At 72.5% G+C, this 57,671-nt stretch carries 50 protein-coding genes, 1 tRNA gene and 2 riboswitches (1 of these 53 running past the window's edge); of the genes, 20 read left to right on the top strand and 31 right to left on the bottom strand.

Annotated features, from left to right (window positions below):
- On the top strand, positions 1-585 hold the 3' portion of the coding sequence (locus LZG04_RS32570) for a hypothetical protein (RefSeq protein WP_233824325.1). 177 nt of this gene lie to the left of the window's left edge; 585 of the gene's 762 nt are visible here — the last part of the coding sequence; its start codon lies beyond the left edge, outside the window; the stop codon is at positions 583-585.
- A gap of 136 nt (positions 586-721) precedes the next feature.
- Positions 722-2,086: a DNA repair protein RadA gene (gene radA, locus LZG04_RS32565; RefSeq protein ID WP_233824322.1), complete on the top strand. Its 1,365-nt coding sequence runs from the start codon at positions 722-724 to the stop codon at positions 2,084-2,086.
- A gap of 50 nt (positions 2,087-2,136) precedes the next feature.
- Here radA and otsB read toward each other — a convergent pair whose 3' ends face one another.
- The 3 genes from otsB to LZG04_RS32550 all read right to left on the bottom strand — a co-directional run bounded on the left by otsB (position 2,137) and on the right by LZG04_RS32550 (position 7,656).
- On the bottom strand, positions 2,137-4,671 hold the full coding sequence (gene otsB / locus LZG04_RS32560) for a trehalose-phosphatase (RefSeq protein WP_233824319.1): 2,535 nt from the start codon (positions 4,669-4,671) through the stop codon (positions 2,137-2,139).
- 67 nt (positions 4,672-4,738) lie between these two features.
- A complete protein-coding gene (locus LZG04_RS32555) occupies positions 4,739-6,163 on the bottom strand; it encodes a trehalose-6-phosphate synthase (protein ID WP_233824317.1) in 1,425 nt (474 codons plus the stop codon).
- A gap of 155 nt (positions 6,164-6,318) precedes the next feature.
- Positions 6,319-7,656, bottom strand: coding sequence for a threonine/serine exporter ThrE family protein (locus LZG04_RS32550; RefSeq protein ID WP_233824315.1), 1,338 nt, complete (start codon positions 7,654-7,656; stop codon positions 6,319-6,321).
- Positions 7,657-7,936: 280 nt separating this feature from the next.
- Between LZG04_RS32550 and LZG04_RS32545 the strand changes: the two genes are divergently transcribed.
- A tRNA-Thr gene (locus LZG04_RS32545) sits at positions 7,937-8,009 on the top strand.
- Between the two features lie 108 nt (positions 8,010-8,117).
- Here LZG04_RS32545 and LZG04_RS32540 read toward each other — a convergent pair.
- Complete coding sequence (locus tag LZG04_RS32540; protein ID WP_233824313.1) at positions 8,118-9,716, bottom strand: vWA domain-containing protein; 1,599 nt, start codon at positions 9,714-9,716, stop codon at positions 8,118-8,120.
- Positions 9,717-10,104: 388 nt separating this feature from the next.
- Here LZG04_RS32540 and LZG04_RS32535 point away from each other — a divergent pair, with 388 nt between their 5' ends.
- Both LZG04_RS32535 and mgrA read left to right on the top strand, forming a co-directional pair.
- Entirely contained in the window at positions 10,105-10,542 is a 438-nt protein-coding gene (locus LZG04_RS32535) for a hypothetical protein (RefSeq protein WP_233824311.1), read from the top strand.
- 78 nt (positions 10,543-10,620) lie between these two features.
- Positions 10,621-11,649: an L-glyceraldehyde 3-phosphate reductase gene (gene mgrA, locus LZG04_RS32530; protein WP_233824309.1), complete on the top strand. Its 1,029-nt coding sequence runs from the start codon at positions 10,621-10,623 to the stop codon at positions 11,647-11,649.
- Here the strand turns inward: mgrA and LZG04_RS32525 are convergent.
- The 3 genes from LZG04_RS32525 to LZG04_RS32515 all read right to left on the bottom strand — a co-directional run bounded on the left by LZG04_RS32525 (position 11,646) and on the right by LZG04_RS32515 (position 15,076).
- Complete coding sequence (locus tag LZG04_RS32525; protein ID WP_233824307.1) at positions 11,646-13,043, bottom strand: cell wall metabolism sensor histidine kinase WalK; 1,398 nt, start codon at positions 13,041-13,043, stop codon at positions 11,646-11,648. The genes mgrA and LZG04_RS32525 overlap by 4 nt on opposite strands.
- A complete protein-coding gene (locus tag LZG04_RS32520) occupies positions 13,040-13,738 on the bottom strand; it encodes a response regulator transcription factor (RefSeq protein ID WP_233824305.1) in 699 nt (232 codons plus the stop codon). Before LZG04_RS32520 ends, LZG04_RS32525 begins: the two co-directional genes overlap by 4 nt.
- A 297-nt stretch (positions 13,739-14,035) precedes the next feature.
- Complete coding sequence (locus tag LZG04_RS32515; RefSeq protein ID WP_233824303.1) at positions 14,036-15,076, bottom strand: ADP-ribosylglycohydrolase family protein; 1,041 nt, start codon at positions 15,074-15,076, stop codon at positions 14,036-14,038.
- Between the two features lie 188 nt (positions 15,077-15,264).
- Between LZG04_RS32515 and LZG04_RS32510 the strand changes: the two genes are divergently transcribed.
- Positions 15,265-18,051 carry an AfsR/SARP family transcriptional regulator gene (locus LZG04_RS32510; RefSeq protein ID WP_233824301.1) on the top strand — a complete coding sequence of 929 codons (2,787 nt, stop codon included), beginning with the start codon at positions 15,265-15,267 and terminating at the stop codon, positions 18,049-18,051.
- A 199-nt stretch (positions 18,052-18,250) separates the two neighbouring features.
- On the opposite strand, the gene LZG04_RS32505 is transcribed toward LZG04_RS32510, so the two are convergent.
- The 7 genes from LZG04_RS32505 to LZG04_RS32475 form a co-directional block, all read right to left on the bottom strand.
- Positions 18,251-19,015, bottom strand: a complete 765-nt coding sequence (locus LZG04_RS32505) for an SGNH/GDSL hydrolase family protein (RefSeq protein WP_233824299.1) — start codon at positions 19,013-19,015, stop codon at positions 18,251-18,253.
- Between the two features lie 176 nt (positions 19,016-19,191).
- Positions 19,192-20,205: a BadF/BadG/BcrA/BcrD ATPase family protein gene (locus LZG04_RS32500; protein WP_233824295.1), complete on the bottom strand. Its 1,014-nt coding sequence runs from the start codon at positions 20,203-20,205 to the stop codon at positions 19,192-19,194.
- The gene (locus LZG04_RS32495) at positions 20,202-21,470 is read right to left on the bottom strand and encodes a 6-phospho-beta-glucosidase (protein ID WP_233824293.1); all 1,269 of its coding nucleotides are present in this window, start codon (positions 21,468-21,470) and stop codon (positions 20,202-20,204) included. Before LZG04_RS32495 ends, LZG04_RS32500 begins: the two co-directional genes overlap by 4 nt.
- Positions 21,467-22,324: a carbohydrate ABC transporter permease gene (locus LZG04_RS32490; protein ID WP_233824290.1), complete on the bottom strand. Its 858-nt coding sequence runs from the start codon at positions 22,322-22,324 to the stop codon at positions 21,467-21,469. The genes LZG04_RS32495 and LZG04_RS32490 overlap by 4 nt, the downstream gene beginning before the upstream one ends.
- Entirely contained in the window at positions 22,321-23,301 is a 981-nt protein-coding gene (locus tag LZG04_RS32485; protein WP_233824287.1) for a carbohydrate ABC transporter permease, read from the bottom strand. Before LZG04_RS32485 ends, LZG04_RS32490 begins: the two co-directional genes overlap by 4 nt.
- 4 nt (positions 23,302-23,305) lie before the next feature.
- On the bottom strand, positions 23,306-24,634 hold the full coding sequence (locus tag LZG04_RS32480) for an extracellular solute-binding protein (RefSeq protein ID WP_233824285.1): 1,329 nt from the start codon (positions 24,632-24,634) through the stop codon (positions 23,306-23,308).
- 10 nt (positions 24,635-24,644) lie between these two features.
- Entirely contained in the window at positions 24,645-25,868 is a 1,224-nt protein-coding gene (locus LZG04_RS32475) for an ROK family transcriptional regulator (RefSeq protein WP_233824283.1), read from the bottom strand.
- Positions 25,869-26,012: 144 nt separating this feature from the next.
- On the opposite strand from LZG04_RS32475, the gene LZG04_RS32470 reads away from it, so the two are divergent.
- A complete protein-coding gene (locus tag LZG04_RS32470; RefSeq protein WP_233824281.1) occupies positions 26,013-26,648 on the top strand; it encodes a DUF3159 domain-containing protein in 636 nt (211 codons plus the stop codon).
- 222 nt (positions 26,649-26,870) lie between these two features.
- On the opposite strand, the gene LZG04_RS32465 is transcribed toward LZG04_RS32470, so the two are convergent.
- Both LZG04_RS32465 and LZG04_RS32460 read right to left on the bottom strand, forming a co-directional pair.
- Positions 26,871-27,800, bottom strand: a complete 930-nt coding sequence (locus LZG04_RS32465) for an N-acetylglucosamine kinase (RefSeq protein ID WP_233824279.1) — start codon at positions 27,798-27,800, stop codon at positions 26,871-26,873.
- A 79-nt stretch (positions 27,801-27,879) separates the two neighbouring features.
- The gene (locus tag LZG04_RS32460) at positions 27,880-31,074 is read right to left on the bottom strand and encodes a S8 family serine peptidase (RefSeq protein ID WP_233824277.1); all 3,195 of its coding nucleotides are present in this window, start codon (positions 31,072-31,074) and stop codon (positions 27,880-27,882) included.
- Positions 31,075-31,191: 117 nt separating this feature from the next.
- Here LZG04_RS32460 and LZG04_RS32455 point away from each other — a divergent pair, with 117 nt between their 5' ends.
- The 4 genes from LZG04_RS32455 to LZG04_RS32440 are packed head-to-tail and all read left to right on the top strand — an operon-like array spanning position 31,192 to position 35,039.
- Positions 31,192-32,046, top strand: a complete 855-nt coding sequence (locus LZG04_RS32455) for a fumarylacetoacetate hydrolase family protein (protein ID WP_233824275.1) — start codon at positions 31,192-31,194, stop codon at positions 32,044-32,046.
- Position 32,047: 1 nt separating this feature from the next.
- Positions 32,048-33,361, top strand: coding sequence for an enolase C-terminal domain-like protein (locus LZG04_RS32450; protein ID WP_233824273.1), 1,314 nt, complete (start codon positions 32,048-32,050; stop codon positions 33,359-33,361).
- Positions 33,358-34,116 carry an SDR family NAD(P)-dependent oxidoreductase gene (locus LZG04_RS32445; protein ID WP_233824271.1) on the top strand — a complete coding sequence of 253 codons (759 nt, stop codon included), beginning with the start codon at positions 33,358-33,360 and terminating at the stop codon, positions 34,114-34,116. The genes LZG04_RS32450 and LZG04_RS32445 overlap by 4 nt, the downstream gene beginning before the upstream one ends.
- Entirely contained in the window at positions 34,113-35,039 is a 927-nt protein-coding gene (locus tag LZG04_RS32440; RefSeq protein ID WP_233824269.1) for an aldo/keto reductase, read from the top strand. Before LZG04_RS32445 ends, LZG04_RS32440 begins: the two co-directional genes overlap by 4 nt.
- Positions 35,040-35,164: 125 nt before the next feature.
- On the opposite strand, the gene LZG04_RS32435 is transcribed toward LZG04_RS32440, so the two are convergent.
- Complete coding sequence (locus LZG04_RS32435) at positions 35,165-35,839, bottom strand: FadR/GntR family transcriptional regulator (protein WP_233824267.1); 675 nt, start codon at positions 35,837-35,839, stop codon at positions 35,165-35,167.
- Between the two features lie 280 nt (positions 35,840-36,119).
- Here LZG04_RS32435 and nagA point away from each other — a divergent pair, with 280 nt between their 5' ends.
- Entirely contained in the window at positions 36,120-37,244 is a 1,125-nt protein-coding gene (gene nagA, locus LZG04_RS32430) for an N-acetylglucosamine-6-phosphate deacetylase (RefSeq protein ID WP_233824265.1), read from the top strand.
- Positions 37,245-37,407: 163 nt separating this feature from the next.
- On the opposite strand, the gene LZG04_RS32425 is transcribed toward nagA, so the two are convergent.
- The 5 genes from LZG04_RS32425 to LZG04_RS32405 are packed head-to-tail and all read right to left on the bottom strand — an operon-like array spanning position 37,408 to position 43,007.
- Positions 37,408-38,451: an SIS domain-containing protein gene (locus LZG04_RS32425; protein WP_233824263.1), complete on the bottom strand. Its 1,044-nt coding sequence runs from the start codon at positions 38,449-38,451 to the stop codon at positions 37,408-37,410.
- Positions 38,448-39,902 (bottom strand): glycoside hydrolase family 3 protein, encoded by a 1,455-nt coding sequence (locus LZG04_RS32420; RefSeq protein WP_233824261.1) that lies wholly within the window; start codon positions 39,900-39,902, stop codon positions 38,448-38,450. Before LZG04_RS32420 ends, LZG04_RS32425 begins: the two co-directional genes overlap by 4 nt.
- A 6-nt stretch (positions 39,903-39,908) precedes the next feature.
- Positions 39,909-40,730, bottom strand: a complete 822-nt coding sequence (locus LZG04_RS32415) for a carbohydrate ABC transporter permease (protein WP_233824259.1) — start codon at positions 40,728-40,730, stop codon at positions 39,909-39,911.
- A complete protein-coding gene (locus LZG04_RS32410) occupies positions 40,727-41,716 on the bottom strand; it encodes a carbohydrate ABC transporter permease (protein WP_233824257.1) in 990 nt (329 codons plus the stop codon). Before LZG04_RS32410 ends, LZG04_RS32415 begins: the two co-directional genes overlap by 4 nt.
- A 7-nt stretch (positions 41,717-41,723) precedes the next feature.
- Entirely contained in the window at positions 41,724-43,007 is a 1,284-nt protein-coding gene (locus LZG04_RS32405) for a sugar ABC transporter substrate-binding protein (RefSeq protein ID WP_233824255.1), read from the bottom strand.
- 242 nt (positions 43,008-43,249) lie between these two features.
- Between LZG04_RS32405 and LZG04_RS32400 the strand changes: the two genes are divergently transcribed.
- A complete protein-coding gene (locus LZG04_RS32400) occupies positions 43,250-44,008 on the top strand; it encodes a GntR family transcriptional regulator (protein WP_053715905.1) in 759 nt (252 codons plus the stop codon).
- A 335-nt stretch (positions 44,009-44,343) separates the two neighbouring features.
- Positions 44,344-45,792, top strand: coding sequence for an MFS transporter (locus LZG04_RS32395; protein ID WP_308199609.1), 1,449 nt, complete (start codon positions 44,344-44,346; stop codon positions 45,790-45,792).
- 2 nt (positions 45,793-45,794) lie between these two features.
- On the opposite strand, the gene LZG04_RS32390 is transcribed toward LZG04_RS32395, so the two are convergent.
- Positions 45,795-46,715, bottom strand: coding sequence for a threonine/serine dehydratase (locus LZG04_RS32390; RefSeq protein WP_233824253.1), 921 nt, complete (start codon positions 46,713-46,715; stop codon positions 45,795-45,797).
- A 530-nt stretch (positions 46,716-47,245) separates the two neighbouring features.
- Between LZG04_RS32390 and LZG04_RS32385 the strand changes: the two genes are divergently transcribed.
- On the top strand, positions 47,246-48,409 hold the full coding sequence (locus LZG04_RS32385) for a S1 family peptidase (RefSeq protein ID WP_233824251.1): 1,164 nt from the start codon (positions 47,246-47,248) through the stop codon (positions 48,407-48,409).
- A 92-nt stretch (positions 48,410-48,501) separates the two neighbouring features.
- Here the strand turns inward: LZG04_RS32385 and LZG04_RS32380 are convergent, their stop codons facing one another.
- Complete coding sequence (locus tag LZG04_RS32380; protein WP_233824591.1) at positions 48,502-49,257, bottom strand: dioxygenase; 756 nt, start codon at positions 49,255-49,257, stop codon at positions 48,502-48,504.
- Positions 49,257-49,916, bottom strand: a complete 660-nt coding sequence (gene thiE, locus LZG04_RS32375) for a thiamine phosphate synthase (RefSeq protein ID WP_233824249.1) — start codon at positions 49,914-49,916, stop codon at positions 49,257-49,259. The genes LZG04_RS32380 and thiE overlap by 1 nt, the downstream gene beginning before the upstream one ends.
- A gap of 44 nt (positions 49,917-49,960) precedes the next feature.
- Positions 49,961-50,072: riboswitch (TPP riboswitch) on the top strand.
- On the opposite strand from thiE, the gene thiO reads away from it, so the two are divergent.
- The 4 genes from thiO to LZG04_RS32355 all read left to right on the top strand — a co-directional run bounded on the left by thiO (position 50,058) and on the right by LZG04_RS32355 (position 52,509).
- Positions 50,058-51,065 (top strand): glycine oxidase ThiO, encoded by a 1,008-nt coding sequence (thiO, locus tag LZG04_RS32370; RefSeq protein WP_308199608.1) that lies wholly within the window; start codon positions 50,058-50,060, stop codon positions 51,063-51,065. (Overlaps the previous riboswitch by 15 nt.)
- A complete protein-coding gene (gene thiS / locus LZG04_RS32365; RefSeq protein WP_233824247.1) occupies positions 51,062-51,262 on the top strand; it encodes a sulfur carrier protein ThiS in 201 nt (66 codons plus the stop codon). Before thiO ends, thiS begins: the two co-directional genes overlap by 4 nt.
- Before the next feature lies 1 nt (position 51,263).
- Positions 51,264-52,019 carry a thiazole synthase gene (locus LZG04_RS32360; protein WP_308199607.1) on the top strand — a complete coding sequence of 252 codons (756 nt, stop codon included), beginning with the start codon at positions 51,264-51,266 and terminating at the stop codon, positions 52,017-52,019.
- A 58-nt stretch (positions 52,020-52,077) separates the two neighbouring features.
- On the top strand, positions 52,078-52,509 hold the full coding sequence (locus LZG04_RS32355) for a MarR family winged helix-turn-helix transcriptional regulator (protein WP_233824245.1): 432 nt from the start codon (positions 52,078-52,080) through the stop codon (positions 52,507-52,509).
- A gap of 17 nt (positions 52,510-52,526) precedes the next feature.
- On the opposite strand, the gene LZG04_RS32350 is transcribed toward LZG04_RS32355, so the two are convergent.
- From LZG04_RS32350 to thiC, 5 genes are all read right to left on the bottom strand, one after another.
- Entirely contained in the window at positions 52,527-52,916 is a 390-nt protein-coding gene (locus LZG04_RS32350; RefSeq protein ID WP_233824243.1) for a VanZ family protein, read from the bottom strand.
- A complete protein-coding gene (locus tag LZG04_RS32345; RefSeq protein WP_233824241.1) occupies positions 52,901-53,086 on the bottom strand; it encodes a hypothetical protein in 186 nt (61 codons plus the stop codon). Before LZG04_RS32345 ends, LZG04_RS32350 begins: the two co-directional genes overlap by 16 nt.
- Before the next feature lie 57 nt (positions 53,087-53,143).
- Positions 53,144-53,953, bottom strand: coding sequence for a class I SAM-dependent methyltransferase (locus tag LZG04_RS32340; protein WP_233824239.1), 810 nt, complete (start codon positions 53,951-53,953; stop codon positions 53,144-53,146).
- 10 nt (positions 53,954-53,963) lie between these two features.
- Positions 53,964-54,767 carry a bifunctional hydroxymethylpyrimidine kinase/phosphomethylpyrimidine kinase gene (thiD, locus tag LZG04_RS32335; RefSeq protein WP_233824584.1) on the bottom strand — a complete coding sequence of 268 codons (804 nt, stop codon included), beginning with the start codon at positions 54,765-54,767 and terminating at the stop codon, positions 53,964-53,966.
- Positions 54,768-54,778: 11 nt separating this feature from the next.
- Positions 54,779-56,431, bottom strand: coding sequence for a phosphomethylpyrimidine synthase ThiC (thiC, locus tag LZG04_RS32330; protein WP_233824237.1), 1,653 nt, complete (start codon positions 56,429-56,431; stop codon positions 54,779-54,781).
- A riboswitch (TPP riboswitch) is annotated at positions 56,422-56,548 on the bottom strand. It overlaps the preceding gene by 10 nt.
- Positions 56,549-56,650: 102 nt before the next feature.
- On the opposite strand from thiC, the gene LZG04_RS32325 reads away from it, so the two are divergent.
- The gene (locus LZG04_RS32325) at positions 56,651-57,364 is read left to right on the top strand and encodes a hypothetical protein (RefSeq protein ID WP_233824235.1); all 714 of its coding nucleotides are present in this window, start codon (positions 56,651-56,653) and stop codon (positions 57,362-57,364) included.
- A gap of 117 nt (positions 57,365-57,481) precedes the next feature.
- On the opposite strand, the gene LZG04_RS32320 is transcribed toward LZG04_RS32325, so the two are convergent.
- On the bottom strand, positions 57,482-57,671 hold a 190-nt coding region (locus tag LZG04_RS32320; RefSeq protein WP_233824233.1), incomplete at its 5' end, for a hypothetical protein.

Raw genomic sequence — 57,671 nt, 5'->3', positions numbered from 1 at the left:
GACGCGCAGTTCCTGTTCCCGGTGGCGCACGGCTCCTACGAGCAGGGCGACGACGCGCCGATCGTCGTCGTGATCGCCAACAACGGCGCGGAGGCGGACAAGCTGCTGGGTGTGACCAGCGACGCGTCCGGGCCCGCCGAGATCAGCGGCGACACCAAGCTCGAGCCGGCGTCGGTCATCCTCAGCGGCGCGGACCAGGACGACGCGGGCAGCCACCCGACGTCGACCACGGCGAAGCCGTCGGGCTCTTCGTCGTCGGAGGCTCACGCGACGACGACGACCACCGCGCCGAGTGAGTCCGGTTCGGTGACGACCACCACGACCCCCTCGGGGTCGGCGACGTCCACTTCGGGCAGTGGCACGTCCATCTCGGCACCGCCGACCACGGGCACGAAGCTGCCGTCGTCGGTCGACCCGACCGAGCCCGGTTCGGTGAAGATCGTGCTGAAGGGGCTCAAGAAGCCGCTGCGGCCCGGTGAGACGATCCGGGTGACGTTCCTGTTCGAGAAGGCGGGTGAGGTGACCCTGCAGCTGCCGATCGGGGCCTCGCCGGAGCCGCGCGAGGACGGTCCGTCGGAGCACTGAAGGTGAGTGCCGCGGTCAGGCGCTGAGCGCGCCAAGACGTTGTGGAGCAGGGGTCCCCGGCCAGGGGACCCCTGTTTTTTGTCGCGCGGGGGTGAGGATCTTCGGCGCTGTCGGTGGTGGCGGATAGCCTCCGGGGGTGGCGAAGACAGCACGGGTGGCCAGGCCGACGTACCGGTGTGCCGAGTGCGGGCACGAGGTGGCGAAGTGGGTCGGGCGGTGCCCGGAGTGCCAGGCGTGGGGGACGGTGGAGGAGCGGGGCGTGTCGGCCGCGCCCCGGTTCCTCGCCGGCACGCCCAGCAGCGAGGCGCGGCCCATCGCGCAGGTGGACATCGAGTCGGCGCGGGCCGTGTCGACCGGTGTGCTGGAACTCGACCGGGTGCTCGGTGGTGGGCTCGTGCCCGGTGCGGTGGTGTTGTTGGCGGGGGAGCCCGGCGTCGGGAAGTCGACGTTGTTGCTGGAGGTCGCGCACCAGTGGGCGTTGTCGGTCGGGCGATGCCTGTACGTGACCGGTGAGGAGTCGGCGGGGCAGGTCAGGTTGCGGGCGGATCGGACCGGGAACCTGCACGACGAGATCTACCTGGCCGCCGAGAGCGACATCTCCGCCGTGCTCGGGCAGGTCGACGCGGTGAAGCCCAGCATGCTGATCGTGGACTCGGTGCAGACGATGTCCTCGCCCGCGGTGGACGGTGCGCCCGGTGGGGTCAGCCAGGTCCGCGCGGTGACGGCCGGGTTGATCGCGGTGGCGAAGGAACGCGGGTTGCCGGTGGTGCTGGTCGGTCACGTGACCAAGGAGGGGTCGGTCGCGGGACCGCGGGTGCTGGAGCACCTGGTGGACGTGGTGCTGCAGTTCGAGGGGGATCGGCACTCGACGTTGCGGCTGCTGAGGGGGGTCAAGAACCGGTTCGGGCCGGCGGACGAGGTCGGGTGCTTCGAGTTGCGCGACGACGGCATCGCGGGGGTGCCGGACCCGTCCGGGTTGTTCCTGCACCGGCGGGACCAGGCGGTGTCCGGGACGGCGGTGACGGTGGTGGTGGAGGGCAAGCGGCCCATGTTGGGCGAGGTGCAGGCGTTGGTCACGCCGACCGCGTTGCCCGCGCCGCGGCGGGCGGTGAGCGGGCTCGACTCGGCGCGGTTGGCGATGGTGCTCGCGGTGCTGGAGAAGCGGGGCAAGGTCGGGTTGGGCAACAAGGACGTGTTCACCGCCACCGTGGGCGGGATGAGGCTCGTCGAGCCCGCGGTGGACCTCGCGGTGGCGTTGGCGGTCGCGTCGGCGGCGTCGGACCTGCCGTTGCCGCACGACCTGGTGGTGGTGGGCGAGGTCGGGCTGTCGGGGGAGCTGCGCCGGGTCAACGGGGTGGGGCGGCGGCTCACCGAGGCCGCGCGGCTCGGGTTCACCAAGGCGCTCGTGCCGCCGGACGCCGGTCCGCTGCCGCAGGGCACGCGGGCGCTCGTGGCCAACGACCTGCACGAGGCGTTGAACCTGCTCAAGCTGCGGAAATAGCGGAACCGGCGTCACCCGGGCAGGGGACGCCGGTTCCGGGACGCGCTCGCTTACCTGGTGGCGGCCAGCAACTGGGCGCAGCGGATCAGGCCGAGGTGGCTGTAGGCCTGGGGGTGGTTGCCCAGGGAGCGCTCGGCGATCGGGTCGTACTCCTCGGGCAGCAGGCCGGTGGGGCCCGCGGCATCGACCATCTGGGCGAACAGCTCCTCGGCCTCGGTGCGGCGGCCGGTGAGCAGGTAGGCCTCGATCATCCAGGCGGCGCAGAGGTGGAAGCCGCCCTCGTCGCCGGGCAGGCCGTCGTCACGCCGGTAGCGGTAGACGGTGGAGCCCGAGCGCAGCTCCGCCTCGATGGCGGTGACGGTCGCCTGGAAGCGGTCGTCGGTCGGGTCGATCAGGCCGGACAGGCCCACGTGCAGGGAGGCCGCGTCCAGGTCGTCGCCGTCGTAGGCGGTGGTGAACGACTGCGCTTCCTCGCTCCAGCCGTGCTTGAGCACGTCGTTGGAGATGGTGTCGCGCAGCACCGGCCACGACGGGTCGATCTCGCGGTCGTAGCGCTCGGCGAGCTTGACCGCGCGGTCGAGGGTGACCCAGCACATGACCTTCGAGTACACGTGGTGGCGCGGCGCGTGCCGCTCCTCCCAGATGCCGTGGTCGGGCTCGTGCCAGCGGCGGGCGACCGCCTCGGCCATCGCCTGCACCATCAGCCAGTCCTTGTCGGTCAACGAGCCGCGCGCGTCGGCCAGTTGCACGACCAGGTCCACCACCGGACCGAAGACGTCGAGCTGGACCTGCTGGTTGGCCAGGTTGCCGACGCGCACGGGGCGCGAGCCCGCGTAGCCGGGCAGGGTGTCGATGACGGCCTCGGCGCCGAGCATGGTGCCCTGGAGCGTGTACAGCGGGTGCAGGCGCTCCGGGCCCGGCAGGGTCGACAGCACGCCGTGGACCCAGCCGAGGAACGCCTCGGCCTCGCCCAGCGAGCCGACCGACACCAGGGCCTGGGCGGTCAGCGCCGCGTCGCGCAGCCAGCAGTACCGGTAGTCCCAGTTGCGGATGCCGCCCAGCTCCTCGGGCAGCGAGGTGGTGGCGGCGGCCATGATCGCGCCGGTGTCGTGGTGCACCAAGCCCTTCAACGTCAACGCCGACCGCAGCACCAGGTCCGGCTCCACGGCCGGGAGCTTGAGCGTGGCGGCCCAGTCGGACCAGAACGCGCCGGCCCTGGCCCGCCGCTCCGGCTCGCCGAGCGTGGCCTCGGACAGGTCGTCCGTGCCGCAGCGCAGCTCCAGCAGGATCGGCGCGCCCTCGCGGGGCCGCACGACGGCCGTCGCGGTCTCCTGGATGCCGTCGGAGGTGATCTGCCAGTCGACGCCCGGCGAGCGCAGCACCATCGGGTCGGAGGTGCCGACGACCCGCAGGCCGTCGCGCTCGCGCAGCAGCCGCACCGGCACCTGGCCGAACTCCGGTCGCGGCGCGAAGGTGATCACCGCGTTGGTCGAGCCGGAGATGCGCCGCACCAGGTCGGTGCGGTGCGAGGCCAGGTCGTGGTCGAGGTAGTCGGTGACCAGCAGGCGCGACCAGCGGGTCTCCACGATCATCGTGCCGGGCACGTACCGCTGGCCCAGGGGCAGCGAGCCGTGCTCGGGCTTGATCGAGAAGTGGCCCGCGGCCGGGCCGCCGAGCAGGTCGGCGAACACGGCCGCCGAGTCCGGCTCCGGGTGGCACAGCCAGTTCAGCCGGGCGTCCGGGGTCAGCAGCGCGACCGACCGCTCGTTGGCGAGCATGGTCAGCCGCTCGATCGGCACGGCCTGGTCGCCGTGCAGCCACGCCCGCCGCTCCTCCAGCAGGAACGCCAGCACGGTGGCCACGTCGAGGGTGTCGCCGACGGAGTACTCGGCCAGCGACTCGCCGTCGCCGACCTTGATGCCGACGTCCGGCCCGGACAGCCGGGCAAACGCTTTCTCGTCGGTCACGTCGTCACCGACGAACACGGCCGCGGTCGCCGACGCGCGGTGCCGCAGGACGTCCAGGGCGTGGCCCTTGTCCGTCTGCACCACGGCCAGCTCGATCACGGCCTTGCCCTCGGTGACCTGCACGCCGTCCCAGGTGGCCGGACCGGTGCGCACGGCGTCGAGGACCCGTTCGCCCACGGCGGGGTCGGCGCGGCGCACGTGCACCGCGATGCTCGCGGGCTTCACCTCCAGGCCGACGCCCTCGTGGCCGGCGACGACCCCTTCCAGCTCGGTCTCCAGGCGGCGGTGCAGTTGCTTGGCGTCGGCGTCGAGCGCGTGCACGAAACCGACGTCGAACTCGGAGCCGTGCGAACCCACCAGGTGCACCTCGGACGGCAGCCGCGACAGCGTCGCCAGGTCGCGCAGGGCGCGCCCGGAGATCACCGCGGCGGTCGTCTCGTGCAGTCCGGCCAGGGAGCGCAAGGCGCCCACCGACTCGGGCAGCGGACGGGCGTCCTCTGGGTTGGCCACGATCGGAGCCAATGTCCCGTCGTAGTCGCAGGCGACCAGCAGGCGCGGTGTGCGTGCCAACTGCACGATCGCACGACGAAGTTCGGCGGGGAGGGCCTCGGCGGTCAACGCCCCTCCTCAATGCTCGGTGGGACAAGGTCGGTGGAATGTGATCTGAACTGATTCAGATCGCGAACTACGCGCCCAAGGCATCAAGAAACGATCGAGCCCATCGGTCGACGTCGTGCGTGAGGACTTGGCGGCGCAGCGCGCGCATCCTACGGCGGCCTTCGGCCGGATCGAGCGTGAGGGCGGCTTCCAAGGCGTTCTTGACGCCGTCGAGGTCGTGGGGGTTGACGAGGAAGGCACTCGTCAGTTCGGCCGCCGCGCCGGCGAACTCGGAGAGCACCAGCGCGCCGCCGAGGTCGTAGCGCGTGGCGACGTACTCCTTGCAGACCAGGTTCATCCCGTCACGCACCGGAGTCACGACCATGACGTCGGCGGCGGTCATGAAGGCGGTCAGCTCCCGCCGGTTGACCGATTGGTGCAGGTAGTGGACCACGGGGTGGCCCACGGTGGAGAACTCGCCGTTGATCCGGCCGACCGCCTGCTCGATCTCGCCCCGCATCTGCTTGTAGTGCTCGACGCGCTCGCGGCTGGGCGTGGCGAGCTGCACCATGGTGACCTCGCCCGGGTCCACGCGGCCGTCGGCGAGCAGTTCGTGCAGCGCGCGCAGGCGCACGTCGATGCCCTTGGTGTAGTCGAGGCGGTCCACACCGAGCAAGATCTTCTTCGGATTCCCGAGGTCTTCGCGAATTTGCTTCGCGTGTTTTTGGACTTCCTTGTCGCGTGCGAGCGCGTCCAAGCCCGCCGAGTCGATAGAGATCGGGAATGCCCCCACGCGGACGGTGCGGTCGCCGACCTGGACGACACCGGGCCGGGTGCGCACGCCGACCGCGCCGCGGCTGGGCTCCAGGCCGACCAGGCGGCGGGCCAGCCACAGGAAGTTCTGCGCGCCACCGGGCCGGTGGAAGCCGACCAGGTCCGCGCCCAGCAGGCCGCGGATGATCTCCGTGCGCCACGGCAGCTGCATGAACAGCTCGACCGGCGGGAACGGGATGTGCAGGAAGAAGCCGATGCGCAGGTCCGGGCGCAGCTCGCGCAGCATGGCCGGCACCAGTTGGAGCTGGTAGTCCTGCACCCACACCGTGGCGCCCTGGGCCGCGACCTTCGCCGTCACGTCGGCGAACCGCTGGTTGACCCGCACGTAGGCGTTCCACCAGCGCCGGTGGAACGCGGGCGGCGCGACCACGTCGTGGTAGAGCGGCCACAGCGTGCCGTTGGAGAAGCCCTCGTAGTAGTCGGCGACCTCGGTGGCGCTCAACGTCACGGGGTGCAGTTGGAGGCCGTCCTCCTCGAACGCGTCGACCTCGGCGTCGGCGATGCCCGGCCAGCCGATCCACGCGCCGCTGTGCGTGCGCAGGAACGGCTCCAGGGCGGTGACCAGGCCGCCCGGGCTGTGCTTCCACCGCTGCGTGCCGTCGGGCAGGCGCTCCAGGTCAACCGGCAGGCGGTTGGCCACGACCAGGAAATCCGCGCCGTTCTCGCCAATGCTGCTCACCGGGTAGCGCCTCCTAAGGGATTCGTCTCGCCCACCGTCGAGGTTAGTGGGAACGCGCAGGTTGGATGCCCTGTCGTCACTCCCGTCACACTGGGTTGACTTGACGAAAGTCCGTCAGGTGGGCGATCTCACGTGGAAACGCCGTGTTCAGGTCCTCAGCGGCGGGAACGGGCCGCGAGCCGGCCCAGGCCGGTGCGGACGGGACGCCCCAAATGTTCACCCAGGACGACGCCGCTCGCCAGCGCGAGCGCCGTGCCGGCGGCCAGCACGAGGGTCGACAGGCCGGCCGCGTCACCCTCGGCGGTCAGCTGGTACAGGCCCCGGTAGGTGGTCCAGCCGGGCAGCAGCGGCACCATCCCGGCCACCGCGACGAGCAGTGGCGGCATGCGCAGTCGACGCGAGACGATCTTGCCGCCGAAGCCCACGACGGTGGCCGCGACCGCGGCGCACGCGACGGCGTTCGTGCCGGTGAGCGCGAGCAGGCCGTAACTGGCCGTGCCCACCGCGCCCGCGGCGGCGGCCACCGGCAGCGCGCGCACCGGGGCGTAGCTGGCCAGGGCGAAGAACGCCGAGGTGGCCGCGCCGGCCGCGAACTGCATCGGCACGTCCGAGATCAGCGGCGGCAGCGGGTCGGCGATGTTGGTCCGCACGCCGAGCTGCACGCCGGCGCGCAGGGTCAGCGCGATGCCCGCGATGAGGCCCGCGGTCAGCAGCGCCACCTCCACCGTGCGGCCGGCGGCGGTGACGTTGTAGCCCGTGATGGCGTCCTGCACCGTGCCGACCAGCGACAGGCCCGACAGCAGCACCACGATCCCGGTGGCGATCAACAACGACGGCCGCACGGTCGGCAGCAGGTCCGTCGCGTACATCGCCACCGCCACCGCCGTGGCCAGCGCGCCGCCCACCACCTGCTGGAAGAAGAACGGCAGCGAGCGCCGGTTGAGGATTCGGCCCACCCGGTCGATCAACGCCGTGACCAGCGCCGCCGTCGCGGCCGGCACCGGACCGCCGCCCACCAGGAACGCCACCGCGGCCGCCATGCCCGCCCACGCCAGCGTGGCCACCCACCGCGGGTACGGGTGCTCGGCGCGGCTGATCCGCTCGATCTCGGCGGACGCGTCCGCGGCCGTGACGCCGTCGGAGGTGATCCGCCGGATCAGGTCCTCCACGGCGGCGAGCCGGGTGTAGTCGACGCTGCGCCCCCGCACCACGCGCATGGACGTCACGGGCGCGGCTTCCGTGCCGCGGTGGCAGGAGGCGGTGATCGACGTGTAGATCACGTCGACCTCGGTGTGCGGCAGGCCGTACGCGCTGGTGACCGCCAGGATGGTGGCCGTCACGTCGGCCGCACCGGCCCCGCCCGCCATCTGCGCCTCGCCCACCCGCAGCGCCAGGTCGAGCACCAGGTGGACGGTCGAGTCGTCCGGGAGGGACGGTCCCTCGACCGGTCGCGCCCGCTCGGTGTGCCGCGCCCGCCGGCGCCACAGCCGCACCCGCCGTCACCTCCCTCGTCCGCCCCCGCCACGCCCGACCGTGTCACATTCGAGGCTGTGTCCTGCACCACCCCTGGACGAGGTACCTGGACCAGGTGATTCGATCACCGTGCGTTCAACACTGTTGATACCGCTGGCCAGCGGTTTTGCGGGTTCCGGGGGCCACCCGGACGGTACCCGCGACCTCCGGACGGACCAACGCCGGCCCACCGCGAGCAGACCGTTCGCCGCAGGTGGCACCCGCTGCGGGCGCTTACGATGTTCCCGGCCTCCGGGCCAAGCCGGTGTAGCTCAATTGGCAGAGCACTCGCCTTGTAAGCGAAAGGTTGCGGGTTCAAGTCCCGCCACCGGCTCCGTGCCGTTCGACCCGACCTGGGCAGACCAGGGGTCGTGGTGGCGGATTTCATGATCATAGCGGGCGCGGCCCGTGCCCGCTCGGCACGGGCCGCGCCCGGACGGGGTCAGCCCCGGTCGGTGATGACCTGGTAGGCCACGCCGCCGTGGTCCTCGCCGTCGATGAACTGGACCAGGTTGGTCAGGTACTCGCCCGGTGCCTCCGGCGTGAACGTGAGCTCGGCGGTGAACCGCTCACCCGGCTGCAACGGCACGCCGATCAACGCCGACCGCTTCGGGTCGAACTGGAACGCGGTCTCGCCGACCTGCTTGAGGCCCGCGGCCTGGCCGCCCGCGGCGCGCCAGCGCTCGAACAGGCGCGGCCCGAGGTCGATCACCACGGTGCCCGCCACCGGCTTCTCACCGGTCAGCACGAGGTCGGTCTTGGCGTCGCGCCCGGTCGCGTTGCCCAGGGTGAACCAGGACTTCACCGGCTCGAACACCTTGCCGCGCACGGTCTGGAAGTTCCGCCACGCGATGTTGTTGTTGTTCTTGGTGTTCAACGCGGTGTTCGAGCCCTCGGCGAACGTCATCGGGTCCGTCGCCGACACCCAGCGCGCCAGCAGGCAGAAGTGGCCCGGACCAGGGATGTTCGGCCACGGGATCTTCGCCACCGCGCCGCCCGCGGGCACCGACAGCGTCTCCTCGCCGATGTAGATCCAGTCGCCGTTGGTGGCGTTGTTCCACGTCGTGCCGCCGCCGGCGGGCGTGCGGTAGACCTTGAGCGTGCCGGTGCTCGTGCCCAGGCCCGAGGTGTTGTTCAGCTTCACGTGGATGTAGTTGGTCGCGCCGGCGACGGGCTGGATGCCCGCGCAGTCCGCCTGCGTCGGGCAGACCTTGATGTCCGGGCTGTTCCACACCGTGCCGTTCGGGTTGGGCTCGGCGCCGGAGTCGGTGACCTGGTCGCGGATGAACACGTCGGTCTGCCGGCAGTCCGACAGCAGCTTGCGGATCGCGTCCGCCGTGCCCGCGCCCGTGGAGGTCGTCTGCGTGGACACGCCGCCGGTCGTCGTGGCGTAGTTCTGCATGATCGGCGTGATCGTCGCGGTGAAGGCCGAGGACGTCGGCACGTACACGGGCGAGATCTTGATGCCCTTGCCGAGCGCGTCGTTCGCCCGCTGGGCGGCGTTGGTGACGTCCGCGGCGGTGTGCGCGTCGTCGAACCCGCCAGGCCGGGCGTCGGTCACCAGCACCACGAACTTCGTCGCGTTCGACCGCCACGCGCCGCTGAAGTCGACGTTCTGCGGCCGGCCCGCCGCAGGCAGGGTGTTCACCACCGTGTTCAGGGCCTCGTCGGACGCCTCCGGCTCGCCGCCGCCACCGCCCGCGGCGAGGCTGTTGGTGACGTAGTTCGTCACCGCCGCCGCGTTGCCGGGCGCGAAGTTCGCGTGCACGGTGACGTTGTCCTTGAACGTGACCAGGCCGAGCCGGTAGTCACCGCCCGACGCGGTGATCACGTCGCCGACGATGGAGTTGATGCCGGTCTTGAGGTTGGCGATCGCGCCGCCCATGCTGCCGGTGTCGTCGAGGACGAACGCGACGTCGAGGGGGCCGCACGGCGCGGCCACCGGCGCGGGCGCGGCGACCGCGGGCGAGGTGAGCTGGACGGCGGACGCGGTCAGGGCGGCGACGGCCACCAGCGCGCCGCGTCTGAGTGAGGGTCTCATCTGTTCTTCTTTCGCTCGCACGTCCGGACGCAGGGGTCCGGGCGCTCGGACAGCGGTGTCCGGGCACACCTGGCGGATGATGGGGCGATCGGCCGAATACGGTCCGAAAAGAGCAACTTCGTCCCCTCCCCCTACCCGGCAAACGGCAGCCGCGCGTGCCGAGGTGGGGAGGTGGCCTGACGCCGTCAGCACGAACGGTTCTCTTCCGATGGCATGTGGCGGAGCGGCGTAACGCCGAGTGGGCGACGCGCGACAAGCCGGCACAGAGCCGCCACCGCCTCGGAGAACCGCCATGACCCAGCCTGATCAGCCGCCCGCGTTACCTGCCGCTCCCAGCGTCGAACCGACACCCGTCCCGGTGGCGGTATCGGGACGCAAGGTGGCCGTGGTGTTCGGTGCCGTGATCGCCGGCGTCCTCGTGATCGCCGGTGCGGTGTGGGCGTTCGGAGGTGGTGACAGCACTGCGGCACCCGTCACGGCGACATCCACGTTCGTGCCTACCGCGTTCGAGCTGAGAGGCACATTGAGCCTCAACGACGGCGTGACCTCGGTCACGTCCAGCGGCGAGTGCGCCGGTTACCGCGGGTACGACGACATCTACGAAGGCTCCCAGGTCACCGTCTACGACGCTGCCGGCAAGGCGGTCGGACTCGGCCGGCTGTACAACGCCCAGTACTCGGCGGGCTCCTGCGTGTTCGAGTTCACGGTGGGCAACGTGCCGCTCGGGGACGAGATCTACCAGGTCGAGGTGTCGCACCGGGGGAAGGTGTCGTACAAGGTCGAGGACGCCAAGTCGGGACGCGTGAGCTTGAGCCTCGGAAGGTAGGGGCACAAGCTCGCGGCTCGGGCCGGGACGCGCTCGGTTCGAGCCGCGGACAGCAGCCGCGCGTGCCAAGGTGGGCAGGTGGCCTACCTCCCAGACGCCTCTCGATACGACCGGATGACCTATCGGCGGTGCGGGCGCAGCGGGCTCAGGTTGCCCGCCGTGTCGCTCGGGCTGTGGCACAACTTCGGTGACGACCGGCCCTACGAGACCGGGCGGGCGATCGTGCGCCGGGCGTTCGACCTCGGCGTGACGCACTTCGACCTGGCCAACAACTACGGGCCGCCCTACGGCTCGGCGGAGGTCAACTTCGGCCGGATGGTGGCCGACGACCTGCGGCCGTTCCGCGACGAGCTGGTGATCTCCACCAAGGCGGGCTACGACATGTGGCCGGGGCCGTACGGGGAGTGGGGCTCGCGCAAGTACCTGCTGTCCTCGTTGGACCAGTCGCTGTCCCGGCTCGGCCTCGACTACGTCGACATCTTCTACTCGCACCGGTTCGACCCGGACACGCCGCTGGAGGAGACGGTCGGCGCGCTGGTCAGCGCGGTCCAGCAGGGCAAGGCGCTCTACGTCGGCATCTCGTCCTACTCGGCGACCAAGACCCGTGAGGCGGCGGAGCTGCTGCGCACGGCCGGCGTGCCGCTGCTGATCCACCAGCCGTCGTACTCGATGCTCAACCGGTGGATCGAGAACGACCTGCTCGACGCGCTGGGCGAGCTCGGCGTCGGCTGCATCGCGTTCTCGCCCCTGGCGCAGGGGATGCTGACCGACAAGTACCTCGACGGCGTCCCAGCGGGCTCGCGCGCCACGCAGGGCAAGTCGTTGAGCGAGGAGCTGCTCAGCGAGGCGACCCTGGCGCACGTGCGGGCGCTGGACGAGATCGCCGCCTCACGCGGCCAGTCGCTCGCGCAGCTCGCCCTGACCTGGGCGTTGCGGGACGAACGGGTCACGTCGGCGCTCATCGGGGCGAGCAGCGTCGACCAGTTGGAGGCCAATGTCGCCGCCCTGGACGGCCCGCCGCTGACCGACGACGAGCTGGCGAAGATCGACGTGCACGCGGTCGACTCGGGCATCGACCTGTGGGCGGAGTCCTCGAACGCGGGCTAGCGGGGCAGCGTCACGGTGAAGGCGGTGGAGCCCGGCCGACTGGTCAGCTCCACCGTGCCGCCGTGCGCGGCGACCAGGGAGTGCACCACCGCGAGCCCCAGCCCGCTGCCGCCGCGGTCGCGCGTGCGCGAGTCGTCCACCCGGTAGAACCGGTCGAAGATGCGCGACCGGTCGGCGGCCGGGATGCCCGGGCCGGTGTCGGCCACGCGCAGCACGGCCGACCCCTCGCGCACCGAGACCGTGAACGAGACCGACGTGCCCGCCGGGGTGTGCACGGCCGCGTTGGTGAGCAGGTTGTCGACCACCTGCCGCAGCCGCAGCGGGTCGAACGCCGCCCGCACCGGCCCGTCCGGCACGGTCAGCGCCAGCGGGTGCGCGGGGTGGGCGACCCGGAAGGCGTCCGCGGCCTCCCGCGCCAACGCCACCAGGTCGCCCTCGGCCAGGCGCAACGGCGTCTCCACCTCCGCGGCGTCCAGCCGGGCGAGCAGCAGCAGGTCGTCCAGCAGCACGCTCATCCGCGCCGCCTCCGACCGCAGCTTCTCCAGGTGCGCCTCGCGTTCGGCCGGCGCGTTCGCCGCCGCGTACCGGAACAGGTCCGCGTAACCCCGGATCGAGGTCAACGGCGTGCGCAGCTCGTGCGAGGCGTCCGCGATGAACCGCCGCAACCGCTGCTCGGCGGCCGTGCGGGCGGCCAGCGACGTGTCGATGTGGTCCAGCATCGTGTTGAACGCCGTGCGCAGCTCCTCGACCTCCACGCCGCCGTTGCCGCCCTCGGCGCGCACCGGCAGCCGGGCCGAGTCGGTCAGGTCGTGCGAGGTGATGTCGTGCGCGGTGCGCGCCATGTCGCTCAACGGCTGCAACCCGCGCCGCAGCACCGCCCGGCCGATCACCACGAACGCGATCAGCGCGAGCAGGAACGCGGCCACCTCCACGATCACCAGTTGCCGGACCGTGGTGGTGATGTCGTTCATCGGGGCCGCGCTGACCAGCACCACGCCGTCGGACACCGCGCACCCGCGCAGCCGGTACGTGCCGTCGCCGCGCAGGTACTCGGTCCGGTACACCGGCGAGCGGCCGTCGACCGCGAGCGCCACGGCGGCCAGCTCGTCGGCGTCGGCGGGCAGGTCTTCGCGGTTCTTCGGCGTCGCCGTGCCGTCGCGCACGTCGTAGACGACCGAGTACCAGCCGTACGCCTTGCCCTTGACCGTGCCGCTGTCGGCGAAGTCCTTCTTCAGCGAGACCTGCGTGCTCTCCATGGACGCGTCGAGCCGGTGCTCCAGGTACTCCTGCATGCTGCGGGCCATCACCGTGCCGACGACCGCGAACACCGCCAGCGCCAGCGCGCCCAGGCCCAGTGCGAGGCGGGTGCCCAGGCGCAGGCGGCGGCGCGTCACCGCGCGGCTCGGCGCAGCGCGTACCCGACGCCGCGGACGGTGTGGATCAGCGGCTCACCGCCGTCGGCCAGCTTGCGCCGCAGGTGCGAGACGACCAGCTCGACCACGTTGGAACGGCCGCCGAAGTCGTACTCCCAGACGTGGTCGAGGATCTGCGCCTTGGTCAGCACGGCGGGCGAGCGGCGCATCAGGTAGCGCAGCAGCTCGTACTCGGTGGGCGTGAGCGTGACCAGCTTCCCGCCCCGGCGCACCTCGCGGGTGTCCTCGTCCAGGGCCAGGTCGGACACCTTCAGCACGGACCGCTTCCACGTGGGCCCGGTCGAGCGCCGCAGCACGGCCCGCAGCCGTGCCATCAGCTCCTCCACCGAGAACGGCTTGACCAGGTAGTCGTCACCGCCGCGGGTGAGCCCCGCGACCCGGTCCGCGGTGCCGTCCCGCGCGGTGAGGAACACCACCGGCACCATCGCCCCGGCCGACCGCAGCCGGTCCAGCACGGTGAAGCCGTCGAGGTCGGGCAGCATCAGGTCGAGCACCACGATGTCGGGCCGGAAGTCCTCCGCGGCCCGCAACGCCGCCTCACCGCTGCCCGCGGTCACCGCCTGCCATCCCTCGTACCGCGCCACCGTCGCCACGAGGTCCGCGATGTGCGGCTCGTCGTCCACCACGAGCAGCCGAACCGAAGTGCCCTTGTCCACGCCCCCATGGTGCGACACGCCCGCGCGACGAGCCGGAAGCGACCGTCCGGTCGACAGCGAGTCGACAGGTTCCCGACAGCCGCCGCAGCGCGCTCGGCGTCCCGTTAGGACGAAGGGGTGGGCCGGGTGTGATGACTCACATGCGCTCTGCTACGGTTCCGCCACGGGTTTTCCCGCTCCACGGCCAGGTCAGCCGGGGTCCGCGCTCGGGGCGTGTTCCTGCGCAGATCGCGTGGAGAGCCGGCCTCGGTCGCACGCTTTCGGGAACGTGCGTGCCGAGGCCGGCTTCACTCGTCTTCAGCGGTAGCGGGCGAAGTCGAACTCCTGGCCGGTGACCGAGCGGCCCAGGTCGGCGCCCACCTCGGTCAGCAGGTCGACCAGTTCCAGGCCCGCCAGCCAGTCGCGCGGCAACGCCGCCGTGCCGTGCAGGGCGCCCAGGATGTTGCCCGTCAACGCCGCCGTGGCGTCGCTGCCACCCGAGTGGTTGGCCGCCGCGCGCAGGGCGTCCACGAACTGCGCCCGCTTCGGGTACACCAGCACCGTGTGCACGGCGATCGCCAGCGCCTCCGGGCCCGTCCAGCCGCTGCCCAGGCGGTCGACGCGGACCGAGTCGAAGCCCAGCGCCCGGTGCTCGTCGGCGAACACGACGGCCCGGTTGAGGGTGTTGGCGGTGTACGGGTCGTCGCGCAGCACCCGTCCGATGACCTGGTCCACGGCCTCCCGGATCGGCCGGCCGCGCACCGCCAGCAGGTGGATGAGCAGGGCGAACGCCCCACCGGACACCCAGCCGCCGGTGCCGCCGTGGGTGAGCGCGGCGAACCGGCAGCCCAGGTCGTAGGCGATCTCGGCGCTCGGCGCGAAGCCCGCCGGCGCGGTGCGGGTGACGCCGTTGCAGCCGGACGAGTCGTTGTGCGGCTGCTCGGGCGTGGGCGGGGTGTCGGCGGCCAGGGCGCGCAGGCACGTCAGGCCGGGTGACCGGCTGGAGTACAGCCGCTCGTCGCCCACGAGGCCCACGGCGTCCGGCTCGGGCGCGGCGACCTGCTGGGTGACCAACCACCGCCGGTAGCTCTGCCAGACGACCTCGACCGGCTCCCACTCGCCGGTGGTCTGCCCGCGCACCCACGCCCGCAGGTAGCCGTCGGCGGTGAACAGGGTCAGTTGCGTGTCGTCGGTGACCAGCGCGGGGCGCGGGGGCGCGAGGACGCCTTCCGGGCCGTGGTCGCGTTGGATGTCCGCCCACCCCAGGTACTGGATCGGCGCGCCGAGGGCGTCACCGAGCGCGCCGCCCAACAGGCACGCCGCGCCACGGTCGACCACGTTCATCGGCTCGCGCGGCACTTGCCCTCCTGCACTCGCCCAGAACTCGGCCGGGACGTCCGGGGCCAAAACCCTAGCCGTCGGCCGCCCGTCCGGTCATGCCGAGCACGGCTAGTTGAGCAAGCAACATTTACTCACAGGTATCCAACGGCCCTCCCGGCGCACCTGATCCAGTGACCGAGCCGTAGCGCACGAGGCGGGGGAGGGGCATGGCTGACCGGAGCAAGAGCGGGCTGGAGTTCGGCGTCCTCGGACCGTTGCAGGTGCTCGCGGACGGCCGACAGCTCGTCATCGGCCGCAAGGGGATGCGCGGCCTGCTCGCGATGCTGGTGCTGGAGGCCAACCGGGTCGTCCCGATCGACGAGATCGTGGACAGCCTGTGGGTCGACGAGCCGCCCGCCACGGCCAGGACGATCGTGCACGGTTACGTGTCGCGGCTGCGCCGGATGCTGGAGGAGGCCGACCCGGCGGGCTCGGCGCGCATCCTCACCACGCCGCCGGGCTACCAGCTGTCGGTGGACCCGTGGCGGCTGGACTTCCACCGGGCCCGGCAGCTCGTGTCGAGCGCGCGCGGCAAGCCCGCGCCGATCCGGGCCCAGCTGCTGCGCGAGTCGCTCGGCCTGTGGCGGGGCCAGGTGCTGGCCGACGTGCCGGGCGACCCGGTCACGACCGACCTGGAGGAGCTTCGGCTTGCCGCAGTGGAGGAGCGGATCGAGGCCGAGCTGGAACTGGGCCGCCACCTCGAGCTCGTCGGCGAGCTGCGCCAGCTCGTCACCGAGTACCCGTTCCGGGAACGCCTGGTCGGCCACATGATGCGCGCGCTGTACCGGTCGGGGCAGCGCGCCGACGCCCTGGACGCCTACCAGCGCTTCCACCGCCGCGTCGTGGACGAGCTGGGCATCGACCCCGGCCCCGGCCTGCGCGTGCTGCACGAGCAGGTGCTGCGCGACGACCCGGCCCTCAGCTCGCCGGGCCTGGCCGAACCGGCCCTCGTGCCACCGCGCCCCGGCGTCGTCGTGCCGGCCCAGTTGCCCGCCGCGGCCACCGGTTTCATCGGTCGCGACGAGGAACTGGCCTGGTTGGACCGCCTGTGCGACGGGCGCGACCCGGCCGCGACCACCATCGTCGTGGTCAACGGCGCGCCCGGCATCGGCAAGAGCGAGCTGGCCGTCACGTGGGGCCACCGCCGGGCCGAGCAGTTCCCGGACGGCCTGCTGTTCGCGTCCCTCAACGGCTTCGCCCCCGACCGCGACCCGGTCGAGCCCGCCGAGGTCCTCGCCCGGTTCCTGCTGGCCCTGGGCGTGCCCGCGGACGGCGTGCCGAGGGATCTGGACGACCGCGTCGGCCTCTACCGCTCGGTGCTGGCCAAGCGCCGCGTCCTGGTCGTGCTGGACGACGCCTGGGACCCCGGCCACGTGCGGCTGCTGCTGCCGCCGGGCGCGGGCTCGGTCGTGCTGGTGACCAGCCGCCGACGCCTCGAATCGCTGGTCGTCAGCAACGGCGCGCGCATGCTCACGCTGGACACGCTGTCCGACGACGAAGCCACCCGCCTGGTCGACGAGGTCGCGGGCAAACCGCTCTCCGACCAGGAGCCCGCCGCCGTCCGCAAGCTCGTGGAGCTGTGCGGCAACCTCCCGCTGGCCCTGCGGATCGCCGCCGCCAAGCTCGTCTTCAGTCCCGAGTGGACGGTAGAGGACCTGGTGGCGCAGCTCTCCGACGACCAGGTGCGCCTGCGCACCCTCGACCTCGCCGACACCGGCGTGCAACGGGCCCTGGCGGTGTCGTACCGCAACCTGCCGCCGGAACTGGCCGACACGTTCCGCGCCGCCGGCCTCGTGCCGGGCCGGTGGGTGAGCCCGCACGCCATCGCCGCAGTCTGCGACATCGACCTGGGCACCGCCGCCGCCCGCCTGGCCGACCTGGCCGACGCCCACCTGCTGGTGGAGCAGTGGCGCGGCGGCTTCGTCCTGCACGACCTGGTCCGCCTGTACGCGCGCGGCGTGGTCGAGGACCGGGAGTGCGGCCTGCGCCGCCTGATGTCGCACTACCTCGCCGCCTGCGACCACGCCCGCCGCCTGATCAGACCGGCGTCCGACGGCCTGGACTTCACCGGCGAGTCCACCGCACCCCGACCGGCCACCTCGTCGCAGGCGCTGTCCTGGTTCGACAAGGAGTGGTCCAACCTCATCGCCCTGGTGCACGCGGGCTCGGAAGTGGGCCTGCACGAACAGGTCTGGCAACTGGTCCGCCTGGTCCACACCTACTGCGTGACCAGGCTCGTCGGCCGCGAGTGGCACGGCATCGCCGAGTTCGGCCTGGCCTCGGCCCGGGTGATCGGCGACCGGCGCGGCGAGATGCTCGTCCTGCACGCCATGCACGACATCAACAACAGGGCCGGAGCCCTGCGCGGCACCCTGGACCAGGCCCGCCTGGCCCACCGGATCGCAGTGGACCTGGGCGAACCGCGCTACCTCGTGATGACCCTCGACCAACTGGCCCTGGCCCTGGTCGCCGAAGGCCGGGTCGAGGAAGCCCTGGCCCACCACCGCGAAGCCGTCGACCTGGCCCGACGCGACGGCGACGCCCTGGGCGAAGCGACCGTGCTCAACAACCTGGCCCAGGTCGAACAACGCCTCGGCCAACGCGAAACGGCCGCCCAACACCAATTCCTGGCCATGGAGATCTACCACCGCAACGGCGACGAACGGGCGTACGCCGTCGCGGTGAACAACCTGGCCGAGCTCTACGCCGAACTGGGCCTGTTGACCGAAGCCGAGGACCACGCCCGACAAGGCGTCGAATTGGCCCGCGGCGGCTCCATGCAGTTCGAGGAGGCGTTCGGCCGCCAGGTGCTCGGCACGGTTCTCGCCAAAAGGGGCGAACGGGTCGCCGCGCAAGCGGAACTGGCGGAATCGCTACGGTTGTTCGTACGCCTGGGCTCCCCGCGCGCGATGTTGGTCCGAACGGCTCTTGAAGCCTTGACCTCTGAGGTTTAGCCGCTGTTTAGCACGGTCCGGCGAAGTCGTGGGAACTTGGAGGCGCGCTGATCACCGAGTCGCGGTCGGCGCACCGGGTGGCTCTTGGTAGGGGGAACCAGGGGGGAAGTCACCCATCGCTGGCCGGCGTTCGGGGGAGAGCGCCGGCCAGCCCTATTGCACCCCACAACGGACCCGCCACCAACCCATCGGGTCGGACTCAATCGCACACGGGCAACAACTCGGGCCTTTTCGGCGCCAACCCGTCACCCATCGACTCACCGCGCAACTGCCGCGCGATCCACGGCATCACGTGTTCGCGCGCCCACTTCAAATCGTGCCGCCGCTGCGTCATCCAATCCTCGTCCACCAATGGCGGCCACGGGGTGTTCCACGGCTCCTCCGCCTCGAACCCCAGCACCTCGGCCGCCCGCAGCGCCACCCTCCGGTGCCCTTCGGGCGACAGGTGCAACCGGTCCTCGCTCCACGCCCGCCGGTCGTGCAGCACGGTCATCGACCACAGGTCGACCACCTTGCAGTGGTACCGCTCGGCCACCGACCACAAATGGCTGTTGTAGATCGCGATCTTCCCGCGCAACGACCGCAGCAACGGCGTGTGCTTCGGGTCGAACCCGGTGAAGATGAGCACCTCCGCGCCGGCCGCCCGCAGGTCGGCCACCGCGATCTCGTACACCTCGGCCAGCGCGTCCGCGTCGCTGCCGGGCACCAGGATGTCGTTGCCGCCGCCGCACAGCGTGACCAGCTTCGGCTTCAGCGCCACCGCCAGCGAGACCTGCTCGTCGACGATCTCCTGCAGCATCTTGCCCCGGATCGCGAGGTTCGCGTACCGGAAGCCCTGCTGCCTGGCCGAGATCATCGCGGCGAGCCGGTCGGCCCACCCCATGTACGTCCCGTTCGGCGCGGGGTCGTCCATGCCCTCGGTGAAGCTGTCCCCCACCGCGACGAAACTGTCCAGTCCCTCCACAGGTCCCCTCCACTCCGCGCGGCACCCCCATGACCCGCGCAGACCAGCATGCAACGCCAAGACGGCCCTACGCCACCGTCGGTTGGCAACGCTGTTACCAAGGTGTCACCCGCTGGTGTGAACCAGTGTCGGCAATGGGTGATTCACCGGGTTCCATCACCGGAGTGCGTCGCACATCACCGCCGCACGACCGCCCCCGACCCGGCCCCCGCCGCCGACCCCTCGTACGCCTCCCGCAACCTCGACTCCGCCCCCGCCGACGCGCCCACCGCGTCCAACCCCAACAACGCCGCCCCCACCACCGGCGGCACGTCCACCACCCGCACCCGAGCCGCCGGCGCGACCTCACCCAACCGCCGCGCCACCGCCTCGACCACCACCGGACCGGTCCCGGTCAGCACCCCACCGCCGAGCACCACGTCCACCGGCTCCGACAGCAGCTCCAACCGCGTCAACGACACCCGTGCCAGCAGCACGACCTCCTCCACCAGCCGGTCCACCACCGCCTGGGCCACCGCGTCGCCCCCGGCCGCCACCTCGAACAACAGCGGGCACAGGGCGTGCGGGTCGAACTCCACCTCGGCGAGGTGCAGCCGCTGCACCGCCTCGGCCAATGTCGCCGTGCCGTAGTGCGCGCGCACCGCGTCGAGCAGCGCCGTCGGTTCACCGCGACCGTCCTCGGCCCGCACCGCGAGCCACAACGCCTCCGACCCGATGTGCCCGCCACCGCCCCAGTCCCCGGAGATCCGCCCCAACGCCGGGAACCGGTGCGTCCGCCCGTCCGGTGCGACCGCGACGCAGTTGATCCCCGCCCCGCACACCACGGCCACCCCGATGCCGTCGGTCGTACCGGCCCTGAGCAGGGCGAACGTGTCGTTCCCGACCACGGTGGCCGCCGACCACCCGCGCGCCTCGATCGCGGCCCGCAAGTCCTCTTCCTCCTGGGGCAGGTCGGCCCCGGCGAGGTAGGCCGCCGTGTGCGCGGCGACGAACCCCCCGTCCGCCACGCCCGCCGCGCGTGCCGCCTCGCGCACCAGCCCGTCGAACACCTCCAGGCTGCGCTCCAGCCCGACGTTCTGCGGCGACGCGCCGGGCCCGCGCACCCGGGCGAGCACCCGCCCGTCGGTGTCCACCAGCGCCACGGCCGTCTTGCTGTTCCCGCCGTCGATGGCGAGCACCCGGTCGGTCACGCCGATCCCCTCGCCCACGGCAGGTGGTCGGCGTTGCGCGCCACGAGCTCGTCCGCCAGCGTCTCCGCCACCGCGTGCTGCCCGATCAACGGGTGCGCGAGCAACGCGTCCGCCACCCGGTCACGCCCACCGCGCACCGCCGCGTCCAACGCCAGGTGCTCGTACGCCGTCACGTGCGCGATCAACCCGGCCACCGTCGGCGGCACGGGCGGCACCGGCAGCGGGGTCGCGCCGTCACCGCCCACCACCGCGGGCACCTCGATCACCGCGTCCGCGGGCAGGAACGGCAGCGTGCCGCCGTTGCGCACGTTCACCACGTGCTGCTCCGCGCCGACGCCCCCGGTCAGCGCGTGCACCAACTGCACGGCCGCCTCCGAGTAGTACGCGCCACCGCGCTGCGACAACTGCTCCGGCTTGGTCACGACCCCCACGTCCCCGTACAGGTCCAGCAACTCCTTCTCCACCCCGGCCACCACCTCGGCCCGCGGCGGCTCCGTCTTCTGCCTGCGCACGACCTCGTCGTGGTCGTAGAAGTACTTCAGGTAGTAGGACGGCACCATCCCCAGCCGCCGCATCAGCGCCGCCGGCAGCCCGATGTGCCCGGCCAACGCGTCGCCGTGCCGCTCCAGCAGCTCGGGCAGCCGGTCCACGCCGTCGACGAACACGCCCGTCTCCCAGCTCAGGTGGTTGAGCCCGACGTGCTCCAGCCGCACGGCGTCCGGCTCGACCCCGAGCAACGCCGACGTCCACCGCTGGAACGTGATCGCCACGTTGCACAGCCCGACCGCCCGGTGACCCTCGGCCAGCAACGCCCGCGTCACGATCCCCACCGGGTTGGTGAAGTTCACGATCCACGCGTCGCCCGCCACCTCCCGCACCCGCCGGGCGATGTCCAGCACCACCGGCACGGTCCGCAGCGCCTTGGCGAGCCCGCCCGCGCCGGTCGTCTCCTGCCCGACGCAGTCGCACGCGAGCGGGAACGTCTCGTCCGACGCCCGTGCCGCCTGACCACCCACCCTGAGCTGCAACAACACCGCCGACGCGCCGTCGACGCCCCGCGCCAGGTCGGACGTGGTCGTCACCTTCGCCGGGTGCCCGGCGTGCTCCAGCAGGCGCTGCGCGAACGCCCCGACGACGGCCAGCCGCGACCGGTCCGGGTCCACGAGCGCGATCTCGTCCACCGCGAGGCTGGTGCGCCGCCCCGCGATCCCGTCGACCAGCTCCGGCGTGTAGGTCGACCCGCCGCCGACCACGGTCAGCTTCACCCCTTGACCCCCGTGAATGTGATGCCCCTGACGAACGAGCGCTGCGCGAACGCGAACAGCACGATCGCCGGGAGCATGATGAGCAACGTGACGGCCATCGCCAGGTTCCACTGCACGTGGTGCATGCCCTTGAAGGTCGACAGCGCCAACGACAGCGTCCACTGGTCCGGCTTCTCGCTCGTGTAGAGCAGCGGTCCGAAGTAGTCGTTCCAGGTGTAGAGGAAGCAGAACAGCGCGGTCGCCGCGATGCCCGGCCGCGCCATCGGCACGACGATCCGCAGCAGCGCCTGGAACTCGCCGCACCCGTCCACCCGGGCCGCGTCCACGTAGGACTGCGGGATGGTCAGGATGAACTGGCGCAGCAGGAAGATGGAGAAGGCGTCGAACAGGAAGTAGGGCGCGATCAACGGCCACAGCGTGCCGGTCAGCCCGAGGCTCGACCACGTGTCGTACAGCGGCACGGCCACGACCTGCGGCGGCAGCATCATCGCGCCCACGACCAGCAGGAACACGACGTCGCGGCCACGCCACCGCAGCTTGGCCAGCGCGTACGCGGCCGGGATCGACGAGACCAGCATCCCCGCCGTGGCCAGCGAGGAGTACAGCAGGCTGTTGCCCAGGTACTTGAGCAGCGGTGCTTGGTCGAACACCTCCACGAAGTTGCCCCAGTGCCACTCGCGCGGCCACAGGTCCTTGGTGAACGCCTGGTCGTCCGACATGACCGCGGTGAGGAAGACGAACACGACCGGCAACGTGAACATCAGCCCGAGCGCCAATCCCAGGCTGTGCACGGCGACCCAGTCCAGGCCCTTGCGCCACCTCACCGGCCGCACCACCGCGGCAGCCGCCGTCATCGCTCCTCCTGGTGGGAAGCCCTGCGCATCCGCTGCACCAACAGCGCGGTCGCCGCGAACGAGATCACGAACAGCACCGTCGCCATCGCCGCCGCGTAACCCATGTCGAAGTACCGGAACCCCTGCGTGTACAGCCACATCGGGAAGGTCAGCGTCGAGTTCTCGGGGAAGCCGAGCACCTTCGTGGACCCGGTCACGTCGGCCGACCCGCTGGCCGCCGAACCGGCCACCACGGCCTGCGTGAACAGCTGCAACGCCAGGATGATCGAGTTGACCACGCCGAACACCAGCACCGGCGAGATCGTCGGCAGCGTGACGTGCCACCACCGGCGCACGGGTCCCGCGCCGTCCAGCTCGGCGGCCTCGTACTGCTCCTGCGGCACGTCCAGGATCGCGGCCAGGATGATGATCATCAGGTCGCCCGACACCCACAGCACCACCGCCGCGATGCCCGGCTTCGCCCACACCGGGTCGGCGAACCACAACGGCCCGTCGACCCCGAACCAGCCGAGGAACGCGTCCAGCGGCCCCTCGTTCGGCCTCATGACCAGGAAGAACACCAGCGTCGCGGCCACGGGCGGCGCCAACGAGGGCAGGTAGCACAACGTCCGCACCAGCCCGACGCCCGACTTCAACCGGGCGATCACGGACGCCACACCCAGGGCGAACACGACCCGTGCCGCGGTCAGCACCACCACGAACCACAGCGTGTTGTAGACGGCGGTGCGGAACAGCTTGTCGGAGAACATGTAGGCGTAGTTCTCCCAGCCGACCCACTCCGGCGCGTTGATCAGGTCGTACTTGGTGAACGAGAACCCGATCGTGGCGACCAGCGGGTAGCCGAAGAACAACGCGAACCCCAGCGTCGCGGGCGCCATGAGCGCCAGGACGGTCAGGCGGTGGCGGGCGCGGGCACGGGACCGCCCCTTGGCGGGGGCGGTCCGCGCCACGTCCACGCGCTCCAGCGTGGCGGTCATCGCGTCACTTGCCGCTCTTCGCGACCCGGTCGTCGATCTGCTGGTCGACTTCCTCCAGCCCGGCCATCAGGTCCGGCACCTTGCCCGCCTGCCACGACGTGGCGAAGTCGCTGATGGCCTTGATGTGCGCGTCGCCGATGGGCGTCACCGGGTTGCCCTGGAGCTTGTCCGACGTGGCCAGGTCGATGAACGTCTTGAAGTTCTCGTCCACCTCCAGGCGCGGGTCGGTCAGCGCGGCCTTCGTGCTCGGGATGTTCTTGATCCCGTTGGCCAGGTCCACGATCGCCGTGGTGTCGAACGACAGGTGCTTGATCAGCTCCCAGGCCGCGCCGGGGTTCTTCGCGCCCTTCGGGATGCCCATGATCGTGCCCGCGGTGAACGCCGTGCCGTGCAGCTCCGGCTTGCTCGTGGGGAACGGCGCGGTGGCGAACCGCACGTCCGGGGCCTGGTCCTGGAGGAACGCCGTGCGGTACTCGCCGTCGATCATCATGGCGATCTTGCGCTGGTGGAACGCGTGGTCGGTCGAGTACTGCTGGCCGAGCCCGGCGCGGAACCGCTCCAGCGCGTCGTAGCCGTAGAAGTCCACCAGCTCCTTCTGGAACCGCAGCATCTCGGCCCACTCCGGCGACGCCAGGCCCGACTTGCCCTGCGCGTCCTCCCACTTCGCGCCGAAGTGCGGCGCCCAGATCTGCGGGTTGTTGGCGTAGTACGGCATGCTCGGCAGGAAGCCCGCCACCTCGATCGAGCCGTCCGCGGCCCGCTTGGTGGTGCGCTTGGCGAAGTCCAGCAGCTCGGCCGTCGTCTTCGGCGGTGCCGTGATGCCCGCCTCGGCCAGCATGTCCTTGTTGTAGTACAGGCCGTACACGTCGCTGAGCATGGGCATCGCGCAGCGGTTGCCCTTGTACTCGGTGTAGGCGCGCACGGCGTCGGTGATCTGGCCGAGGTCGACGTTGTCACGCGCGATGTAGGGCTTGAGGTCCTGGAACGAGCCGCTGGAGCAGAACTGGCCGATGTTGTCGGTGGTGAACGACAGGGCCACGTCCGGCGGGTTGCCGCCGCGGATGCCCGCGGTGATCTTGTCGTCGTCCTGGCTGCCCTCGTGCTTGATCTCGGCGTGGGGGAACTCCTGCTTGAAGCTCTCCAGGGCCTTGGTGACCTCGTCCTGCTCGCGACCGGAGTAGTTGCTCCAGACGGTCAACGAGAACGTGTCGTCCTTGCCGGGCGCCGCCGCCGGTCCCGACTGGTCGGCCCGCTCACCCGAACCCGCCGCGCAGGCGGTGAGGGACACGGCCGCGGCCACGCACAGCAACGTTGCGCGGTGGAGCTTGCGCATGTGCTCTCCTTCATGTCGACGTGCTCGGAGCGGTCGCGTCCTGGCGGTTCGGACCGCGGAAGGGCTCGGTCGTGGCGGCGGGCAGACCGAACACCTGTTCCCTGGCGACCGACAGCGCCGCGTGCAGCGCTCCGGACCGCACCGGTTTCCCGGTGACCAGGGCGAGTCGGACGGGGGTGCGGGGCACCACCAGGCGGCGCAGCTCGGCGGCGACGAGGTCGGCCAGCGCCGTGCCGCCCGCCTGCGCGATGTCGCCGGAGAGCAGCACCAGTTCGGGGTCGAGCACGGCGACCACGTTCGCCACGCCGGTCGCGATGCGGCGGGCCAGGTCGACCAGGAACTCCCGGCCGGCGGTGCCCTCGCTCAACGCCCGCCGCACGGCGTCGCGGCCGGTGCGGGCGGACACGCCGTGCGCGCGGGCCAGCCGGGCGATGGCCGGGCTGTCGAGCAGGTCGCCGTAGCGGCTGCCCGAGCGGTCACCGCCGGTGTCGGCGTGCGCGTGGTCGGGGACGCGCATGGCGTCGATCTCGCCCGCGCCACCGGTCGCGCCGCGCAGCAGCACGCCGTTGACGACGACGGCCGCGCCCACCGCGTCGGCTGGCCAGAGCAGGACGAAGTCCCTCACCCCGATGGCCCGGCCGGCGATCATCTCCTCCAGCGCGACCAGGTTGACGTCGTTCTCGACCGTGACGGAGGTGTCGAGGAGGGCTTCGAGCTCCTCGGGGATGTTCTTGTCCGCCCAGCCCGGCATGTGCGGGGCGTAGTTGAGGCGACCGGTGGCCGGGTCGACCGCGCCGGGGCTGCCCACGACCACGTGGTGCAGGGCGTCGGTGGTGAGGTTCGCCTGGGCGGCGGCCTTCGTGACCGCGCCGTGGAACGCCTCCAGCACGTCGGTCTTCGGCATGGGCGCGCGGTGCTCGGTGAGCGTGGCGCCGGAGATGTCGGCGATGGCGACGTCGATCGAGTCGGGCGTGAGGTCGACGGCGGCGACGTGGGCCAGCGCGCCGTTGACCGTCCACAGCTGCGCCCTCGGGCCGCGTCCGCCGCCGCGCAGGCCGTCGCGCAGGACCGTGCCCTCGTCCTCGAGGCGGGTGAGCAGTTGGGCGGTGGCCGGTTTGGACAGCCCGATGATCCCTTCCAGTTCGGCCCTGGTCAGCGGGCCGTTGCGGAGCAGCGCCTCGATCGCGGCGCGGTCGTTGATCTCGCGCAGCAGCCTCGGGCTCCCGGCTCGCATCGCCTCTCCCGTCTGTGTCGAACGGTCCTGTCTGGTAACTTTCCAGACGATTTCGTGGAGACGCTAGTGACGGGCCTCACGGGGGTCAATGGCCCGAGACGGGTCCGTTACCTGGGTTAGGCGGCCCTAAGGCACCCTGGAGGCATGACCGACACGCGTCAGGAGTCGCTGGCCTCGCTGCTGGGCGGGCGGGGTGGTGCGCTGGACGCCTCGCTGCCGCCGTTGGCGTTCGTGGTGGGGTGGCTGCTGGGCGGGCACTCGATCGCGGTGGGTGCGTTGGCGGCCGTGGCGTGCGGCGTGGTGGCGGGCGTCGTCCGGCTGGTCCGGGGTGGGCGTCCGCGTGCGCTCCTGGCGTCGGTGGCGTTGGTCGTGCTGGCCGCGTACATCGCGTTGCAGACCGGCCGCGCGGAGGACTTCTTCCTGCTGCAGGTCTTCCTGAACGCCGCGTCGGCCCTGGTCTGGTCGGCGTCGATCGTGCTGCGGTGGCCGTTGCTGGGCGTGGTGGTGGGCCTGGTGACGGGCCAGAAGTTCCGCTGGCGCCGTGACCCGGACCTGCTCCGCGCCTACCGCTACGCCTCGTGGCCGTGGGTGGGCCAGTACGTGCTGCGCGTGCTCGTGTTCGGCGCCCTGTGGCTGGCCGGCGAGGTGGTCCTCCTGGGCATCATGCGCGCCGCCCTGACCTGGCCCCTCCAGGTGGCCTGCGTCGCCGTGAGCTGGTGGGTCCTCCGCCGCACCCTCCCCGCCGACCACCCGGGCCTGCGCCACCCCCGCACCCCCTGACCGCGAGAGTCCTACCCCCAGCCCGCGAGAGTCCTACGTTCGCGACCCCAGAATTCAACGCTCACGACGAACGGCACCCGGCCCGCGGGGTGCTGAGCGTTGAATTCGGGGGTTCTGAACGTAGGACTCTCGCGGCGTGAAGGTAGGACTCTCGCGGCGTAAAGGTAGGACTCTCGCGGCGTGAAGGTAGGACTCTCGCGGCGTGAAGGTAGGACTCTCGGGTTAGGGGCGGGGGGCGGTGGGGCCCAGGACCTTCACGGCGGCCAGCCAGGCGGCGCCGGCCGCGCCTTCGGTGGCGACGGTGACCGGGGCCGAGGTGCGGGCGGTCAGCTCCAGCTTCAGGCGCGTGCCCAGCGGGTTGGCGTGGACCAGGCTGCCCATCAGCACGATCGGGGACCGGGCGTCGGCCGGGCGGGCGGCCTCGGTCAGGTCGGCCAGCACCCGCACGGCGGTCTTGATGATCCGCTCGGCGGACGGCGCGGTGGCGTGCGCCGTCACGAGCGGCGCGTAGCCGGCCAGGGCGATCGGCGCGGCCGCGTTCGCCGCGGTGATCAGGCGACGCCACCGCTCCCGCCTCGGCAGGTCGGGGATCGCCGCACGGGCCAGCACGGCGGCGGCCAGGTCGTCCACGTCGTCCCGCTCCAACGCGACCAGCGTCGCCCGCACGGCCTCGCGGCCCAGCCAGAACGCCGACCCCTCGTCACCGAGCAGCCACCCGTACCCGCCGACCGTCGACACCAGCTCGTGGTGCTCGATCCGGGCCGCGATCGACCCCGTCCCGGCCACCAGCACGGTCCCGTCCGGCGACGCCGTGCCGGTCGCGAACGCCGCCTCGCAGTCGGTGATCACCCGCATCGGGCACCGCAGCCCGGCGCCCGCCCACGCCGCCTCGAACAACGCCGCCACCGCCGGGTCGCTGAGCAGCTTGCTCGACCCCGCCATGCCGAGCACGCCCGACTCGACCTTCGCCGCGTCCAACCCGTCCAACGCCGCCGTCAACGCCTGCCGCACGTGCCCGGCGGCCACCTCCGGCGGGTGCGAGTTGGGGTTCGCGCCACCGGCCACGCCCGCGCCCAGCCGGGTGCCGTCCAGGTCCAGCACCAACGCCCGGGTGCTCGTGCCGCCCGCGTCCACACCCACCACGAAACCCATTCGCCCGAGTATGCCCAGCACGAACGAGGTCCGGCACACCCAACCGGGTTGTGCCGGACCTGGCGCTGCGTGACCGGGGTCAGCGCACCGCGAGCACCTGCGCCCGGTCGCCCGAAGCGTTGTGGTGGTGCAGGAGGAGCAGGGTGCCGTCCACCGCGGACGGATCGCGCCGCACGCGCAGCACCGCGCCCGGCTCCGCGGTGAACGTCACCCCGCCCTCGACGGCGAGCCTCGGCCGCACGGGGTCGAACGACAGGGGCGTGTCGATCCGGTCCACGAACCCGTCCGCGTTGCCCGGTGCGGGGTAGTTGCCCGACGTCACGACCGTGTAGGTCAGCGGCGCGCCCGTCGCCGCCGGGTCGATGCCCAACGCGGTCAGCGCCACCGGCAGCACCACCACGTCGCTGTCCATCACGTTGGTGTCCACGTCGCCGTACTGGCCGTTGAGCGGCTGTTCGTCGACCACCGCGCCGTCGGCCTCGCGCACGGTCCGCGCCAGCCACACGTCCGCCGTCACGACCTCGCCCGCGCCCGGCTTCACCGCGCGCACGGTGTAGTCGGGCACGCCGTCGCCGCCGGTGTCGATCCGGATCGCCGGGCTGTTCGGGGTGCCGAGCGTGACCCAGTCGTGCCAGGTCGCCACGCCGAACGCGAGCACGCCGCCCGCCGCGGCCGCGCCCACGTACCGCAGGTCGCCGCCCCGGGCGGAGGAGTTCAGCGCGCACTCGGCCTGCACCTCGTCGTCGCACGGCGGCAGCTCCGGGCTGGACGCGTGCAGCTCGAACGCGCTCACCAGCGACCGGTACGCCTCGTCGCCCTCGCCCTGGTCCAGCGCGCGCCCGCCCAGCTCGACCGTGCCGTCACCGCGGTCGACCGCCTCCACGTCGGCGACCGGTTCGGGCGCGGCGTACACGGGCACGCGCAGCGCGAGGTCGCCGGAGCGCACGAGCAGCCGCCCGGACGCCTCGGCCAGGAACTGCCGCGCCACGTCCGCCTGCACCTTCTGGATCGTCGGGTCCGCCACCTTGCGCAGCTCCTCCGGCGTCACGGTCAGCGTCACGTCGACCGTCCCGGTCCCGCCCGGCGGCACGGCGAGCACCGGCGGCCACACCTCGAACCGCGCGCCGGGCACGGTGGTCGCCGCCTCGTAGGTGACCCGTGCCGTGCGGGGCCGTGACGACTTGTTCACCACCTTCACGGTCTTGCGCAGCGACAGGGCCGCGCCGGCCTCGACGGGCCCGAACGACACGCCCACCGCGCCGGGGTCGTCGGCGACCATGGCCAGCAGGTCGACGTGGACGGCGTCGAGCGCGTCCACCCGGCCCGCGCCGACCCGCATCGGGGCCTCGGGCTTGCCGGTGGTGTGGTCGTCGCCGTCGGTCACCCGCCCGCTCGCGGTGTTCATGATCGCGGCCTTGACCTCTTCGACCGTCCACTCCGGACGGACCTCGCGCACCAGCGCGGCGATGCCCGCCACGTGCGGCGCGGCCATCGAGGTGCCGTTCATGCTCACGCCCTCCGCGCCGGTGCCCGCGGCCGCGGACAGGATCGTGTCGCCGGGCGCGGCCACGTCGGGCTTGGCCGCACCCGCGCCGCGGGAGCCGCGCGCCGACGACGGCGTGATCGTGTCGGCCAGGGTCGGCGTCACGGTCGGCACGGCGTTGCGCAGCGAGCCCAGCATCCGGACCACGAGCGTCCCGTCGGCCAACGACGGCCGCAGCGCGTCGGTCGCCGCGCGGGTGAACTGGAACACCGGGATGGCCGCGTTGCCCGCGATGGCCGCCTTGAAGTGGTCGCTGGTGGCGGGCAGCAGCACGCCCGCCGCACCCGCCGCCTGGGCCATGTCGGTCCGCGGTCCGGAGCCGCACTCGCGGGTGGCGTCGTCCTCGTCCCACTCCAGCCAGACGAACCGGCCGGTGAGGTCCTGGGTGATCGGCGCGCACCCGTCGAGGTTCGCCGGGTCGGACACCGGCACGACGGGCAGCGCGAGGTCCAGCGCCGGGTAGCCGGTGTAGTTCTTGCTGTACTGCCCGGCGTGCCGCACGCCCGCCACCTCGACGCCGTCGAGGACCGCGAACGCGTCACGCGTGTTGGCCACCGCCAGCGCCTCGGGCGTGTTGGCGGGCGAGCCGCCGACGTCGTAGAGGTCGCCGCCGTTGCCCGCCGACGCGACGACCACCACACCGTGCTCGACGACCTTGCGCACGAACAGGCTGTCCGGGTCGTCCTGGCCGCCGAAGTCGCCGCCCAGCGACAGGTTCACCACGTCGAGGTGGTCGCCGAAGTCGCCGTCGCCGTTCGGGTCGAGCGACCAGTCCAGCGCCTGGCCGACCAGCTCGGTCGACCCGGTGCAGCCGAACACCTTCAACGCGTACAGCGCGGCCTTGGGCGCGACGCCGGGGCCGATCTTCAGGGCGGCCACGGCCTCGGGCGTCAGCGCCGAGTAGTCCCCGGTGAACGGGGTGCCGTCGGCGTTCACGCCGTACCCGGCGGCGGAACCCGCGACGTGCGTGCCGTGGCCGAAGCAGTCCAGCGGGTTGGGGTCGGGCACGGGCACGGCCTTCGCCGGGTCGGCCGGGTCGTAGCCGTCGCCCGCGAAGTCGTGGCCGCCGACGACCTTGGCCGTCGGCGTCCACGGCGCGGTGGGGTCGACGGCCTCGTAGGCGGCCGTGGTGCCGGGGCCGCCGAAGTCGGCGTGGGTGTAGTCGATGCCGGTGTCGATGATGCCGACGCGGATGCCCTCGCCGTACCGGCCGGTGTCGCGCCACACCCGCGCGGCCCGCGTCAGCTCCACCGCGCCCGCGTTGCGCACGGACTTCGGCACGGTCAGCCGCACGGACTTGACCTCGGGGAGCGCGGTGAGGCCGCGCAGGCTCGCCGCGTCGGCGGTGACGACCAGGCCGGGCACGGCGTTGCGGGTCTCGGCGACCTGGCGGGTGCCGGCGTCACGGCCGCGCAGCGCCGCGAGCACCCGGTCGGCCTGCGCGTCGGCGTGCTGCCGGGCGGCGCGTGCCGCGGCGGCCGGGTCGCCGCCGCGTGCCTTCTCGTCGCCGTACGCCTGCGTGGCGGGGGTGGTGGCGAGCTCGACGAACGCCGTCACCGGCCCCTTGGCACGGTCCAGCGCCCGCTCGGACGACCCGTTGCCCGCGTGGTCGGCGCGGTTGGGCGGCAGGGGACCGGCCTCCCGGTCCGTGCCGGAGGCGGTGCCGACGAGGAGTGAGCCGAGCAGGGCGGCGGTGGCGGCGGACGCCTGCACCGCGCGGTGGAGTTTCATCGCGACCCTTCATAACCGCAGGTATTCATCGGACGAATAACCGGACAACCTCTAGACGGAGGCATCAGCAAGCGCTATACATCCGATCTATCGCTGTGTTTGTCGAGGAGGACTGCCGTGCAGTTGCTGCGCCTGGGCCCGGCGGGCTCGGAACGCCCCGCCGTCCGTGCCGACGACGGCGTCACGTACGACCTGAGCCCGCTGACCGACGACGTGACCGGCGCGTTCCTCGCCGACGACGGCATCGCCCGCACCCGCGCCGCGCTCGCGGCCGGTGAACTCCACCCGATCGTGGACGACGGGGTGCGGATCGGGCCGCCGGTCGCGGGCGTGGGCAAGATCGTCTGCATCGGCCTCAACTACCGCGACCACGCCGAGGAGACCGGGCTGCCGATCCCGGCCGAGCCGGTGGTGTTCCTCAAGACCCCGGACACGATCGTCGGCCCGAACGACGAGGTGCTGGTGCCGCGCCGCTCGGTCAAGACGGACTGGGAGGTCGAGCTGGGCGTGGTCATCGGGCGCACCGCGCGGTACCTCGACTCCGCCGAAGAGGCCCTGACCTGCGTCGCCGGGTACGTGCTGTCGCACGACGTGAGCGAGCGCGAGTTCCAGATCGAGCGCGGCGGGCAGTGGGACAAGGGCAAGAACTGCGAGACGTTCAACCCGCTCGGCCCCTTCCTCGTGCCCGCGGCCGAGGTCGGCGACCCGCAGGCGCTGGGCCTGCGGCTGTGGGTCAACGGCGTGCCGCGGCAGGACTCCTCCACCAAGAACATGATCTTCCCGGTGGCCGAGCTGGTCCGCTACCTGAGCTGGTTCCTCGTCCTCCGGCCGGGTGACGTCATCAACACCGGCACGCCGGCGGGCGTGGCGCTCGGCCAACCGGAGCCCAAGCCGTACCTGCGGGCGGGCGACGTGGTGGAGCTGGAGATCGACGGCCTGGGCAGGCAGCGGCAGACGTTCGGGCAGGCGTGAGGTGAGCGCGGACCGGGTCGTCGCGCTGGACGTGCTGGACATCCGGTTCCCGACCTCGCGGGAGCTGGACGGGTCGGACGCGATGAACCCCGACCCGGACTACTCCGCCGCCTACGTCGTGCTGCGCACGTCGAACGGCCCCGACGGCCACGGCCTGGCGTTCACCATCGGCCGCGGCAACGACGTGCAGGCCGCGGCGATCCGGTCGTTGGCGCACCACGTGGTCGGCCGGCGCGTCCCGGAGACCGCGGCCGACCTGGCGGAGCTGTCCGCCGAGCTGGTCGGCGACTCGCAGCTGCGGTGGCTCGGCCCGGAGAAGGGCGTCGCGCACATGGCGCTCGGCGCGGTGGTCAACGCGGCGTGGGACCTCGCGTCCCGGCGCGCGGGCCTGCCGCTGTGGCGGTTCCTGTCGGGCATGACGCCGGAGGAGATCGTCGGCCTGGTCGACTTCCGGTACCTGTCCGACGCGCTCACCCCCGACGAGGCGCTGGACATCGTGCGCCGCGCCGAACCGGGACGTGCGGAACGGGCCGCCGCCCTGGTCCGTGACGGCTACCCGGCCTACACGACGTCGCCGGGCTGGTTGGGCTACACCGACGAGAAGCTCGCGGACCTGGCGCGGCAGGCGCTGGCCGACGGCTTCGACATGATCAAGCTGAAGGTCGGCGGCAGCCTCGACGACGACGTGCGGCGGATGCGGCTGGCCCGGGAGGTCGTGGGCGAGGGCGTGCGCATCGCCGTGGACGCCAACCAGCGGTGGGACGTGGGCACGGCGATCGCGTGGATGCGGGAGCTGGCGCCGTTCGACCCGTACTGGGTCGAGGAGCCCACCTCGCCGGACGACGTGCTGGCGCACGCGGCCATCGCCGGGGCGGTGCGCCCGATCAAGGTCGCCACGGGCGAGCACGTGCAGAACCGGGTGGTGTTCAAGCAGCTGCTCCAGGCCGGCGCGGTGGACGTGGTGCAGCTCGACGCGTGCCGCGTGGGCGGGGTGAACGAGAACGTGGCCATCCTGCTGCTCGCGGCGAAGTTCGGCGTGCCGGTGTGCCCGCACGCGGGCGGTGTCGGCCTGTGCGAGCTGGTCCGGCACCTGGCGATGGCCGACTTCGTGGCGATCTCCGGCACGACCGACGGGCGCGTGATCGAATGGGTCGACCACCTGCACGAGCACTTCACCGACCCGGCCGAGGTGCGCGGTGGCCGGTACGTCGCGCCCGCCGAACCCGGCTTCTCGGCCCGGCTGCGCGACGAGGCGTTGACCGATTACCGGTACCCCGACGGTCCGGTGTGGACGGAGTTGGAGGAGCGGCGGTGAGCGAGTTCGAGGGCCTGGTCGCGGTGGTGACCGGCGGCGCGTCCGGCATCGGCCTGGCGACCGCGCGGCTGCTGGCGGCGCGGGGCGCGACCGCGGTGGCGCTGGACCTGGACCCGCGGGTCGACCCGCCGGTGCACGGCATCAGGGCCGACGTCACCGACGACGCCTCGGTGCGGGCCGCGGTCGACGAGGTGGTCGAGCGGTTCGGCCGGCTCGACGTGCTGGTGAACAACGCGGGCATCGGCGCGCAGGGTGACGTCACGGCCAACCCGGACGACGAGTGGCTGCGGGTGCTGGACGTGAACGTGGTCGGCATGGCCCGGGTCGCGCGCGCCGCGCTGCCGCACCTGCGCCGGTCGCCGGCCGCGGCGATCGTGAACACCGGGTCCATCGCGGCGTGGGCCGGCCTGCCGCAGCGGGCGCTGTACTCGGCGAGCAAGGGCGCGGTGCACGCGTTCACCCTGGCCATGGCCGCCGACCACGTGCGGGAGGGCATCCGGGTGAACGCGGTGGCGCCCGGCACGGCCGACACGCCGTGGGTGGGCCGCCTGCTCGACTCGGCCCCGGACCCGGCCGCCGAGCGCGCCGCCCTCGCCGCCCGGCAGCCGCACGGCCGACTGGTCACCGCCGACGAGGTCGCGGGCGCGATCGCCTACCTGGCCGGCCCGCTGTCCGGTTCCACCACCGGCACGGTCCTCGCGGTCGACGGCGGCATGCACGGGTTGCGGCTGCGGCCCCGGGAGGCGCGGTCGTGATCCCGTTGTCCCGCTTGGGTTTCGGTGGTGGCCCGATCGGCAACCTGTACGCCGAGGTGTCCGATGTGGACGCTTTCGGCGCGCTGGAAGCCGCGTGGGACGCCGGTGTCCGGTACTTCGACACCGCGCCGCACTACGGGCTCGGTTTGTCCGAGCGGCGGATCGGGTCGTTCCTGGCGGGCCGGCCGCGTTCGGAGTTCGTCGTGTCCACCAAGGTCGGCCGGGTGCTGGAGCCGGGGTTCGGTGCCGGCGACGACATGGCCAACGGCTTCGCCGTGCCCGCGACGGCGTGGCGGCGGTGGGACTTCAGCGCGGACGGCGTGCGGCGGTCGTTGGAGTCCTCTTTGGACCGGCTCGGGCTGGACCGGGTGGACGTGGTGTACGTGCACGACCCCGACGCGCACTGGGAGCAGGCGTCGGCCGAGGCGGTGCCCGCGTTGCTGGAGCTGCGGTCGCAGGGCGTGATCGGGGCGGTCGGGGTCGGCATGAACCAGTGGGAGATGCCCGCGCGGTTCGTCCGGGAGACCGACCTGGACGTGGTGCTGCTGGCCGGGCGGTACACCGTGCTGGAGCAGCCGGGGACGCCGTTGCTGGACCTGTGCGCGGCCCGCGGGGTGTCGGTGGTGGCGGCGGGGGTGTTCAACTCCGGCTTGCTGGCCCGGCCCGAGGTCGGTGACCGGTACGACTACCGGGCCGCTCCCGAGGCGCTGGTGCAACGGGCGCGGCGGATCGCCGAGGTGTGCGCCCGGCACGGCGTGACGCTGCCGCAGGCGGCGATGTCGTTCCCGTTGCGGCACCCGGCGGTGGTGTCGGTGCTGCTGGGGGTGCGTTCGGCGGCGGAGATGCGGGCCAACGCCGAGGCGTTCGACCGACCCACGCCCCCCACCCTCTGGGACGACCTGCTCTCCGAATCCCTCCTCTAACCCGCGAGTCCTACCTCCAGAACGCGTGTGTCCTACGTTCAGAACGCGAGAGTCCTACGTTCGCGTCGCGTGTGTCCTACGTTCGGAACACCCGAGTTCAACGTTCAGAACACGGCGGCTCGGCGTCACGCCAGGTCGGACAGCCACTGCTCGACGCCCGCCACGTGCACCGTGGACCACGAGCGGGCCAGCTCGGGCTGGTGCGCGGCCAGCGCGTCGACGATGGCGCGGTGCTCGGCGACGGTCCGCTCGACCGCGCCACCCTGCGTGATGCCGCGCCAGATGCGGACGCGCACGGTCGGGCCGGCCAACGTGTCCAGCAGTCGGGCCAGGTAGGCGTTGCCGGAGCCCTGCGCGATGGCGCGGTGGAACTCCAGGTCGTGCTCGACCAGCTCCTCCACCGACCGGGCGCCCTCGGCCGCGTCGCACAACGCGCGCAGCGCCGCCACCTCGTCGGGCCCGACGCGCTGCGCCGCCATCGCCGCCGCGGCCGGTTCGAGGATGCGCCGCACCTGCAACACCTCCAGCACGGAGTCCTCGCCGCGGTGCAGGTCCAGCACGAACGACAACGCGCCGAGCAGGTCGTCGGCACGCAGGCTGGACACGTAGGTCCCGTCACCCTGCCGCACGTCCAGCACCCTGACCAGCGACAACGCCTTGACCGCCTCACGCAGCGAGTTCCGCGACAACCCCAACCGCTCGGCCAGGTCGGCTTCGCGCGGCAGTCGGTCGCCCGGCTTGAGCTCGCCGGAGACGATCATCTCCTTGACGCGCAGGATGGCGTCGTCGGTAACTGCCACGTCGGCCCTCGACTCGTCAGCTAGACCTCGGATGTCTGGCGCCAAGTATGGGCCACGCCACTGCGCCGCGCGGCCGAACCCGCCGTGCGGCGAAACATTCACCCATCCCTACTCTATTCGGTTATCTTATAACCACACGTGACGCCGTCCGCCACTTCCGGCCATAATGGTCTGGACCATTTGAGGAGGGACCTTGGACACGGTTGTCGCAGCTCCGCGAGCACTGCTCTGTCGGACCATCACCGGTCCCGTCAGCCTGAGGTTGCGGGCAGGGCGGATCGTGGAAGTCGTTACGGGTGCACCACCCGACGGCGCCGAGGTGCTGACCGACGGCCTGCTCACCCCGGGCCTGGTGGACGTGCAGGTCAACGGGGCGGTCGGGGTCGACTTCGCCGAGGTGGACCCCGAGGGCATGGCCATGGTGGCGAGAGCGCTCCCACGAACGGGGGTGACGCGGTTCCTGCCCACCCTGATCACCGCGCCGGTGCCGGTGGCCGTGCGCCAGGCGCACGCCGTGCTGGCGGCGGCGGCCGCCCTGCCACCGCACGCGGGCGCGAAACCGCTCGGCGTGCACCTGGAGGGGCCGTTCCTGTCGCCGAAACGCGCGGGCGTGCACGACCCGGCGCTGATGGTGGCACCCGGCGCGGCCGAGATCGACGTGCTGCTGGACGACGAGGTGCTGCGCCGCGCGTTGCGCATGGTCACGCTCGCCCCCGAGCAGCCGGGCGGCCTGGACGCCGTGCGCAGGCTGGCGGCGGCGGGCGTGCTGGTCGCCGTCGGCCACAGCGACGCGACGGGTGAGCAGACCCGTGCCGCGGCGGAGGCGGGCGCGCGGATGGTGACCCACCTGTTCAACGCCCAACGCCCGCTCGGCCACCGCGAGCCGGGGGTGCCGGGCGTGGCGCTGGTGGACGACCGGTTCACGTTGGGCCTGATCGCGGACCTGGCGCACGTCGGCCCGGACGTCTGCCGGCTGGTCTTCAACGCCGCCGGCCACCGGGTCGCGCTGGTCACGGACGCCGTGGCCGCCGCCGGCATGCCGCCGGGGCGCTACCAGCTCGGTGGCGCGGACGTGCTGCTGGCCGAGGACGGCGTGCCGCGGTCGCCGGAGGGCACGATCGCGGGCAGCGCGCTGACCCTGGACCGGGCCGTGCGCAACATCGTGTCGGTGGGCGTGGACCCGGCGGACGCGTTGGCGTCGGCGACCGTCGTGCCGGCGGACGCGATCGGCGAGCCGACGTTGGGCCGGTTGGAGGCCGGGGCGGTGGCCGACCTGGTCTGGTGGGACGAGAACCTCCAGCCGCGCAAGGTGTGGGTGGACGGCGAGGTCGTGTTCGACCGTGCGGCGGCGTTCGAGTCCGAGGCGGTCGGCGAGGCGGTCGGCGTGGCGGCCGCGGGTCAGTAGCCGGACCGGCGAAGAGGCCCGAGGGAACGTTCCCTCGGGCCTCGGCCGTGTTCTGAGCGTTGAACTCGGGTGTTCTGAACGTAGGACACTCGCGTTCCGAACGTAGGACTCACGCGACGCGAACGTAGGACACTCGCGTTCCGAACGTAGGACTCGCGCGGGGTCAGCGGGTTCGGGTGACCTTGTTCAGGCCGCGCGGGTTGTCCGGGTCGCCGCCGCGGGCCAGGGCCAGGCCGTGGGCCAGGCGCTGCACCGGCAGGATCTCCAGGATCGGGGCCACCTCCTCGGCCGTCTCGGCGACCGGGATGCGCAGGGCGGCGGAGACCTTGTCCGACGCCGAACCCACCGCCAGCACGTCCGCGCCACGCCCGTGCACGGCGTCCAGCACGTCGTGCAGCGCGTCACCGCCCTTGCCCGCGCTGGTCACCGCCAGCACGGCCGTCTCCGCGTCCACCGCCGCCACCGGCCCGTGCAGCAGGTCGGCCCCGCTGTACGCCCGCGCCGCCAGGTAGGAGGTCTCCGCGAGCTTCAGCGCCGACTCCAGCGCCGTCGGCAGCGAGTAGCCGCGCCCGGTGGTCAGCACCCGGTCCACGAACCGGTACCGCTGCACCGCCTCGGCCACCGCGTCGGCCGACGAGTCCAGCGTCGCCCGGGCCAGGTCGCCCAGCCGCGCGGCCGCCGAACCGTCACCGCCGCGGATGGCGTCCACCAGCAGGTACAGCGCCAGCAGCGTCGCGGAGTACGTCTTCGTCGCCGCCACGGCCCGCTCCACGCCCGCGCCGACGTCCACCGACAGCTCGGCGGCCCCGTTCAGCGGCGACGACGCCGTGTTGGTCACCGCCACGGTCAACGCCCCGCGGGCCCGCGCCGACTCGGTCACCTCCAGCAGGTCCGGCGACCCGCCCGACTGCGACACCGCGACCAGCAGCACGTCCCGCAGGTCGGGCTGGGCCCCGTACAGCGTGGTGGTGGACGGCGACACCAGCCCGGCGGGCAGTTCCAGCAGCACCTCGGTGAGGTACTTCGCGTACAGCGCGGCGTGGTCGCTCGACCCGCGCGCGGCCAGCAGCACGAACCGCGGCCGGCGTTCGGCGATCACCGAGGCGACCGACGCGATGGCGTCCCGCCGCGCGTGCAGGTCGGCGAAGATCCCCGGCTGCTGGTCGATCTCGGCCGCCATGTGCCCGCCGGGCTGGTGGTCGGTCATCGGAGTTGTTCCCCTGTCGATTCGGTTCGGGTCTGCTGGAGGGCGTCGGCGATGCGCTCGGCGGCGGCCCGCAGGCACACGCGCGACCCGCCGTGGGTGTCCACGCGGGCGGTGGCGCCCAGGTCGGGCCCGGGCACGCCCGTCTCGACGTGCACAAGGTCTAGACCAATAGTACCCAGGGAGGACACCAGCTCGCGAGCCCAGGCGTAGCGGTGTGCCTCACGCGTCACCACCACGACCGGCCGCCCGCCGGCCAGCGCCGCGATCTCGTCCGCGGACGTCGACGCCACCACCGAGGTGCCCGGCACGAGCTCCGCCAGGTACGGCCCGAGCCCCCACGGCACGTCCCCGACCGCGATCGACGGCTCCACCGCGAGGTCCACCACCACCGGCGGCCCGGACAGCCGCAACGTGCCGCGCACCTCCAGCGCGCGCCGTGCCGCGACCAGACCCAGCTCCGGGTCGTGCGCCGCCACGGCCGCCGCCGGCGCGCCCAGCACCGCCGTCCGCCGCGCCGCCTCCTCCAACCGCTCCACCGGCAGCACGCCCGACTCCACGGCCGCCACGATGCTGTCGATCAGCCACTGCAACCCGTCGTCGTCCAACGGCTCGCCGCCCAGGCACAACGCGTCCACCCCGGCCGCCAACGACCGCACGGACCCCTCCGCGAGGTCGCCGCCGACGGCCTTCATGTCCAGCCCGTCGGTGATGACCGCCCCGGTGAACCCCAGCTCCTCCCGCAGCACCCGCACCGCCAGCGGGTTCAGCGTCGCGGGCGCGTCACCCCACCCCGGCACGACGAGGTGCCCGGTCATGATCGACCGCACCCCCGCCGCCACCGCCGCGCGGAACGGCACGAACTCGACCGCCGCCAGCTCCTCGGGCGTGCGCGGCAGCACCGGCAGCGCCGCGTGCGAGTCCACGGTGGACGCGCCGTGGCCGGGGAAGTGCTTGGCGCACGCCGCCACCCCCACCGCCTGCAAGCCCTCCACGAACGCCGCCACGTGCGCGCCCGCCGCCTCCGGGTCCGACCCGAACGACCGCACGCCGATCACCGGGTCGTCCAGCGTCAGCACCAGGTCGGCCGACGGCGCGAGGTTCAGGCTCACCCCGCACGCGGCCAGCCGCGCCCCGATCGACGCCGCCACCGCCCGGGTCAGCCCCACGTCGTCCGCCGCGCCCAACGCGTGGTTGCCCGGCACCTCCGAGCCGCGGCCCGCGTCGAGCCGCGTGACGTCGCCGCCCTCCTCGTCGATGCCGATCACGACGTCGGCGCGCACACCCCGCAACTGCGCGTTCAACGCTGTGACCTGGGCGTCGTCGACCACGTTCCGCCCGAACAGCACGACACCGCCGAGCCCGTCGGCCACCCGCTTGAGCAGCCAGTCCGGCGCGGTGGTCCCGTGGAACCCCGGCAGCAGCACACCCGACGCGAGCCGGTGCAACGACATGCGGTCCTACCCCTTCACCGCACCGGCCGTGACGCCGGTGACCATCTTGCGCTGCACGATCAGGAAGAACACCAGCACCGGCAGGGTGAACAGCGCCGACGCGGCCATCGCGCCACCCCAGTCCGTGCCGAACTGCGTCTGGAACCCCGACAGCCACACCGGCAGGGTCTCCTTCGTCTGGTCCTTGACCAGCGACAACGCGAACAGGAACTCGTTCCACGCGGTCACGAACGCGAACACCGACGTGGCGACCAGGCCCGGGCCGAGCAGCGGCAGCGTGACGCGGCGGAACGCGCCCCACCGGCCGCAGCCGTCCACCATCGCCGCCTCCTCCAGCTCCAGCGGGATGCCGTTGACGAACCCGCGCAGCGTCCACGCGCAGAACGGCAGCGTCACCGCGAAGTAGATCAGCGCCAACGCGGGCAGCCGGTCGAGCAGGTCCAGGTCGCGCATCATCAGGAACATCGGGATCAGCAGCGCCTCGAACGGCGCCATCTGCGCCACCAGCAGCATCATCGCGAAGCCCTTGCGGCCCTTGAACCGCATCCGCGACAGCGCCACCGCCGCCAGCAGGCCCACCACGACCGCGCCCAGCACCGCGGTCAGCGACACCAGCAGGCTGTTGCCCAGCGCGTCGAGGAACCCGGGCTTGGTCCACGCGGTGGCGAAGTTCGAGCCCGTCACGGAGAACGGGATCAGGTCGTAACCGGTGGACAGCAGGTCCTTGCGCGGCTTGAGCGCCGTGGACACCATCCAGTAGGTCGGGAACGCGAAGAACAACGCCACGACCAGCGCCACGACGTTGGCGGAGACCTTTTTCGCGGTCACAGCTCGCCCTCCTGGGATCGGACCAGCCTGCGCAGGTACTGGAAGGTCAGCAGCGCCAGCAGCGCCACCATCACCACGGACACCGCGGCGGCCACGCCGAAGTGGCTCTTGGAGATGCCCTCCAGGTACTGGTAGACGGGCAACGTGGTGCTGCCGCCGTCCGGGCCGCCCTTGCGCATGGCCCAGACCTGCGTGAACACCTTGAAGTCCCACAGCAGCGACAGGAACGTCACCATCAGCAACAACGGCCTCAGCTCGGGCCACGTCACCGAGCGGAACGTCTGCCACGCCGACGCGCCGTCGATGCCCGCCGCCTCGTACTGGTCCTTCGGGATCCCGATGGCGCCCGCGTAGAGGGAGAACGCCAGGAACGGCACGGCCTGCCACACGATCAGCAGCCCGATCACGGCCAGCGTCGACGTGCCGGTGCCGAACCACGAGAACCCGGCGAACGAGTCGAACCCGAGCTTGACCAGGGTCTTGTTGAGGATGCCGTACTGCTGGTCGAAGATCCACTGGTAGACCGTGGTGGCCGCGAGCAGCGGCATCGCCCACGCCAGCAGCATCGCCACTTGCAGCACGATCCGCACGACCGGGCTGATCTGCCGCATCAGCAGCGCGATCAGCAGGCCCGCGAGGACCGACGCGACCACCACGAGCGCGGTGAACACCACCGAGCGCACCGCGATGACCCAGAACCCGGGGTCGCCCAGGATCTCGGTGTAGTTGTCCAGACCGACCCACACGACCTCGCCGCGGGTCAGCTCGCGCAGGTTCAGCCGGCGGAAACTGGTCACCAGGACGGAGAGGACGGGCCAACCGATCAGCCAGAGGATGGCCACCACGGCGGGGGCCAGCAGCAGGTAGGGCAGCGCCCGGTCGAAGGCGCTGCCCCGACGGCGCGGCGCGCCGTCCGGTGCGGCACGCCGCGGTGCCGACGAGGAGTTCGTCGGCACCGCGGCGTCGGTCGTGTGCACGGCCGTCATGCGTCCGTCATCCGCCCAGGGTCTTCGACAGGGCGGCGTTCGCGTCGGCCGTCGCCTGGTCCAGCGGCTTCGCGCCGGTCAGGTACGCGGTCAGCATGTCCTTCAGCGGGTTCTGACCCGCCTCGACCGCGGCCCACGACGGCGTGGTCGGGGTGACCTTGCCGTTGGGGGCGGACTCGGCCAGCGCCTTGCCGATCGGGGTGGTGGCGAGCTTCGAGGTGTCGGTGGAGGTGCCGGGCACCGCGCCGCCCTCGGCCAGCATGTCCTGGTACTTCTTGGACGACAGCAGCTTCAGGTACTCCTTGGCCAGGTCGGCGTTCTTGCTGCCGGCCGGGATGGCCAGGTTCGAGCCGCCCAGGAACACCGGGGCCGTCTTGCCCGCGGTCTTCGACGGGATCGGGAACGCGCCGACCTTCTCCTTCAGGTCCGCGTTGGCCTTGACCGCGCCCGCGAGCTCCCACGGCAGACCGATCATCATGCCGACCTTGCCCGTGGCGAACACCTCCATCTGCTGCGGGGTGGCCTCGTCGGCGTCCTTCGGGGCCTTCGTGCCGGAGGTGTCGACCAGCTTCTTGTAGAACTCCAGGCCGGCCTTGGCCTGCGGGGTGTCCACCGCGCCCGCCCAGGCGGAGCCCTGCGGCTTGGCCACGTCACCGCCCTCGTCCCAGATGAACGACAGCAGCACGTACCAGGACTGGCCGGGCAGGTAGAGCGGCTGGAAGTCCGGGTCCGCGGCGTTGGCGGCCTTCAGCTTCTCGATCGCGCTGACCCACTCGTCACGCGACTTCGGCGCGGCGGCGATGCCCGCGGCCTGGAACAGGTCGGTCCGGTAGATGACCGTGCGGTTCGCGGCGTAGAACGGCAGGCCGTACTGCTTGCCGTCCCAGGTCAGCGAGTCCTCGAGGCCGCCGAGCCACTGGTCGCCGTTGAGGCCGGAGACGTCCCCGCTGAGGTCGGTCAGCGTCTCCTCGGCCGCGAACTTCGCCGTCTGGGTGTTGCCCAGCTCGATGACGTCCGGCGGGTTGTTGCTGGTCAGCGCGGTGGTCAGCTTCTCCTGGATGCCGTTCCACTTCTGCACTTCGTACTTGACGGTGACGCCGGGGTGCGCGTCCTGGAACTCCTTGTTGAGCGCGTCGGTCAGGGTGGTCGGCGCCGAGCCGTCCATCAACCACACCGTCAGCGTCTTGGGTTCCCCGGAGTTGCCGCTGCCGCCGTCGGAGCTCGTGCCACATCCGGCCACGGCCACCGCGAGTGCGGCGGCACCTACGGCCAGTCCTCTCCAGCCCTTCACGTTGTGCGCCCTTTCCCCATGCCCCGGTCCCAACGACCGGAACGCCAAAGTGGTGTAGACCAATGCGGCCTAGAGTGTGCCTCGCCACAAGGCATGTCAAGGCCGTTGCTGGACCGTTGCAAAGTCATCGGATCATTTTCTCGACCGTTGTCGGGGGTTCGGGCGCACGATCCGACGAGGACAAGGCATCCTGTGTCTGGGAGCGCTGGCAAGGTCGGCTGGCAAGGGGCGAGGAGGAAGGCATGCTCGAGACGAGCCCTGCGACTGGCGTGGACGCCAGGACTCGCGCGCAGCGCGAGCCGAAGTACTGGGGACTCAAGCGGCACCTGCTCGACCTGCTGCGCGCGTTGCCGCCCGGATCGCCGATCCCGACGGAGCGCTCGCTGGCGGCGGAGTTCGACGTGTCGCGCACCACGGTCCGGCAAGCGCTTGCCGAACTGACCGTGGAGGGCCGGTTGCTGCGCGTGCAGGGCAAGGGCACGTTCGCGGCCGAACCCAAGGTGGCGCAACGGCTCCAGCTGTCGTCGTACACAGAGGACATGAAGGCGCAGGGCAGGCAGCCGTCGTCGCGGTTGATCGAGGCGTCGGAGATGGCCGCGGAGGCCGAGCTGGCCCGCCTGCTGGGCGTGCGGGCGGGCGCGAAGGTGCTGCGCCTGCACCGGCTGCGGTTGGCCGACGGCGAGCCGATGGCGATCGAGACCACCCACCTGGCCCTGGGCCGGTTCCGCGGCCTGCGCCGCTACCTCGCGCCGGGCGCGTCGCTGTACCAGGTGCTGCGGGAGCGGTTCGGCGTCGAGATGGGGCACGCGGAGGAGACGATCGAGACGGCGCTCGCGTCGCCGGAGGAGGCCGAGCTGCTGGGCGCCGACATCGGCCTGCCGATGCTGCTGCTGTCGCGGCACTCGTTCGACACGGAGGGCAACCCGGTGGAATGGGTGCGCTCGGTGTACCGGGGCGACCGCTACAAGTTCGTCGCCACCCTGAACCGCCCCGCCGACTGACCGCCGCACCGCCGCCCGGTTCCGCCTCGCGACACCGGGCGGCGCGCCTTTCACGTGCCGGTCACCGCTTCCGGCAGGCTCGCCATCGTCGCTGGTCAGAGGCTTGACCCGAGCCTTTCACGGCGTTCGGCAGACCCGACCGCTGGTGTTTTGTCGGCGCACTTTTCCGTTTCTTTCCGCCCTTTGTCGCGCTTTCCGCGCTTTTCGGCGTTCGGCAGTGCTTTGCCGGCGTCCCCCGCGCAGGGGGACCCCTGTTCTTGATACTGCCGGCTCGCACCGACGTTTTCCGGCCTCCCCGCCCCGCCTGTGGACAACTCCAGGAGCAGACTGGGTCGGTGGCGGAGATCGTGGTGTGGGGCACGGGACGGGCCAGGGCCGTGTTGGCGACGACCATCCTCGGCTCGGGCATGGCGATGCTCGACAGCACGATCGTCAACGTCGCCCTGCCCCGCATCGGGGCCGAGCTGGGCGCGTCCGTCGCCGGGTTGCAGTGGATCCTCGACGGCTACCTGCTGGCCCTGGCGTCGCTGATCCTGATCGCGGGCTCGTTGGGCGACCGCTACGGCCGCCGCCGCGTCTTCACCTTCGGCGTGCTGTGGTTCGGCGCGGCGTCCCTGCTCTGCGGGCTGGCGCCGACCACCGAGCTGCTCGTGGTGGCCCGCGTGCTGCAAGGCGTCGGCGGCGCGCTGCTCACGCCCGGCTCGCTGGCCATCCTCCAGTCGGTGTTCGCCCGCGCCGACCGGGGTCGGGCGATCGGCGCGTGGTCGGGGCTGTCCGGCGTGGCCACGGCGGTCGGGCCGCTGCTGGGCGGCCTGCTGGTGCAGGCGTGGTCGTGGCGGCTCGCGTTCCTGATCAACCTGCCGGTCGCGGCGGTCTGCGTGTGGCTGGCCCGCCGGTACGTGCCCGAGTCCCGCGACGAGGCCCTCACCGGCCACCCGAACATCGGTGAGTCGGTCGTCGGGGCGGTCGGCCTGGCGGGCATCACCGGCGCGCTGGTCGAAGCGCCCGTGCGGGGCGCGGACGCGCTCGTCGTCGCGGCGGGCGCGGTCGGCGTGGCGGGCCTGGTGGCGTTCGTGGTGATGCAACGGCGCGGCCACGACCCGCTGGTGCCGCCCCGGCTGTTCGCCAACCGGACGTTCGTGCTGGCCAACGCCCTGACGTTCCTGGTCTACGCCGCCCTGGGCGGGGTGATGGTGCTCATGGTGCTGCAACTTCAGGTGTCGCTGCACTACTCGCCCACGGCGTCCGGCCTGGCCGGCGTGCCGATCACGATCATCATGCTGGTCCTGTCGGCGCGCTCCGGCAGCCTCGCCCAGCGGTTCGGGCCGCGCGCCCAACTGGTCGGCGGACCCGTCCTGATCGGCGTCGGGATGCTGTTGCTGCGCCGGGTCGAGCCGGGGGCCGGTTACTGGACCGACGTGCTGCCCGGCCTGCTGGTGTTCGGCTTCGGCCTGGCGGCGGTGGTGGCCCCGGTGACGGCGACCGTGCTGGCCGCCGCGCCCGACCGGTACGCGGGCGTGGCGTCCGGGGTGAACAACGCCGTCGCCCGCACCGGCAGCCTGGTCGCGGTGGCCGTGCTGCCCGCGGTGGCGGGCCTGACCGGGGCCCAGTACGCCGACCCGACCGCGCTCACCGAGGGCTGGCGGACGGCCCTGCTGGTGTGCGCGGTCGCGTCGATCGTCGGCGGGCTGCTGGCCCTGGGCACGGACAATCGCGTGCTCAAACCGGCCCACGAGTGCCTCAGCTGCGCCGTGGACGCCCCGCCCGCGCGCCTGCCCGACTGAACTCACAGGTAGCGGGCGAACACCTCCGGGTCGACGTTCCCTCCCGACAGCACGGCCACGGTGCGCTCGGCCGGCCGCGCGAGGTGGGCGGCGACCGTGACCGCGCCGCTGGGCTCCACGACCAGCCGGGCCCGCCGCGCGAGCAGGCCGACCGCCTCGCCGATCTGCTCCTCCGACACGGTCACGATGTCGTCCACGTAGGCGCGCATGTGCTCGAACGTCAGCTCGGACGGCTCGGCGCGCAGCCCGTCGGCGATCGTGCGGGCCCGGTCGTCGGCGGGCCAGCGGATCAGCGTGCCGACGCGCAGCGACTCGGCCGCGTCACCGGCGAGCTCCGGCTCGACCCCGATGACGCGGATGGCCGGGTTGAGCGCCTTCACCGCTGCGGCCACCCCGGAGATCAGCCCGCCGCCGCTGACCGGCACGAGCACCGCGGCCACGTCGGGCAGGTCGGCGACCACCTCGAGCCCGATGGTGCCCTGGCCCGCGATGACGTCGGGGTGGTCGAACGGCGGGATCAGCGTCGCGCCCCGCTCGGCGACCAGCTCCGCGGCCCGCACCTCCCGCTGCGCCGTCGGCACCTGGAAGACCTCCGCGCCGTGCGAGCGGGTCGCGTCGACCTTGACCCGGGGCGTGGTGTCCGGCACGACGATCGCCGCGGGCACGCCGAACAGCTTGGCCGCGTACGCGACGGCCTGGGCGTGGTTGCCGCTGGAGTAGGCGACGACGCCGCGTGCCCGCACCTCTTCGGGCAGCCGCGCGACCGCGTTGTACGCGCCGCGGATCTTGAACGCGCCGACCGGTTGCAGGCTCTCCGGCTTGAGCCACAACCCGTCGTCGAACCGCAGCAGGGGAGTGCGCACCGCCGCGCCCTCGATGCGGTCGGCGGCGGCCTGGATGTCGGAGATCGTGACGAGTGCCATGCGTCGATCCTCACCCCTGCGGCGGCGTCACGCCTACACGGGTGGTGACCGGAACTCCTCCTGCCTCACCCGGCCGGGCCAACAACATTCACACGTCCGTGGCTCGCTTCACCGAATCGCTTACATCTGGCAAATCCGCCCGAATCGGTGATCGACTCACTACCTTGAGTGAGAGTTAACTGTCAAACGCTACACAGCGCAGTCACATTGGCGTGTCCTGTGACACACTTCGCCCTCAGATGGCTCGAGCCGTAACAGGTTACGGAGTCATAACGTCGCTCGAACGGGTGAGTACTGGTCGGTAGAGACCGGGGAGGGGTGCCATGCGGGACGCGGGAAAGCGGTCCTCGCGGTGCGCCTCACCGGGCGCGACGACGAACCGGGAGCCCCGAGCGACGACCCGGGCGAGAAGTAAAGGGGTGGGGCGACCCCTGCCGCCGCCCCACCACCCGTCCCCCTAGAGCCCCCGAGAGCGGTCCCTGCAACCAGGCTCTCGGGTCCCCTGCACCCGAAGATGAGGGAGACGCCTAATGAACCGCACGAGTGCGGTCCGCCTTGCCACGGCCGTCCTGCTGGCCGCCGGCACGGCTACAGCTCTCAGCGTACCGGCCATCGCGGACACGGCGGCGCCCCAGGGCGCAACCCCGGCCGACACGGAGAGCTACCCCGCCGGGTTGCTCCAAGCGGTGGAACGCGACCTGGGCCTGAACGCCGAGCAGATCACCGCCCGTTTGGCGAGTGACGCACGAGCGGGTGAGGTCGAGTCCGCGGCGCGGTCCGCGGTCGGCAGCGCCTACGCGGGCTCGTGGATCAACCAGGCGACCGGCAAGCTGGTCGTCGCGGTGGCCGACCCGGCCAAGGCGGGCGCGGCGAAGGCCGCGGGCGCGGACGCCAGGTACGTCGCCTTCTCCCACCAGCAGCTGACCGGCGCGAAGTCGGCGATCGACACCCTGTCGGCGCCGAAGTCGATCACCGGCTGGCGGGTCGACGAGCAGACGAACTCGGTCGTGGTCGAGGTCAACCGCTTCCAGCGCGACGCGGCGGCGGAGTCGTTCCTGGCGACGGCCAAGTCGGTCAGCCCGGCGGTGCGGGTGGTCGAGGTCGACGAGAGCCCGACGACCCTCTACGACACGCGCGGCGGCGACGCGTACTACATCGGCAGCGGCCGGTGCTCGGTCGGCTTCGCGGTCAGCGGCGGTTTCGTCACCGCCGGTCACTGCGGCCGCGTGGGCAACGCGACGACCGGCTTCAACCGCGTCTCGCAGGGCTCCTTCGCGGGCTCGTCCTTCCCCGGCAACGACTACGCCTGGGTTCGGACGAACTCCAGCTGGACCTCGCGCCCGTGGGTCAACCGCTACAACGGCAGCAACGTCACCGTGACCGGCTCCACCTCGGCGGCGGTCGGCGCGGCGATCTGCCGCTCGGGCTCGACCACCGGCTGGCGCTGCGGCACCGTCCAGGCGAAGAACCAGACGGTGAACTACGCGCAGGGCTCGGTGTCCGGCCTGACCCGCACCAACGCGTGCGCCGAGCCCGGTGACTCGGGCGGCTCGTGGGTCGCGGGCACCGGCTACAGCCAGGCCCAGGGCGTGACCTCCGGCGGTTCGGGCAACTGCACCTCCGGCGGCACGACCTACTTCCAGCCGGTCGGCGAGATCCTGTCCGCCTACGGGTTGAGCCTGACCCGCGGCTGACCCGGCGCGCGGCCGTCCCTGCCGACCGCGCACCGCTCGCGAGAACGCCCCCGGGCCGTCGGCTCGGGGGCGTCGCTCGTGCCGGGGGTGTCTCAGGCGAACTGCACGGACCGCTTGGACAGCCCGTACCAGAAGCCCTCGACGGTGGTCGTGGCCTCCTGCGCGGCGCTCGCGCCCAGTGACACGAACAGCGGCGCGAAGTGCTCGGTGCGCGGGTGCGCGATGCCCGCCGCCGGCGCCTTGCGCTGGAAGTCCAGCAACGCGTCCACGTCGCCGTCGGCCAGCGCCCGGCCCGCCCAGTCGTCGAACTCGGCCGACCACGACGGTGGCCGGTAGTCCGGGCCCGCGGACATGTCCACGCAGCTCAGGTTGTGCGTCATGAACCCGCTGCCGACGATCAGCACGCCCTGCTCGCGCAGCGGCGCGAGCCCGCGCCCGACCTCGAACAACTCGCGCGGGTCGAGGCTGGGCATGGACATCTGGAGCACCGGCACGTCCGCCTCGGGGAACATCTCCTTCAGCGGCACGTACGCGCCGTGGTCGAGCCCGCGCCCCTCGTCGTGCGCCACCGGCCGGTCGACCAGCCGGGCGACCTCGCGGGCCAGCCCCGGCGCGCCCGGCGCGTCGTAGGTGACCTCGTAGTACCGCTGCGGGAAGCCCCGGAAGTCGTACGTCAGCGGCACGGTCGTGGTCGCGCCCAGCGTGAGCGGGTCGTTCTCCCAGTGCGCCGAGACGACCAGGATCGACTCCGGGCGCGGCAGCGTCGCGGACCACGACCTCAGCTCGCCGGTCCACCGTTCGTCGTCGGCCAGCGGGGGAGCCCCGTGGCCCAGGTACAGCACAGGCATCACGCCGACGACTGTACGCCCTTTAGTTGAAGTTTCAACCAGGCCGCGGCGGCGCGCGGATCCTCCGCCTCCGTGATGGCGCGCACGACCACGACCCGCTCCGCGCCCGCGGCCAGCACCTCGGGCAGCCGCTCGCGGTCGATGCCGCCGATCGCGAACCACGGCCGGTCCGTCGTGCCCGCCGTGGCGCGCACCAGGTCCAACCCCGGCGCGGGACGCCCCGGCTTCGTCGGCGTCGGCCAGCACGGCCCGGTGCAGAAGTAGTCCACCCCAGGCTCCACGGCCGCCGCACGCGCCTGCCCGACGTCGTGCGTGGACCGGCCGATCACCACGTCGTCGCCCACCACCCGGCGGGCCAGCGGCACCGGCAGGTCGTCCTGCCCCAGGTGCAGCACGTCGGCGTCCACGGCCAGCGCCACGTCCGCCCGGTCGTTGACCGCCAGCAGCGCGCCGTGCCGGGCGCACGCCTCGGCGAGCACCTCCAGCGCGGCGATCTCCTGCTTGGCTTCGAGGCCCTTGTCCCGCAACTGCACGACGTCGACACCGCCCGCGAGCGCGGCGTCCGCGAACTCGGCGAGGTCGGGTCGCGTGGGCGTGCAGAGGTAGAGCCGTGCGTCGGCGAGCCGCCGCCTGATCCGCGTTGCGTCGAGTCCTGGCACGGGCGGCACGGTAACCGCCGGCCCGTTTCGTGCGCTACGGTGGAAGAGGTCCGCACGGGAGCCTGGAACACACCGGGCTGAGAGGGAGCGTGGTTCGCTCCGACCGTCGAACCTGATCCGGGTCATGCCGGCGCAGGGAGCGTGAGTGCCTTGGCAATGCGAGTGACCGTCCTCGGCGGTGGCGTCATCGGCCTGTCCGCGGCCTGGTACGCCGCCCGCGCCGGCTACGCGGTCGAGGTCGTCGACCACGGTTCGCCGCACGGGGGTTCACGGGTCGCGGGCGGGATGCTCGCCCCGATCACCGAGGCGTGGCCGGGCGACGAGGACGTGCTCGCGCTCGGCGTCGAGTCGCTCCAGCTGTGGCCGGAGTACGCGCGCTCGCTCGGCGTGGCGCTGAGCCCGGTGGGCACGCTGGCCGTCGCGGTCGACCGGGCCGACGTCGAGGTGCTGGCCCAGCTGTGCGCCTACCTGGAGCGGATGGGCCGCTCCGCGACCCGGCTGACCGGCCGTGAGCTGCGCGCGCTGGAACCCGGCCTCGGCCCGGTCCGGAGTGGACTGTCGGTGCCGGGTGACGTGGCCGTGGACAACCGGGCGCTGCTGCGCGCGCTGCGGCAGGCGTGCGCCGCCGACGGCGTGGTGTTCGCCGACGAGCCGGGCGAGGGCGCGGACGTGACGGTGATCGCGGCCGGCGCGTGGAGCCGCGACCTGCACCCGGCGCTGCGCGACGTGATCCGGCCGGTGAAGGGCGAGATCCTGCGGCTGTCGGCCCGGCCCGGCGCGCTGCCGCCGCCCCGGCACACGATCCGCGCCCAGGTTTCCGGCCGACCCGTCTACCTGGTGCCGCGCGAGGGCGGGTTCGTGCTCGGCGCGACCCAGTACGAGGCCGGTTTCGACGGTGACGTGACCGTCGGCGGCGTGCGCGACCTGCTGCGCGACGCCGAGGTGGTGTGGCCCGGCATCGCCGAGTACGCGCTCACCGAGGCCGCCGCCGGGTTCCGCGCCGGCAGCCCCGACAACGCGCCGGTCGTGCGGTGGCTCGAACCCGGCGTGCTGGCCGCCACCGGCCACCACCGCAACGGTCTGCTGCTCGCGCCCGTCACGGCGCGGCGGGTGCTCGCCCTGCTCCGCGAAGGAGGAAACAGTCGGTGAAGGCGAAGGTCAACGGTCTGGAGCGGGAACTGGCCGACGGGTCGACCGTCGCCACCGTGCTGGCGCTGCTCGAAGCGCCGGCCCGGGGTGTCGCGGTCGCCCTGGACGGCGAGGTCGTGCCGCGGGCCGCGTGGGAGACCACGACCGTGCCCGACGGGGCCGCGGTCGAGGTGCTGACCGCCGTGCAGGGAGGGTGACGTGGACGACCCGTTGGTGATCGCCGGTCGCGAGTTCGGCTCGCGCCTGATCATGGGCACCGGTGGCGCGGCGAACCTGGCGGTGCTGGAACGCGCGCTGGTGGCGTCCGGCACGGAGCTGACCACGGTCGCGATGCGGCGGCTGGACGCGTCCGGCGGCGGCGTGCTGGACCTGCTCGGACGGCTCGGCATCACCGCGCTGCCCAACACCGCCGGCTGCCGCACCGCCGCCGAAGCGGTGCTCACCGCGCGCCTGGCGCGCGAGGCGTTGGAGACGGACTGGGTGAAGCTGGAGGTCGTCGCCGACGACCAGACCCTGCTGCCCGACCCGGTGGAGCTGCTGGACGCGGCCGAGCAGCTCGTCGACGACGGGTTCGTGGTGCTGCCCTACACCTCCGACGACCCGGTGCTCGCGTCCCGGCTGGAACAGGTGGGCTGCGCCGCCGTGATGCCGCTGGGCTCGCCGATCGGGACCGGGCTGGGCATCCGCAACCCGCACAACATCGAGCTGATCGTGGCCCGCGCGTCCGTGCCGGTGATCCTCGACGCGGGCGTCGGCACCGCGTCGGACGCGGCGCTGGCGATGGAGCTGGGCTGCTCGGCCGTGCTGCTGGCGACCGCCGTGACCAGGGCGCAGGATCCCGAGCGGATGGCGGCGGCGATGCGCGCGGGCGTGGAGGCCGGTCGGCTGGCCCGGTCGGCGGGCCGGATCCCGAAGCGTTTCTGGGCGCACGCGTCGAGTCCGGCAGTGGGGTGATTGCCCGGCACGGCATGATGGATGCTCGCCCGTGCCCGTCTGCCCGAGGAGGAGTGCCGTGACGGCCGACCAGGTCGAGGACGCCACCGCCAGGCTGTACCTCGCGATCGGCAGGCTTTCCCGGCTGCTGCGGCGCACCGGGTCGCCCGGTCTCGGGCCGGGCGCGGTGTCGGCGTTGGCGACGTTGGCGCGGTGCGGCCCCATGCGGTTGGGCGACCTGGCCGCGAAGGAGGGCGTCGCGCCGCCGACGTTGTCGCGGATCGTGGCGGCGCTGGTGGAGGCCCGTTACGTGCGGCGCGAACCGGACCCGCAGGACGGGCGGGCGTGGCTCGCGACCCCCACGCCGGAGGGCGTGACGATGGTGTCCGGGGTGCGGTCGGCGCGGGTGCGCGAGCTGCAACGGCGGATCGAGGAACTGAGCCCCGAGCACCGCGACGCCCTGGTGCACGCCCTGCCCGCGTTGGAGGAGCTGGTCGGCGAGGCCGGCTGACCCGGTCTCCCCCGTGCTCACCCGGTGGCTGCCGGCCCCCGGGACGGTCGACCCGCGCGCGTCGCACGAGGGCCACCTGCGGCGACCGTGAACAGCCACGCCACCAGCACGGCGAAGAACGCGCCCACGGTGTTGTTGTAGAAGTCCTGCGCCTCGCACACCCCGATCGCCGTCAGGGCCTGCATGAACTCCACCGCCCCGCTGAACGCCGCCGACACGCCGAGCACCGCGAACGGCCGGCGCGTGGCCAGCGTGGCGAAGAACGCGAACGGGGCCAGCATCACCAGGTTCAGCCGCTCCAGCGACCCGGTGAGCGAGAACTCGTTGCCCACGCACATCCCGATCGGGTCGGTCGTGGCCACCGAGAACGACCCGCCCGGCCGGGCCAGGGTCACCGCCAGCGCCACGCCAGCCCGCACCCGGCCAGCACCGCGGGCACCACAGCCCAGCCGCGCCACCGCGCCACCGCGAACCCGACCGCGCCCAGCAGCACCGACCCCGCGAACAACGCCGTCACCGCCTCGGGTCGGCTCAGCACCAACTCGGCGATGTAGGCGTCCTGACCGACTGCGCTCATGCCTTACAAGACGCACGAGTTCCGCGCCGGTGCCTCAGAGCAGCCTGAGAAGAACCGTCAGAACCGGTACCGCAGCACCCGGCCCACATCCCTGACCCCGGGCAACCGCGCCATGATCCGCATCGGCACCCGCCCCGTCCACGGTTCGGCGGCGATCTGCGGCAGCTCCACCGACCGCACCGCGTCCACGCAGCGCAACCCCGCGTGCCAGCCCTCGACGACGGCCGGGTCGTCCAACCCCCAGTGCAGCGTCGCACCCGCCCGCCGCACCGCCGGCACCAGCTTCTGCATCCTGATCCCGAACGACCCGTACACGTCGAACAGCAGCTCACCGCCGCTGAACCGCCCGGTGACCCGCCGCACGAGCCCGCGCACCTGGTCCTCGGTCAGGTACATGGTCAACCCCTCGAACACGGCGACCACGGGCCGGTCCGCGGGCACCCCGTCCCACCACCCGTCGTCGGTGACCGACGCGTGCACCAGCCGGTAGTCGCCCGACGGCACGTCCAGCAGCCGCTCCCGCAGCACGGCCACCTCCGGCAGGTCCACGTCCACCCACCGCACGCCCGGCCCGAACGCCATCCGGTGCGCCCGCGTGTCCAGCCCGCACGCCAGGTGCAGCACGGTCGCCGACGGGTGCCGCGCCAGGAAGTCGGCGGTCCAGTCGTCCAGCAGCTTCGCCCGCATGGCGACACCCGCCGCCGTCGACGCGGTCACCCCCGTGCGCGGGAAGTCGTACTCGATGCGCGCGACGGCGTCCGCCGCCGCCGCGTCACCGAGGACGGGGTGCTGCGCGCGGGCGTCGAGCGCCCGCGCGTACAGCGTCGCCAGCATCGTCTCCGGGGCGCCGGTCAGGTCGACCTCCACCCCCTCGACGCTAGCCCTCCAACCGCCACAACGGCGACACCGGACCGACACCGCCACCCAACGGGTACGCGGCGGCCACCGAACGGACGATGAAGTCCTTGCCGAACCGCACCGCCGTCGGCACGTCCGCGCCCCGCGCGAGCTGCGACGCGATCGCCGACGCCAACGTGTCACCGCTGCCGTGCGTGTGCTTGACGTCGTAACGCGGCCCGAGCAGCTCGATGAACTCCGCGCCGTCGTACAGCACGTCCAGGCACTCCGGGTCGTCCCACAGGTGCCCGCCCTTGACCAGCACCCACCGCGGGCCCAGCGCGTGCAGCGCCTCGGCGGCCTTGCGCTGGTCGGCCCGGCTGCGCACGTCGATGCCGGTGATCAGCCGCACCTCGTCCAGGTTCGGCGTCACCAGCGTCGCCCGAGGGAACAGCAGCGTCCGCAACGCGTCCAGCGCGTCGTCGGCCAGCAACTGGTGCCCGTGCATCGACGCGGCCACCGGGTCCACCACGAACGGCCCCACGTCCACCCGGTCCAGCGCCGCCGCGACCGCCTCGATGATCGCCGCCGACGCCAGCATCCCGGTCTTGGCCGCGTCCACCCCGATGTCCGTGGCGACCGCCTCGACCTGCGCGGCCACCACGTCCGGCGGGATCTCGGTGTACCCGGTGACGCCCAGCGAGTTCTGCACGGTCACCGCCGTGATCGCGGTCATCCCGTGCACACCGCACGCGAACAGCGTGCGCAGGTCGGCCTGGATGCCCGCGCCACCGCCGGAGTCGGACCCGGCGATGGTGAGCACCCTCGGCGGCGTGGCGGCCATCCCCGCACCCCTCATCGATCCACCACCGGCAGGTAGACCTTGTTGCCGCGGTCACCGAACTCGTGCGACTTCTCCGCCATCCCGGCCTCGATCGCCTCCACAGTGGACAGACCCCGTTCCTCCGCGTACCGCCGCACGTCCTGGGTGATCTTCATCGAGCAGAACTTCGGCCCGCACATCGAGCAGAAGTGCGCCGTCTTCGCGGGCGCGGCGGGCAGCGTCTCGTCGTGGAACGACCGCGCCGTGTCCGGGTCCAGCGACAGGTTGAACTGGTCCTCCCACCGGAACTCGAACCGCGCCCTCGACAGCGCGTCGTCCCGCTCCTGCGCGCCCGGGTGGCCCTTGGCCAGGTCCGCCGCGTGCGCCGCGATCTTGTACGTGATCACGCCGGTCTTCACGTCGTCCCGGTTGGGCAGGCCCAGGTGCTCCTTCGGCGTGACGTAGCACAGCATCGCCGTGCCCAGCCAGCCGATCTGCGCCGCGCCGATCGCCGACGTGATGTGGTCGTAGGCGGGCGCGATGTCGGTGGCCAGCGGCCCGAGGGTGTAGAACGGCGCCTCGCCGCACCACTCCTCCTCCAGCCGCACGTTCTCCGCGATCTTGTGCATCGGCACGTGACCCGGGCCCTCGATCATCACCTGCACGTCGTGCGACCGGGCGACGTGCGTCAACTCGCCCAACGTCCGCAGCTCCGCGAACTGCGCCTCGTCGTTGGCGTCCGCGATCGACCCGGGCCGCAGCCCGTCACCGAGGCTGAACGTCACGTCGTAGGCCCGCAGGATCTCGCACAGCTCCTCGAAGTGCGTGTAGAGGAAGCTCTCCTTGTGGTGCGCCAGGCACCACGCGGCCATGATCGACCCGCCGCGCGAGACGATGCCCGTGACCCTCTTGGCGGTCAGCGGCACGTACCGCAGCAGCACGCCCGCGTGCACGGTCATGTAGTCCACGCCCTGCTCGGCCTGCTCGATGACGGTGTCGCGGTAGACCTCCCACGACAGCTTCGCCGGGTCGCCGTCCACCTTCTCCAGCGCCTGGTAGATCGGCACGGTCCCGACCGGAACCGGCGAGTTCCGCATGATCCACTCGCGGGTCTCGTGGATCCGCTTGCCCGTCGACAGGTCCATGATCGTGTCCGCGCCCCACCGCGACGCCCACACCATCTTCTCCACCTCCTCCTCGATCGAGGAGGTCACCGCGGAGTTGCCGATGTTGGCGTTGATCTTGACCAGGAACTTCTTGCCGATGATCATCGGCTCGGCCTCGGGGTGGTTGCGGTTGAGCGGGATGACCGCCCGGCCGATCGCCACCTCGTCCCGGACGAACTCCGGGCTCAGGTTCTCGCGGGCCGCGACGAACCGCATCTCCGGCGTGACGATCCCCGCCTTGGCGTACGCCAACTGGGTCACCGCCCCGTTGAGCGGCTCGCGCGCCGCGATCCAGCCCGCGCGCAGCTTCGGAAGTCCACTGTGGACGTCGATGGTCGCGTCGTGGTCCGTGTACGGACCGGAAGTGTCGTACAGGTCGACGTGCTCGCCGTTGGTCAGCTCCACCCGGCGGAACGGGACGCGCACGCCGTCGCCCACCTCGCGGTGGACCTTGTGCGAGCCCGGGATCGGCCCGGTGGTGACGCTGGGCTTGACCGAACGGTCGTCAAGTGCCGTCACGACATTCCTCCCTACGCCGGCATTACCCGGTCAGGTTCAGGCGGTCGGCGGCACCGGAGCCTCGCGCTCCAGCCGCCCTCTCAGCCCGCTGTGGCGCGAGCTCCCGCGTGTGTTGAGTTGTCGGCGGCCGTCGGGCCACCGGCCTGACCATAGCCACGGCCCGGTGCGCTGCCAAGGTGCGGATGCCAAGCGCCACTGTTTGCGCGTACCTTTCACCGCGTGGCTGATCACCAGCCGTTCCCGCCCGGCGCCCGGCGCGTGGCCCGCCCCGCCGCCGTCTCGCCGTGCCCGTCGTGCGGCGACCTGGCGGGCCGCGGCTACCCGTCGTGCCGGTTCTGCGCGGAGCTCGTCGACCAGTACTGGCTGCTCGACTGGCAGGAGCTGCTGTCGGCCGAACAGCTCGCCGAGGGCGGCGCGGGGGAGCGCGAACTGGCCGAGCTCGTGCTGGCCGACGAGGTCGGGCGGCACCCGTGGACGTGCACGGACTGGGCGATGACCCTGCTCGCGTGCTCCCAGTGCGGCGAGGAACTGGCCACCGGGCCCGCCGACTGCGTGCGCTGCGCCATGGCCGACGGCCTGCGCTGGTCCTGGGACCACGCCGCCCACCCGAAAGCCATCACCGCGGGCGAACACGCGCTGCGGGTGGCCCGGGCGACCCTGCGCGCACCTCACCGCGCCCGTGCCGCGACCGTCGGCACCTGGCGCCTGCTGCTGCCGTTCCTGCTGGTGGGGGAGCTGCCGACGGTCGGCCAGGTGCGCCGCATCAGGGCCGCCGTCCTGGCCGGCGCCTACCCGGAACTGGCCGCCTGCACCACGCACGTCGAGCTGGCGTCGTTCCCGGAACTGCCGTGGCGGCGACCGGAGCGCCCATCCCGCACCGACCACCAGGCGAAGGCCCAACGCGACCAGCACACCGCCGCCGACCCGGTCTAGCACCAGCCCGGCCCGCCACCCAACCGGGTGAACCTCGAAAAACCGATCAACGAAAACGCCGTTATCCCACCGCTGGAACGTCGGTTAGAACAAAGAGGACCGCCCTCAACCCCCGCCTCACCCCACCACCCGCCGAGCCCACCCGCCAACCCACCCGCCGAGCCCCGCCGGCCCCGAGCCTCGCCCCCGCGCCTCCCCACCGACCACCGCCTGCCCGCGCGCCGCCTGCCCGCGCGCCGCCTGCCCGCGCGCCGCCTGCCCGCGCGCCGCCTGCCCGCGCGCCGCCTGCCCGCGCGCCGCCTGCCCG

Origin of the sequence: Saccharothrix sp. S26, assembly GCF_021390395.1 — a bacterium.
In the GTDB taxonomy this organism is placed as follows: domain Bacteria; phylum Actinomycetota; class Actinomycetes; order Mycobacteriales; family Pseudonocardiaceae; genus Actinosynnema.
The sequence above is the reverse complement of the archived record's forward strand: the minus strand, read 5'-3'. Positions and strand labels throughout refer to the sequence as shown.

Excerpts from the sequence above, each read along its gene's own strand:
- LZG04_RS32540 (WP_233824313.1), bottom strand. The coding sequence starts at position 9,716 with ATGAGACCCTCACTCAGACGCGGCGCGCTGGTGGCCGTCGCCGCCCTG.
- LZG04_RS32510 (WP_233824301.1), top strand. The coding sequence starts at position 15,265 with ATGGCTGACCGGAGCAAGAGCGGGCTGGAGTTCGGCGTCCTCGGACCG.
- LZG04_RS32490 (WP_233824290.1), bottom strand. The coding sequence starts at position 22,324 with ATGACGGCGGCTGCCGCGGTGGTGCGGCCGGTGAGGTGGCGCAAGGGC.
- LZG04_RS32485 (WP_233824287.1), bottom strand. The coding sequence starts at position 23,301 with ATGACCGCCACGCTGGAGCGCGTGGACGTGGCGCGGACCGCCCCCGCC.
- LZG04_RS32480 (WP_233824285.1), bottom strand. The coding sequence starts at position 24,634 with ATGCGCAAGCTCCACCGCGCAACGTTGCTGTGCGTGGCCGCGGCCGTG.
- LZG04_RS32475 (WP_233824283.1), bottom strand. The coding sequence starts at position 25,868 with ATGCGAGCCGGGAGCCCGAGGCTGCTGCGCGAGATCAACGACCGCGCC.
- LZG04_RS32470 (WP_233824281.1), top strand. The coding sequence starts at position 26,013 with ATGACCGACACGCGTCAGGAGTCGCTGGCCTCGCTGCTGGGCGGGCGG.
- LZG04_RS32465 (WP_233824279.1), bottom strand. The coding sequence starts at position 27,800 with ATGGGTTTCGTGGTGGGTGTGGACGCGGGCGGCACGAGCACCCGGGCG.
- LZG04_RS32460 (WP_233824277.1), bottom strand. The coding sequence starts at position 31,074 with ATGAAACTCCACCGCGCGGTGCAGGCGTCCGCCGCCACCGCCGCCCTG.
- LZG04_RS32425 (WP_233824263.1), bottom strand. The coding sequence starts at position 38,451 with ATGACCGACCACCAGCCCGGCGGGCACATGGCGGCCGAGATCGACCAG.
- LZG04_RS32420 (WP_233824261.1), bottom strand. The coding sequence starts at position 39,902 with ATGTCGTTGCACCGGCTCGCGTCGGGTGTGCTGCTGCCGGGGTTCCAC.
- LZG04_RS32410 (WP_233824257.1), bottom strand. The coding sequence starts at position 41,716 with ATGACGGCCGTGCACACGACCGACGCCGCGGTGCCGACGAACTCCTCG.
- LZG04_RS32400 (WP_053715905.1), top strand. The coding sequence starts at position 43,250 with ATGCTCGAGACGAGCCCTGCGACTGGCGTGGACGCCAGGACTCGCGCG.
- LZG04_RS32390 (WP_233824253.1), bottom strand. The coding sequence starts at position 46,715 with ATGGCACTCGTCACGATCTCCGACATCCAGGCCGCCGCCGACCGCATC.
- LZG04_RS32385 (WP_233824251.1), top strand. The coding sequence starts at position 47,246 with ATGAACCGCACGAGTGCGGTCCGCCTTGCCACGGCCGTCCTGCTGGCC.
- LZG04_RS32380 (WP_233824591.1), bottom strand. The coding sequence starts at position 49,257 with ATGCCTGTGCTGTACCTGGGCCACGGGGCTCCCCCGCTGGCCGACGAC.
- LZG04_RS32345 (WP_233824241.1), bottom strand. The coding sequence starts at position 53,086 with ATGAGCGCAGTCGGTCAGGACGCCTACATCGCCGAGTTGGTGCTGAGC.
- thiD (WP_233824584.1), bottom strand. The coding sequence starts at position 54,767 with ATGGCCGCCACGCCGCCGAGGGTGCTCACCATCGCCGGGTCCGACTCC.